The organism is Pseudomonas sp. CFBP 5748, from assembly GCF_053850495.1.
The window spans coordinates 109538-167208 of record NZ_JBSPTN010000001.1; the positions used below are offsets into that span (position 1 = coordinate 109538).

A 57671-nucleotide genomic window follows, 5' to 3' on the forward strand; every position below is an offset into this window, starting at 1 on the left:
GACGCTGGACATGAGCGCCGATGTGCACCGTTATCCGGGCTTGCAGCCTTTGCTTGAAGAGGGCGCGTTTGGAGGCGCGAGCCTGGGGGATGATGGATGGAGCGTGGAATGGCCCGAACTGGATATCCAGATCGGAGCCGATACCCTGTATCTGGATGCGTTGGCGCAAAACGCCGTGGATGAACATACCCGCATTTTCATCGACTGGCGCGCTCGCACCGGCTTGCCATTGAACAAGGCCGCCGAAGCGCTGGGGGTCAGCGCTCGCAGCATCACTCGCTACAGCAGTGGTCGCGAGGCGGTGCCGCGTTCGTTGGCCCTGGCGTGCCTGGGTTGGGACTCACTGCAGCGCGGAACGGCAGTAGCGGCGGCGGAAAAAACGGGTCGCTATACCGTTACGCGCAAATCTTAATCGTTTGAAGGTGGCGGCTGCTCATAGCGGGCGTTGAACGCCTGGACGAAACCGTTGCGCAGGATCTGCAGGAAGGCTTCGAAGGCACTGATGTCCTGCTGATGAACATTGCCGCTGAGTTCCACCCGGGTGGCGAACTGGTTCTTGCGCTGGTTTTTGAGGGCCGTTTCACCTGTGCCGACCAAGGCTTCCCAGATCGAGCGGAAGATGTTTTTGTTCTTGTTTTCCACGTCCTGCTGCCAGTCGAACACATCGACATCGCGCAGCAACGGTTTGATGTAGCCGCTGAGCTTGGCGTTGTCGGCTTCAGCCTCGATCACCAGGTCCCCGTGGCCGGCATTGAAATCGAATTTGCCATAGGCTGCGGCGAAGTCGTTCAGGCGCTTGAGTTCGATGTCCCTGGCCCGCAGGCGGAAATCGAAATCCTCGAAGTTGCTCAACGGGTCGAAGGTGGCCTGCATCTCCAGGGGCGCATGTTCGGCCACCAGGGCCTTGCCCTCGAAACGGGCGTCGCGCTTGCCTTTGGTGTCGACCACGTTGGTCAGGTTATAGAAGCTGGCGTTGACGTCGGTGGCCCGCAGGTTGACCGGCGGCTTGGAGCTGAAATTGCGAAAGGTGACTTTGCCGTCCCTGATCCGCACCTCGTTGAGGGTAATGGGCAGCAATTTGCTCAGTTGTTCGCGCCAGTTGGTGCCCTGGCCGGTCTGGGAGTTCTGCCGGTTGCCCCCGCCATCGACGAAGTTCACTTCGGGACGGGCAAACTCCGCCTCAGCCACCACCGCATGGTCGTACCACAGCGAATGCCAGCTCACGGACAAGTCGATCAATGGCGCGTCGACGAACGGCACGGGGATCTTGCCGTCGACCTTGACGATCTTCAGGCCGTTGATTTGGTAGGCCCCGCGCCAGAGTGCCAGGTCCACGTCGGTGACCTGGCCGTGGTAATCACCCATGTCGGCCAGTTTATCGTTCAGGTAGTCACGCACCAGGTAAGGCAAGGTGAAGTGCAGGACCACGAACACCGCAACAATGGCGGCGAGTACCCACAGTGGCCAGCTGTATCGACGCTTCATGTCAGTCAGTCTCCAGCGTTGTTAAATCCATTGACTGTTGTAACAACTGGAACGTTCGGTGCAACTGGACGACCTTGGGCAACAGGCATACCTTTAAGCGCTAAATTCCCGCTGCATTAAGGACCCAGCCATGAGCCGTATATTCGCTGACAACGCTCACTCCATCGGCAATACGCCACTGGTGCAGATCAACCGCATCGCCCCACGCGGCGTGACCATCCTGGCCAAGATCGAAGGGCGTAACCCAGGGTATTCGGTCAAGTGCCGGATCGGCGCGAACATGATCTGGGACGCTGAAAGCTCGGGCAAGCTCAAGCCCGGCATGACCATTGTCGAACCGACCTCGGGCAACACCGGTATCGGCCTGGCGTTTGTCGCCGCCGCCCGTGGCTACAAGCTGATGCTGACCATGCCTGCGTCCATGAGCATCGAGCGGCGCAAGGTGCTCAAGGCCCTGGGCGCGGAGCTGGTGCTCACTGAACCGGCCAAGGGGATGAAAGGGGCCATCGAGAAAGCCGCCGAGATCCTGGCCAGTGATCCTTCCAAATACTTCATGCCGCAGCAGTTCGACAATCCGGCGAACCCGGCGATTCACGAAAAAACCACCGGCCCGGAAATCTGGAACGATACCGATGGCGCGGTGGACGTGCTGGTGGCTGGGGTAGGCACCGGTGGCACCATCACCGGGGTGTCGCGGTATATCAAGAACACCTGCGGCAAACCGATCCTGTCGGTGGCGGTGGAGCCCGAGGTTTCACCCGTGATTACCCAGGCGATGGCCGGGCAGGAGATCAAACCCAGCCCCCACAAGATTCAGGGGATCGGTGCCGGGTTCGTGCCGAAAAACCTCGATCTGTCGATCGTCGATCAGGTTGAGCGGGTCACTGACGACGAGTCCAAGGCCATGGCCCTGCGCTTGATGCAGGAAGAGGGCATCCTCTGCGGAATCTCTTGTGGCGCGGCGATGGCCGTGGCTGTGCGCCTGGCGGAAAAACCGGAAATGCAGGGCAAGACCATCGTGGTGATCCTGCCTGATTCGGGCGAGCGCTACCTGTCGAGCATGCTGTTCAGTGATTTGTTCACCGAGCAGGAGACGCAACAGTAACCGCATGCGGGAGGTGGCGAGGGCGCTCGCCACAACAGCCCTTCGCCATTGAGGGAGGAATGGGCTGAAAGCAGGGTATTTGATTGGTGTCAGCCAAGGTTCAGGTCACGCATGTTATCAAGGACATTGTTGCGTGATCCTCAACAGTGAATATTGCGCCGGGCAGTTTCTTCGCCAGGCCTCGATCTATAACATGGCCGGCCGCTGCGCCGGGTTGATGACGTTGCGTAAGTTGTTTTCTGACAAGGAGTTGTAAATGACCGTTTCGTTTGTCGCCAAGGCCTCGGTGTTGCTGCTGTTCCTGGGCAGTACGCTTTACGTGCATTTGCGCGGCAAGGCGCGTTTGCCGGTATTGCGCCAGTTCGTTAACCACTCGGCTTTATTCGCCCCTTACAACGCCTTGATGTACCTGTTCTCCGGCGTGCCTTCCAAGCCTTATCTGGACCGCAGCAAGTTCCCGGAGCTGGATGTGCTCAAGGACAATTGGCAAGTCATCCGAGACGAGGCCATGCACCTGTTCGACGAGGGGTACATCCGGGCCGCGGAAAAGAACAACGACGCCGGTTTCGGTTCGTTCTTCAAGAAGGGCTGGAAGCGCTTTTACCTCAAGTGGTACGACAAAGCGCTGCCGTCGGCCGAACTGTTGTGTCCCCGTACCGTCGAGCTGGTCAACCAGATCCCCAACGTCCGGGGCGCGATGTTTGCCCTGCTGCCGGGCGGTAGCCATTTGAACCCCCATCGAGATCCGTTCGCCGGCTCCCTGCGCTATCACCTGGGGTTGTCCACGCCCAATTCCGACGATTGCCGGATCTTTGTCGACGGTCAGATCTACGCCTGGCACGACGGCGAAGACGTCATGTTCGATGAAACCTATGTGCACTGGGTCAAGAACGAAACCCCGCAGACTCGCGTGATCCTGTTCTGCGACGTTGAGCGGCCATTGAAGAGTCGCTTGATGACTCGCCTCAACCGTACGATCAGTGCCATCCTCGGCCGCGCCACCGCGCCGCAGAACCTCGACGACGAACGCGTCGGTGGTATCAACCGGGCCTATGCCTGGAGCAAGTCCTTCAGCGACGGCATCAGTGGCCGGGTCAAGCAATGGAAACGCAAGCATCCCAGGGCCTATCGGGTGATGCGGCCTGTGTTGGCGGTGGCGGTGCTGACGGCCCTTGGCTATTGGCTGTTCGTTTAGTCATTGCCTAACCCATCGAGCGCTGGTTATAGTCGGCGCTCGATGGGTTTTCCAACCCACCCTCCAAGAGATCGGCTCATGCCTGCATCCCCTGTCATCGCGGTTGTGGTTCCAGCGTTCAACGCTGGCGTCGTGCCGTGCGGGAATCAGCAGCCTGCGCAGATCGGTCAATACCCCCCACCTGTCAGTAGCCCACCGGTGTACGCCTTCGTATCACCACCGGGTGTTGGCGCTCAGGGCTGATCGGCAACGATTGCCATTCCCTGTGCCCGCCTGAAAAAACTACTGGATTTCAGCTTCGGCTGAGTTGGCTTTTTGCCTGACTACAGGTGGTATTCATGTTTTCCCTATCCAAAAACGCCTTATTGGCGGCGGCTTCCACGAGCCTGTTCGTTTTGCTGTGGAGCAGCGGGGCGATCTTTTCCAAACTGGGCCTGGCCCATGCTTCACCTTTTGCCTTCCTGCTGATCCGCTTTGCCATCGCGCTGTGCGCGCTGGTGTTGTTGATCCCGCTGTTCAAGTTCAAGTTGCCGAAGGCTGGCAAGCCGATGCTATACGCGGCGACCACCGGGTTGGTGTTGCTGGGGGCCTATCAGATTTTCTATCTGCTGGCTTTGCAAATGAACGTCACCCCTGGGGTGATGGCGACGCTGATGGGCGTGCAGCCGATCCTTACGGTGGTGCTCGTGGAGCGCCAGCGATCCTGGCAGCGCCTGTTCGGCCTGGTGTTGGGGTTGCTGGGTTTGATCATGGTGGTCTACCAGGGCATCGGCCTGGCCGGCATGTCCCTGGCTGGAATGCTCTGCGGGTTACTGGCGCTGGTGAGCATGACGGTCGGCTCCATCATGCAGAAGCGCATCACCGACAACCCCCTGGGCACATTGCCCGTGCAGTACCTGGCCGGGCTGCTACTGTGCGCGGTATTCGCGCCGTTCCAGCCGTTTCACTTCGAGCACAACGCGGGGTTCATCGTACCGGTGTTGTGGATGGGGCTGGTGGTGTCCGTGCTGGCAACGTTGCTGCTGTACCGGCTGATTGCACGGGGCAACCTGGTGAATGTCACCAGCCTGTTCTACCTGGTGCCGGCGGTGACGGCGATCATGGACTACCTGGTATTTGGCAACCGGTTGGCGTTGCTGAGTTTACTGGGGATGGGGCTGATCATCGTGGGGTTGGTGTTTGTGTTTCGTAAAAGCCGCTAGCCCTTAGATATTTAGTGACTGCACCATTGCTTTCGCGAGCAAGCCCGCTCCCACAGGTTATGTACAGGCCTTGTGGGAGCGGGCTTGCTCGCGAAGGCATTTTTGGCCGCACCGATGAACTACCGGGCAGACACTTCAGCCGGTTTCACAGCCGCAGGCTTGAGCACCAACCACAACGCCGCCGCAATCAACACCCCACCATACAAATGCGCCATTCCCAGCGGCTCATCCAGCAGCAACGCCCCCCACAGCACGCCGAACGGCGGGATCAGGAACGTCACGGTCATGGATTTGACCGGGCCGATGGAGGTGAGCAGCCGGAAATAAAGGATGTACGCCAGCGCGGTACACACCAGGCCCAGCCCCAACAGTGACAACCAGACGCTCCAGCCACCCCAACTGGCCGGCGGTTGGCTGATGACGCTGTAGCCAAACAGCGGCAGCAAAAATACCGTGGCGCCGAACATGCTGCCCAGGGTTGAAAGACGACTGTCCAACCCTCCTTGATGATCGAGCCAGCGGCGGGTGAGGAAACCGGCGAAGCCGTAGCATGTGGTGGCGAGCAGGCAGGCGAGGGCGCCCATCAGCAATTGCAGGTCGAAGGCCACTGGGCCGGCGCGGGTCAGGATGCCGACGCCGAACAGCCCCAGGAATACCCCGCTGACCTTGGCGGTGGTGAGTTTTTCGCTGAAGAACAACCCGCCGATCAACACGCCCATCAGGGGCGTGGTGGCGTTGAAGATCGCCGAGTAACCGGCCGGCAGAACCTGGGCGGCCAACGAATAGAAGGTTGCCGGAATGCCCGAGTTGATCAAGCCCAGCCCCATCACCACTTTCAGTTTGCCGCGAAAATTCCAGTCGATGCGCATCAGCGCCAGGATCACCACCAGCCCGACAAAGGCGATGGACACGCGAAAGAATGCGGTGGGGATTGTGCCAATGACGGGGGCAATAATGCGCATGAACAGAAAACTTGCACCCCAGATGGCGGCCAGTGACAGCAAACGCAGGGTATCGACGAGGCTCACGAGTCATTCCTTCCTTGGTTGGGCGGCAAGTGTCGCCGGCCTGAATACCGATGGCAATGGTTGCGTTGCCGCGCAATTGGCCTCTAAGCTCAGTCGCCCATAACAAGCATGACCCGCCGAGGTTTATCTATGCCGCAGCCATGGCCCGCCACCGATATCGCCCGTTCGATTCTCGAAGGTTTCGACGATTATCGTGAGCATTTCCGGCAGATCACCGATGGCGCCCGCGCCCGGTTCGAGCAGGCCCGGTGGTTGGAGGCGCAAGTGGCTTCGGCGGCGCGCATCAATTTGTATGAAGAGAAAGTCTTCGAAACCGTAGCCCGGCTGCGCGAGGCCTTCGACGCAGAGGTGTTGATGGACGTCAGTTGCTGGCCGCTGGTGAAAAGCGCCTACATCAGCCTGATCGACCTGCGTTTCGACGATGAGCTGTCAGAAACCTGGTACAACTCGATCTTCTGCGGGCTGTTCAGCCACGACCTGATCAGCGACGGCACGATGTTCATCCACACTACCCGCCCGAGCCTGCGCCGGGCCCGTGCGGCCCAGACCCGCACCTACAAACCCCAAGGGCAACTGGACCGGATGCTGGCGAGTGTATTCGCCGATTACCGCTTCAGCGAGGATTACGCCGACTTGTCAGGCGACCTGAAGCGCCTCGAAGCGCAACTGCGGGAAAACCTGCCGGACTGGGTCTGCAAGGACCCGGAACTGACGGTGGAATTGTTTTCTTCGGTGCTCTATCGCAACAAGGGCGCCTACCTGGTGGGCCGCATCTATACCCGCGACGAGCAATGGCCGCTGGTAATTCCGTTGTTGCACCGTGAAGGCCGGGGCATCCAGATCGATGCGCTGATCACCGACGAGGCGCAGGTGTCGATCATTTTTTCGTTCACCCGTTCGTACTTCATGGTGGACGTGCCGGTGCCGGCCGAATTCATCGGCTTTCTCAAGCGCATTTTGCCCGGCAAGCACATCGCTGAGCTGTACACCTCCATCGGTTTCTACAAGCACGGCAAGTCCGAGTTCTACCGGGCACTGATCAACCATCTGGCGAACACCGACGACCAGTTCATCATGGCTCCTGGTGTGCGTGGCATGGTCATGAGCGTATTCACCCTGCCGGGCTTCAACACCGTATTCAAGATCATCAAGGACCGTTTCTCGCCGTCGAAAAACGTCGACCGTGCCACGGTGATCGAAAAGTACCGCCTGGTGAAAAGCGTCGACCGGGTTGGGCGCATGGCCGATACCCAGGAGTTCGCCGATTTTCGCTTTCCCTTGAGCAAATTCGAACCGGCGTGCCTGGAGGAACTGCTGGAAGTGGCGCCGTCCACGGTGTCGGTGGAAGGCGATACGGTGTTGATCCGCCACTGCTGGACCGAACGGCGCATGACGCCACTGAACCTCTACCTGGAAAACGCCAACGACGCCCAGGTGCGCGAGGCGCTGGAGGACTATGGCCTGGCCATCAAGCAACTGGCGGCGGCCAATATCTTCCCCGGCGACATGTTGCTCAAGAACTTCGGCGTGACCCGCCACGGTCGCGTGGTGTTCTACGACTACGATGAAATCTGCTTCCTGACCGAAGCCAACTTCCGCCACATCCCCGAGCCCCGCACACCGGAAGACGAAATGGCCTCCGAACCCTGGTATTCCATCGGGCCGCTGGACGTGTTCCCTGAAGAATTCCCACCGTTCCTGTTCGCCGACGCCGGGCAGCGCAAGCTGTTCGACCAGTTGCATGGCGAGCTGTACAACGCCGATTACTGGAAGGGCCTGCAAGCGGCGATCCGGGCGGGGAAGGTGATCGATGTGTTTCCGTATCGGCGTAAAGACCTGGATAGCGAATAACCGGCGACCCTGAATCCCACAGGGTATGGCGGCAGGCAGGTTGCCGTGTTCGGCGCTGCGTGCGCAAATCTGCGACAATCGGCCCCCTGCACAAACCGACGACCCTTGCGTACCTGATGACTGACCAAGCCCCCGCTATCGACAAGCTGCTGAAAAACCTCGACCACGCCATGCTCGCCGACCGTCACCGGTTGCGGCGCCAGTTGCTCGAGCTGCGCAAGAAACCCGATGAGGCCAAGCTGGCCCAGTGGGTGACGCGCATGCAGGCGTCGTGCGATCAGGTGCTGGCGCGCAAGGCGAGCCTGCCGGTGATCCGCTACGACGACAATTTGCCGATCGCCGCCAAGCGCGACGAAATCAAGGACGCGTTGCTCAAGCATCAGGTGCTGATCATCGCCGGCGAAACCGGCTCGGGTAAAACCACGCAGTTGCCCAAGATCTGCCTGGAGATCGGTCGCGGCCAGCATGGCTTGATCGGCCACACCCAGCCACGCCGGATCGCCGCCCGCAGCGTCGCCAGTCGGGTGGCCGAGGAACTGGCCACGCCGTTGGGGGCGCTGGTGGGTTATCAGGTGCGGTTCGAGGACCAGAGCGACGCCAACACCCTGATCAAGCTGATGACCGACGGCATCCTGCTGGCCGAAACCCAGAACGACCGCTACCTGGAACGCTATGACACGATCATCGTCGACGAAGCCCACGAACGCAGCCTGAACATCGACTTCCTGCTCGGCTACCTCAAGACCTTGCTGCCGCGTCGTCCCGACCTGAAAGTCATCATCACCTCGGCAACCATCGACCTGGAGCGCTTCTCCAAGCATTTCGATGACGCGCCGATCGTGGAAGTCTCGGGGCGCACCTTCCCGGTGGAAACCTGGTATCGCCCGCTGACCCTGGAGCAGGACGAAGAGGGCAATCGCGTCGAGGACGACTTGACGGTCGATCAGGCAATCCTTGCCACCCTCGATGAAATCGCCGCCTATGAGCGCAGCGAGCGCCGCAGCCCTGGGGATGTGTTGGTGTTCCTGCCGGGTGAACGGGAGATTCGCGACGCGGCGGAGATGTTGCGCAAAGCCCAGCTCAAGCACACCGAGATTTTGCCGTTGTATGCGCGATTGTCGCCGGCCGAACAGCAGCGGATCTTCCAGTCCCACCCAGGCCGTCGCGTGGTGCTGGCGACCAACGTCGCTGAAACCTCGCTCACTGTGCCGGGCATCCGCTACGTGATCGACAGCGGCACCGCGCGCATCAGCCGCTACAGCTATCGCGCCAAGGTCCAGCGCCTGCCCATCGAAGCCATTTCCCAGGCCAGCGCCAACCAGCGCAAGGGCCGCTGCGGACGGGTCGAACCGGGAATCTGCGTGCGTTTGTACAGCGAGGAGGATTTCCTCGGTCGACCGGAGTTCACCGATCCAGAAATCCTGCGCACCAACCTGGCGGCGGTGATTTTGCAGATGCTGCACCTGCGCCTGGGTGAGATCACCGATTTCCCGTTCATCGAACCGCCAGATGGCAAGGCCATCAGCGACGGTTTCAACCTGCTGCAAGAATTGTCGGCGGTGGATCGCAACAGCCAACTGACTCCGCTCGGTCGCCAATTGGCGCGCCTGCCGGTGGACCCGCGCATGGGCCGCATGCTGTTGGAAGCGGCGAAACTGGGCAGCCTGCAGGAAGTGCTGATTGTCGCCAGCGCCATGTCGATCCAGGACCCCCGCGAGCGTCCGCCCGAACGCCAACAGGCGGCCGACCAGGCCCACGCCCAATGGAAGGACCCGGACTCGGACTTCGCCGGGCTGGTCAACCTGTGGCGCGGTTTCGAAGAGCAGCGCCAGGCCCTGACCGCCAGCCCGCTGCGCAATTGGTGCCGCAAGAATTTCCTCAACTACCTGCGCCTGCGCGAGTGGCGTGATTCCCATCGCCAGTTGAGCCTGATCTGTCGCGACATGCAGTTGAGCCTCAATAAAGAACCGGCCGATTTTCCTAAACTGCACAAAGCGGTGCTCTCGGGGCTGTTGAGCCAGATCGGCCAGAAAACCGAAGACGGCGATTACCTCGGTGCTCGTCAGCGACGGTTCTGGGTCCACCCGTCGTCGGGCCTGGGCAAGAAGCGCCCGCAGTGGCTGATGACCGCCGAGCTGGTGGAAACCACCAAGTTGTACGCGCGCATGGTCGCCAAGATCGAACCGGACTGGATCGAACCGCTGGCCGGGCACTTGATCAAGAAAAACCACTTCGAACCCCATTGGGAGAAGAAGCGCGGGCAAGTGGTGGCGTATGAGCAGATCACCCTGTTCGGGCTGATTGTCGTGGGTCGCCGGCCGGTGCATTACGGGCCGGTGGACCCGGTGGTGTCGCGGGAGCTGTTCATCCGTGAGGCGTTGGTGCGCGGTGAGATCCAGTCCAAGGCCAAGTGCCTGGACGCCAATACCAAGCTGCTGGAGCAGCTCGACGAACTGGAAGCCAAGGCCCGCCGCCGTGACATCCTGGCGGACGAGGAAACCCTGTTCGCTTTCTACGATGCGCGCTTGCCGGCCGAGATTCACCAGACCGCGACGTTCGATAGTTGGTACCGGATCAACAGCCAGAAAGACCCGCAGTTGCTGATCATGCGTGAAGAAGACGTGCTGGCGCGCGAGGCCAATGAAGTCACCGCCGCGTACTACCCGGACACCCTGCGCGTCGGCGACCTGACTTTGCCGCTGAGCTACCACTTCGAACCCAACCATCCCCGCGATGGCGTGACCCTGCGAGTGCCGGCGCCATTGCTGCCGATGATGCCGCCGGAGCGCCTGGAATGGCTGGTGCCGGGGATGATCGAGGCCAAGTGCATCGCCCTGGTGCGCAACTTGCCCAAGGCATTGCGCAAGAACTTCGTGCCGGTGCCGGACTTCGTCAAGGCCGCGCTGCAACGCATCACCTTCGCCGAGGGTTCATTGCCGCAATCCCTGGGCCGTGAACTGTTGCGCATGACCGGCGCGCGGGTCAGCGACGAAGCCTGGGCCGAAGCGGCGCAGCAGGTAGAAAGCCACCTGCGCATGAACCTGGAAATTGTCGATGGCCAGGGCAAATTCCTCGGCGAAGGCCGCGACCTGGCCGAGCTGACGGCGCGCTTTGCCGAAGCCAGCCAGGCGGCATTGGCCGTGCCGCAAACGGCAAAAAGCCAGGCGCCGGTGGAGGCGAAAATTTTCGCGCCGGTGGCAGAGAAAACCCAACAGAAGATCGCCGGGCTGTCGATGACGGTGTACCCGGCGCTGGTGGAAGAGGGGGGTGTGGTCAAGGAAGGGCGTTTCCCGACCCCGGCCGAAGCCGAGTTCCAACATCGCCGCGCCTTGCAGCGCTTGTTGATGCAGCAGTTGGCCGAGTCGGCGAAATTCCTGCGGGGCAAGCTGCCGGGGCTCACGGAGTTGGGCCTGTTGTACCGCGACTTGGGGCGCATCGACAGCCTGGTGGAAGACATCCTGCTGGCCAGCGTCGACAGTTGCGTGCTGGAGGGTGAAGCAAGCCTGCCCCGTGACGGCGCCGCGCTCGCTTCCCTGGCCGAGCGCAAGCGCGGTGGCTGGACCGAACACGCCGAACGCCTGGCGAAGCTGACCCTGGACATCCTCAAGCTCTGGCACGGTCTGCAAAAACGCTTCAAGGGCAAGATCGACCTGGCCCAGGCCGTGGCCCTGAATGACATCAAGCTACAGCTCAGCCATTTGGTGTATCCGGGCTTCGTGCGCGAAACCCCGCATCAATGGCTCAAGGAACTGCCACGCTACCTCAAGGCCATCGAGCAACGCTTCGAGAAGCTCGGCAGCCAGGTGCAGAAGGATCGGGTCTGGAGCGGCGAGTTGTCGAACCTCTGGGCCCAATACCAGGCCCGCGCCAGTAAACACGCCCAGGAAGGCAAGCGCGATCCGCAACTCGAGCTGTACCGCTGGTGGCTGGAGGAGTACCGGGTGTCGCTGTTCGCTCAGCAGTTGGGCACCAAGGTGCCGATTTCGGATAAGCGCTTGAGCAAGCAGTGGGGGCAGGTGGAGGGTTGATCACGGGAATAAGATCAGGCCCATAACCCTGTGGGAGCGTGGTAACTCACGGAGAATGGGCCAAACGCCAGCGTTTATGGCAAACTTCGCGCCTATAAATGCCGGTCCCATGGTTTTGAGCTTCAATGCTCTGGGCGGATCGGAATAAAGCGCTGCCAGGTCTGCTTCCCCTGGATGGGAAAAGACCCTTTGTGTATTGGTACGTCGGTGCCAATACTTTCTGCCTGAACAGATCAGAGACACGACCATGCATAACGTCGTCATCAGCGGCACCGGCCTGTACACCCCGGCCAACAGCATTTCCAACGAAGAGCTGGTGCAATCTTTCAATACCTATGTCACGCAGTTCAACGCCGACAACGCCGAGGCCATCGAGCGCGGTGAAGTCCAGGCGTTGACCGAATCCAACGCCGCGTTCATCGAAAAGGCCTCGGGCATCAAGAGCCGTTTTGTCATGGACAAGGACGGCATCCTCGACCCGCAACGCATGACGCCGCGCTTGCCCGAGCGCTCCAACGACGAATGGTCGGTTCTGTGCGAAATGGCCGTCGGTGCCGCCAAGCAGGCCCTGGAGCGCGCCGGCCGCACTGCCGCCGACATCGATGGCGTGATCGTCGCCTGTTCCAACCTGCAACGCGCGTATCCGGCCATTGCCATCGAAGTCCAGGAAGCCTTGGGGATCGACGGTTTTGGTTTCGACATGAACGTGGCCTGCTCCTCGGCGACGTTCGGTATCCAGGCTGCGGCCAACAGCGTGCAGTTGGGCCAGGCCCGGGCAATCCTGATGGTCAACCCGGAAGTGTGCACCGGCCACCTGAATTTCCGCGACCGCGACAGCCACTTCATCTTCGGCGACGCGGCCACCGCCGTGATCATCGAACGGGCGGACCTGGCGACTTCGGCGTATCAGTTTGACGTGGTCAGCACCAAGCTGCTCACCAAGTTCTCCAACAACATCCGCAACAACTTCGGCTTCCTCAACCGCGCCGCGGAAGAAGGCATTGGCAGCCACGACAAGCTGTTTGTCCAGGAAGGCCGCAAGGTGTTTCGCGACGTCTGCCCGATGGTGGCCGAGCTGATCGGTGCCCATTTGGAAGAGAACCAACTGAACGTCGGCGACGTGAAACGCTTCTGGCTGCACCAGGCCAACCTGAGCATGAACCACCTGATCGTGCGCAAATTGTTGGGACGCGAAGCCACCGAACAGGAAGCGCCCGTGATCCTCGACCGCTACGCCAACACCAGTTCGGCCGGATCGGTGATTGCCTTCCACACCTACCAGGATGATCTGCCCAGCGGCTCGGTTGCCGTACTCAGCTCGTTCGGCGCCGGCTATTCGATTGGTAGCGTGATTTTGCGCAAGCATTGATTGTTGGCAATGAGATTTATTGTGGCGAGGGAGCTTGCTCCCGCTGGGCTGCGAAACGGCCCCACGATTTTTCGGTTGCTGCGTAACCGAGCGGGAGCAAGCTCCCTCGCCACAAAGGCATCATCAAGTCTCCCTGGCATTTGGGGCGTTGAATGACGGTCACCGACGACACCCTCCTGCTCCAACGCCTCCTGGCCGGTGAGCAGCAGGCCTACAAGGAGCTGGTCAGCACCTACCAGGGCCCGATGCGCGCCGTGGCCTACGCCATCGTCGGCAGCCGCCATGCCGACGAAGTGGTGCAGGACGCGTGGCTGTCGGTGGTGCGCAATCTCAGTGGCTTCCAGGGGCGCTCCAGCCTCAAGACCTGGCTGCTGACCATCACTGCCAACGCCGCCAAGGGCCGCTACAAGCAGAACCGCCGGGAAGTGCTGCTCGATGATCTACCGGCGCCCCACGGCACCCTGGGTGATGATCGCTTCGCCGCCGATGGCCATTGGCTGCTGGCGCCGTTCGCCTGGCACCAGGACACCCCGGAAGCGCTGCTCACGATGAGCGAACTGCGTGATTGCCTCGAACACACCTTGCTCAGCCTGTCGCAATTGCAAGGCAGCGTGTTGAGCTTGCGTGAACGCCAAGGGCTGGAGCTGGAAGAAATCTGTAATCTTCTGGGTATTTCGCTCTCCAACGTACGCGTGCTGTTGCATCGTGCTCGGCTGAAGGTCTTTGCGACCGTTGAACATTTCGAGGAAACCGGAGAATGCTGACCTGCAAGGAACAAGTGGCGCGCTCAAGCGATTTTCTTGACGGACAGTTGAGTTGGCGTGAGCGCCTGATGATGCGTCATCACCTGATGTTCTGCCCCAACTGCCGGCGGTTTATCCGCCAGATGCGCCTGATGCAGGCGACCCTCAAAAAACTGCCTCAACCACCGATTCCCGACCTGGATCACCTCGCCGAAAAACTGGCCGCCGAACGCCGCAGAAACATCCGCTGAGATCTGTAGGCGCTGACGAGTGCAACGAGGCTGCGATCTTTCCCTGGCCAATTGAGTATCAAGCGAACGATCAAAAGATCGCAGGCTCTTCCTGCTCCTACAGTTATTCCCTTTCGAAGTAAAAAGTTCCGCTGTCATAAAATCTTTATCTGCCAGCAACTGCGCTGACACAACCCATCGCCAAGATCCCCTCCCAACACCAGCGGGCCCAGTTCCGCGTGTTTTCTAACGCATAGACTACCAACAGGGGAATTCTTCGATGATTCGTAAGCACTTCGCAGGTGTTGCCGCCAGCGCACTGGCCATGGCAGTAACCGCCCAGGCTTTCGCCGGCACCGTCACCACCGATGGCGCCGATATCGTGGTCAAAACCAAGGGCGGCCTTGAGGTCGCTACCACTGACAAAGAGTTCAGCTTCAAGCTCGGCGGTCGTTTGCAGGCTGACTACAGCCAGTTCGACGGTATCTACACCGACAATGGCGACAAGGCCGATGCCGCTTACATCCGCCGTGGCTTCCTGGAGCTGTCGGGTGTGCTGTACACGGATTGGGCCTACACCATCAACTACGATTTCTCCCACAACAGCGGCGACTCCGATAACGGCTACTTCGACGAAGCGTCCCTGGCCTACAACGGCTTCAAGCCGGTTTCGATCAAAGTCGGTCGTTTCGACCCCGACTTCGGTCTGGAAAAAGCCACCAGCTCCAAGTGGGTGACTGCTCCTGAGCGCAACGCCGCCTACGACCTGATCGACTGGGCCAACGGCCACCAGAACGGTCTGGGCATCCAGGCTTCCAGCACCTTCGCCGATTCGTTCTACGCCTCGGCCGGTGTGTTTAGCAAGGACACCGACGACACCGACGGCAACAGCATCAAGCAAGCCAACGGTCGTTTCGTATTCGCCCCGATGCACGAGGCCGGCAACGTGTTGCACTTCGGCTTGAACGTGGCCTCGCGCGATGTCTCCGACACCGCGTTCGACGCGCGTTATCGCTCTCGCCTGGGCATGCGTGGCGTCGAGACCCTGGGCGGCAACGATGCTGGTCCTAACGGTAACCGTCCGGTACTGGGCGGCGCCAACAACTCGCCGGCCGGCTCGTACGACACGGATACCGCCTACGGCCTGGAAGCCGCTTTCGCCATGGGGCCTGCGTCGATCCAGGGTGAATACATTTCCCGCAAGACCAAGGCTGACAGCGACGCCTTCGAAGACCTCAAGGGCCACGGCTTCTACGTTCAGGGTGCCTACACCATCACCGGTGAGTCCCGTGGTTATAAAGTCGGCAAGTTTGACGCGATCAAACCCCAGAACAAGTCCATCGGCGCGTGGGAAGTGTTCTATCGCTTCGACAGCATGACCGTCGAAGACGACAACATCACCACCGCCTCCGCGACCCGCGACGTGGGCGATGCCGAAGCCAAGGTGCACAACCTGGGCGTGAACTGGTACGCCAACGAAGCGGTAAAAATCACTGCCGCTTACGTCAAGGCCAAAACCGACAACGTCACCAACGTCAACGGTGATGACGACGGCAAAGGTGTAGTTGTCCGTGCCCAGTACGTGTTCTAAATCGTGCTGACTTGATACACCGCTCTGACTTCATCCGTTAAAGCGCTCCTTTGAACCCCGCCTCTGGCGGGGTTTTTTTTAGCCTGTTTGGGCTCGTTTACCTGGACCACTGGATGGGCGGCCACCTGTCAACCCTGACAGTTTCGCGGCATTTGGAAAACGTGCTTACTTCATCCAGTCGCAGAGCGATGGACGCGTCCGGCAAGTGCCCGGTGATACTCGCTCTGCTTTTCAAAATGAAGCGCCACGAGAACCTCATGGCAGCCAAATGATGCATACGGAGAGCAACAATGGCGGGTTCAGGTAAAACAGAGCCGTGTGCGTCAAATGAGTCCAGACTCAATGCCAAGGCTTCGTCCGACGAATTGGCTATCCGCTTTCACTATGACGCCCAGGACGCTTTGATCGGGTGCAGTACTTCTGCCGGCAAAGAACAACGCTTCTATCGAAACGATGAGTTGGCGAGCGAAATTCTGGGGGGCGCCAGTACTGCCTTCGTACGGGCGGAGGGCATGGTGCTTGCCGAACATCAGGCAGGAAGTGATCCCAAGTCCCTGTTATTGGTGGGTGATGACAAGAACAGCGTGCTCTGCGAGATCAATCAGGCCACCGTCAAGGGCGTTGCCTATTCACCGTACGGCCATCGTATAGATGACGCGTTGGTGAGTAGTCATTTGGGTTACAACGGCGAGCGGCGCGAAAGGCAGACCGGCTGGTATTTGCTGGGCAAGGGCTACCGTGTCTTCAATCCTCGGTTGATGAGGTTTCACAGCCCGGACAACTTGAGCCCGTTTGGGGAAAGGGGATTGAATGCGTATATGTATTGTGTGGGGGATCCAATTAATAATGTGGATCCGACGGGGCATATTCCTTCTGGGGGGGTAGTAAAGCTTTTTACTCATACCACTGAGTCCGCTAAATACCTCCCCGGCTTTGAAAAAATTCCTGATAGTTTTCTAAGAGCCAACCCAGATAAAGCTGTGCTAGGTATTGAGAGTCCGGCGTCTATGAATATTATTCGGCCTCAGGACGTAAAGGTTCTCAAGAAAAGGATGGGTTTTTATGGGGATGTTGTTGGCTTCCGGAAAGCGGATTATCTAACTTACGGGTTTCGTACTAATGATCCTGGGCTGCTTCTAGACCAGCTCGCGGCGAAAAGTGAGTATTTACGCAGCGTCAAGGTGTTTGAGGCAGCCCAGAGTGAGTATCAGTTTGCCAGAACGCATACATATAGATTTGGCATGACCAGGCATAGCCGGAGAGACTTTGAAATAATTGCGGGTGCTGACAAAAAAATGATTGCACTCGCAGATAGGGTGGAGCAGGAGAAGTACTTTAAAAAATTAAAACTCGGAGCGGCGGAAATGGAGAACATTCGCGAAGTAGCGGAGTGGCCCCCCAATGGCTAATTGGTTTTTCGAACTGAAAAGTGGCGAGCAGTACCGCGATATCCAGTTTCGGATCGCTCATCACTCAAGCCTGTAAAAAACTACCCAGCTTCTCGTCCCTCCCCTCCAGATCGGCGATACTCGCTCCATCCGCCGTCTGGATATCGAGGAACCGCATGCCGCTTCACGTCTTGGACAGTCTGTCCGCCATCGCCCCGCACGAGTGGGACGCGCTGGTGCCCGCCAATCAACCGTTCCTGCGCCACGCCTTCCTGAGCACCTTGGAGGACAGCGCCAGCCTGGGCGCGCATTCCGGTTGGCAGCCGGAGCATTTGCTGCACATGGAAGACGGTCGTCTGCTGGCGGCCTTGCCCAGTTATCGCAAGTGGCATTCCTACGGTGAATACGTGTTCGACCACGCCTGGGCTGACGCCTGCGCCCGGGCCGGGATCGAGTATTACCCCAAGTTGCTGACGGCGGTGCCTTTCAGTCCGGTCAGCGGTCCGCGATTGCTGGCGGCCTGTGTGGAGGACGGCCTGGAATTGTTGGGCAGCCTGCCGGGTTATCTGGAAATCGAAGGGCTTTCCAGCGCCCACATCAACTTCACCGATGCTTTCACCGACGCGGCGCTGGCCGGGCAGGAGGGCTGGTTGCAGCGGATTGGTTGCCAGTACCACTGGCGCAATCGCGGTTATCGAGACTTTCAGGATTTTCTCGACGGGCTCAGTTCCCGCAAGCGCAAGCAGATGCGCAAGGAGCGTGAGCAGGTGGCGGGGCAGGGCATCGAGTTTGAATGGCTCGAAGGTCAGCAACTGGACGAGGCCCAGTGGGATTTTGTCTACGCCTGTTACGCCAACACTTACGCTGTACGGCGGCAGGCGCCGTACCTGACCCGGGCGTTTTTCAGCCTGCTGGCCGAACGCATGCCCGAGGCCATTCGCGTGGTGCTGGCCAAGCAAGGTTCACGGCCAGTGGCGATGGCGTTCAGCCTGGTGGGTGGCGACAGTCTCTACGGGCGCTACTGGGGTTGCCTGGCGGAGTTCGACCGCTTGCACTTCGAGACCTGTTTCTACCAGGGCATGGACTACGCGATTGCCCATGGCTTGCAGCGTTTTGATGCCGGGGCCCAGGGTGAGCACAAATTGATTCGTGGTTTCGAGCCGGTGATTACCCGCTCGTGGCATTACTTGCGTCATCCCGGTTTGAAAACCGCGGTTGAAGATTTTCTCGCACGGGAACAGGAGGGGGTGCTGGCGTATGCCGAAGAGGCGAAAACAGCACTGCCTTATCGGCAGTGCTGATCTTCGCGGGTATGACTCAGCGGGTTTCCTGGCCCAGCCAGCGGTAAGAAACACCGCCGATGACCGCACCCAGCAGCGGTGCGACCCAGAACAGCCACAGTTGCTCGATGGCCCAGCCGCCGACGATCAGCGCCGGACCGGTACTGCGGGCCGGGTTGACCGAAGTGTTGGTGACCGGAATCGAGATCAGGTGAATCAGCGTCAGGCCCAGGCCGATGGCTATCGGTGCCAGCCCGGCCGGTGCACGTTTATCGGTGGCGCCGAGGATGATCAGGATGAACATCGCCGTCATGACCAGTTCGGTGACAAAACCTGCCGCCATCGAATAGCCACCGGGCGAATGCTCGCCGTAACCGTTCGAGGCCAGCCCGGACGCGGCCAGGTCAAAGCCTTCCTTGCCGCTGGCGATGAAGTAGATCAACGCGGCGGCCAGCACGCCACCGATGACCTGGGCGATGATGTAGGCAGGCAACTCCCTGGCCGGAAACCGCCCGCCCACGGACAAGCCTAGCGACACCGCTGGGTTGAGGTGGCAACCCGAGATATGGCCGATGGCAAATGCCATGGTCAACACCGTCAGGCCGAACGCCAGGGCAACCCCCAGCACGCCAATCCCGGAGGCAGCCAATACCGCGCTGCCGCAGCCGCCCAACACCAGCCAGAACGTACCTAGCAACTCAGTCACAGAGCGTTTGAATAAAGACATAAGCATCCTTGATAAAGCAGTCGTGATCGATCGGTTATGCATCCAGCAGAATTACGACAGGTTCATCTCCAGAACCTGAGCTGAGTACAGCAGGGTTTATCGACAAATCCAGCGGCACAAAAAAACCGCCAGAGTCATGGACTGTGGCGGTTTCGGCCGTGGTCGGCGGGGAGTATGTCGTTGCTGTATGGGCTAAATGGATTCTGGACAGATTTTTTCAGAAAGGCCTTGGGGTTGGTTCAAACCCGGACCCCTGTGGCGGGTAGGGATCAGTCAATCCCCACAAATCCACCCGTCTGATGTTGCCACAGTCGCGCATACAACCCGCCATGGGCCAGCAGTTCGGCGTGGCTGCCGGTTTCGGCGATGCGGCCGTTTTCCAGTACCACCAACCGGTCCATCCGGGCGATGGTGGAGAGGCGGTGGGCGATGGCGATCACGGTCTTGCCTTGCATCAAGGTCTCGAGGCTTTCCTGGATCGCCGCCTCGACTTCCGAGTCCAGCGCTGAGGTTGCTTCGTCCATGATCAGGATCGGCGCGTCCTTGAGCAGTACCCGCGCGATAGCGATGCGTTGGCGCTGGCCGCCGGACAGTTTCACGCCGCGCTCACCCACGTGGGCATCGAAGCCGGTGCGGCCTTCGGCGTCCGACAGCAGTGGGATGAACTCATCGGCGCGGGCCTTGCGCACGGCCTCCCAGAGTTGCGCATCGGTAGCGTCGGGCTTGCCGTACAGCAGGTTGTCGCGAATCGAGCGGTGCAGCAGCGAGGTGTCCTGGGTGATCATGCCGATGCGTTCGCGCAGGCTTTCCTGGCCGACTTCGGCAATGTCCTGGCCGTCGATGAGGATGCGCCCGGCTTGCACGTCATAGAGGCGCAACAGCAGGTTGACCAAGGTGGATTTACCCGCGCCGGACGGGCCGATCAGGCCGATTTTCTCGCCGGGCCTGATGGTCAGGTTGAGGTCGCCGATCACTCCGCTTTTCTTGCCATAGTGGAAGTCCACATGCTCGAAACGCACTTCGCCCCGGGCCACCGCCAAGGGCTTGGCCTGGTCGCGGTCGGTGACGCTGACCGGTTGGGCGATGGTCTGCAAACCGTCCTGGACCATGCCGATATTTTCGAAGATGCCGTTGACCACCCACATGATCCAGCCGGACATGTTGACGATGCGGATCACCAGCCCGGTCGCCAGGGCAATGGCGCCGACGCTGATCAGCGATTGAGTCCACAGCCACAGTGCCAGCGCCGTGGTGCCGACGATCAGCAGGCCGTTCATGGTGGTGATGACCACGTCCATGCTGGTCACCACGCGGCCGGCCAACTGGGCTTTTTCGGTCTGTTCCTGGATGGCTTCGCGGGCGTATTGCTGTTCGAAGTTGGTATGGGCGAACAGCTTCAGGGTGGTGATGTTGGTGTAGCCATCGACGATCCGGCCCATGAGTTTGGAGCGGGCATCGGACGACACCACCGAGCGCTCCTTGACCCTCGGCACGAAATAACAGAGTGCGCCGATGTAGGCAGCGATCCAGATCAGCAGCGGGATCATCAGGCGCCAGTCGGCCTCGGCGAACAGCACCAGGGAACTGACGGCGTAGATCAGCACGTGCCACAACGCATCCACGGCTTGCACCGCCGAGTCACGCAGGGAGTTGCCGGTCTGCATGATGCGCTGGGCGATGCGTCCGGCGAAATCGTTCTGGAAGAAATTCAGGCTTTGCTTGAGCACGTAGCTATGATTTTGCCAGCGGATCAGGCTGGTCATGCCGGGGCTCAGGGTCTGGTGCACCAGCAGGTCATGCAGGGCCACGAAGATCGGCCGAAAGACCAGTGCCACCACGGCCATCCAGGCCAGTTCGAGGCCGTGGAGCTTGAAGAAGTCGACGTTGGGCGTGCCTTGGGTCAGGTCGATGATGCGGCTCAGGTAGCTGAACAGCGCCACCTCGATCAGCGCGCCGATCAGGCCCACCACCAGCAGCACGGCGAAGCTGGGCCAGACTTGTTTCAGGTAGTACGTGTAGAAGGGCAGGACGCGGTTCGGCGGGGCCGAGGTCGGGGCGTCGCGGAAGATGTCGATCAGTTTTTCGAAGCGGCGATAAACCATTTGTAAATGCCCTGGCAGGGGCTCTCCTTTTTGCTATGAGCGGCGCGGGATCACCGCCGCCGCTCAGGCTTGCCGTGCGCCTCTTCAGTCGATGCGCTTGGCCGACTTGATGAGCACAGGGTCGATCGGCACGTTTTGCATGCCTTGTTTGGTGGTGGTCTGGGAGTTGACGATGATGTCCACGACGTCCATGCCCTTGACCACTTTGGCGAACACCGCGTAACCGGCGTCACGGCCCGGGTCGAGGAATGCGTTGTCAGCCACGTTGATGAAGAACTGGCTGGTGGCCGAGTCCGGGTTGGACGTGCGCGCCATCGACAAGGTACCGCGAACGTTGTGCAGGCCATTGCTGGCTTCGTTCTTGATCGGGGCCTTGGTGTCTTTTTGCTGCATGCTCGTAGTGAAGCCGCCGCCCTGGGCCATGAAGCCCGGGATCACACGGTGGAAAATCGTGTTGTTGTAAAAGCCGCTGTCCACGTACTCCAGAAAGTTCTTGGTACTGATGGGGGCCTTGACCGGGTCCAGTTCGATTTCGATCTGGCCGTTGGTGGTTTCAAGCAGTACGTGTGGTGCCTTGGTCGGCTGAGCAGCCATCAGGTTGGCGGCAAACAGTACGGTGCCAGCGGCGAGGGCGATTTTTTTCAGCATGGGTTCAATGATCCTGAGTGGTGGAATCGGTTGCGGTGAAAAATTCGAGCAGGGTTTGGTTGAAGCGTTCGGGTTGATCCAGCGGGGTAGCGTGCCGTGAATCGGCGATGACCACCAGCCGTGCATCGGGCAGCAGTTTTACATAGGCTTCTTTCAGCGCCACCGGGGTGTAGTCGTGGTCGGCGCAAATGACCAGGGTTGGACAGGCGACCTGTGAAAGTCGTTCCTGGACGCCCCAGCCGACGATGGCATCGAAGCTGGCGAGATAAGCACGTTTGTCGTTTTTTGCCCAGCGCCGGGCCATTTCCAGGCGTAACTCGGTTTGCTCAGGCTTGGGAAACAACTTGGCGCCCAGGGCCTTGCCGATGGTTTCCAGGCTGAGGATACGCATCAGGCTCCAACGCTTGAACCATTGCCAGCAATCGTCGGGCGTGCGCACTTTGACTTCCGGCGCGCTGTTGACGATGCACAGGCTCTTGACCAGATGAGGTTCATCCACCGACAACTGAAAAGCGATCATGCCGCCCATGGACCAACCCACCAGATGCACCGGGCCTAGCGCCAGGTGTTCGATCAGGGCGATCAGGTCGGCGCTGAAACCTTCGATGCTGTAGCGCTCCCGCGGCTTGTCGGAGCGGCCGTGGCCGCGTACATCCACCACGATCAGGTGGTAACGGGCGGACAGCACCGGGATCTGCTTTTCCCAATCCCGGGTGCTGGAGCCCAACCCGTGGACCAGCAGCAAGGGCGCTCCGTGACCGTATTCCTCGTAGTGCAGGTTGCAACCTTCGTGTTCGAAATAGGCCATCGGCGAAGTCCTCGTCACGCTTGTTCAGGGGCGGCGAACGGCGCATCCAGCGGCGCAGTGTCGAAGGTGCGCAGCAATTCGATAAGGATTTGCGTGGCCGGGCCCAGGGGTTTTTCCTTGTTCGAATACAAATAGAAGCTCGGGTTGCGGCTGCCGCCCTGATCCAAGGGTAGCCGCTTAAGCGTGCCTTCCTTGAGTTCCCGTTCGATCATGTGCCGGGGCAGCCAGGCGAAGCCCAGGCCGCTGCCAACGAACGTCGCGGCGGTGGCCAGGCTGCCGACGGTCCAGCGTTGTTCGGCACCGAGCCAACCAACGTCGCGCGGTTGCTGGCGTCCGGAGTCGCGGATGACCACTTGCAACTGGCTCTCCAGGTCCTGGAACGTCAGTTCGCGGTTGAGGCGATGCAGGGCGTGTTCGGGATGGGCCACCGCGACGAACTCCACGTCGCTCAATTCAGCGCCCAGGTAACCAGGAATGCTGAAGCCGCTGATAGCCAGGTCGGCCACGCCTTCGAGCAGCACTTCTTCCACCCCCGACAGCACTTCTTCGCGCAACCGCACGCGGCAGCCGCGGCTCTGCGGCATGAACGCCGTCAGGGCCCGAACGAGGCGGGCGGTGGGGTAGGCGGCGTCGACCACCAGGCGCACTTCCGCTTCCCAGCCTTGCTCCATGTGGTGGGCCAGGTCTTCCAACTGGCTGGCCTGTTTCACCAGTTGCCGGGAGCGGCGCAGCAGCACGCCGCCGGCTTCGGTCAACACGGCTTTGCGCCCATCGATGCGCAGCAACGGTACGCCGAGCTGATCCTGCATACGGGCCACGGTGTAACTCACCGACGACTGGGAACGATGCAGCACTTCGGCGGCCTGGGCGAAGCCGCCATGATCCACCACGGCCTGTAATGTTCGCCATTGATCAAGGGTCACGCGGGGCGCTTTCAAATTGAGCTCCTCTTGTCCTAAGCTGGCGGTCCCTTGGTGGAGACTGCCGAATGAAGAAAATCTGTTGTGCGGTGCTGGCCCTGTTGCCGCTGACTGCGTTTGCCTATCCGATCGATGTGGAAAAACACCTCAACGGCCTGAGCATCGACTACAACGCCTATGACACCGATGCCGACATCGGTTCCATCCAGGTCAACAACTACGGCAGCACTGACGCGGCCTGCACCGTGGTGTTCAGCAATGGCCCCGAAGCACCGCGCACCCGCAAGATCGAAGTCGCCGCCGGCAAGTTCAAGAACGCCACGGCCAAGTTCAACCGCAACATCATCAAGCTGCGCATCAAGCTGACCTGCCAGCCGAAATAGCCCGGCAGCGGGGCAGGCACGCGTTGCTTGCTCCGCTTATAAACGAAATTATCGATGCTTTACAGCAATTATTTGCGCTTTTTCATCGATACGGCTGCGCTTAACCTTCACTCCATCGACTGACAACAATTTCCGATGGAGGCTACATCCCATGTCCCGCGTTCTGATCATCGAAAGCAGTGCCCGCCAGCAAGATTCGGTTTCCCGTCAACTGACCCAGACCTTCATCAGCCAATGGAAAACCGCACACCCAGCCGATGAAATCACTGTTCGTGACCTGGCCATCAACCCGGTGCCGCACCTGGACGCCAGCCTGCTGGGTGGCTGGATGAAACCTGTCGAGCAGCGCAATGACATCGAGAACGCTTCGCTGGAGCGCTCCAACCAGTTGACTGATGAATTGCTGGCCGCCGACGTTCTGGTGATGGCTGCGCCGATGTACAACTTCGCCATCCCCAGCACCTTGAAAGCCTGGCTCGACCACGTGCTGCGTGCCGGCGTGACCTTCAAGTACACCCCCACCGGCCCTCAAGGCCTGCTGGCTGGCAAACGCGCCTTTGTGCTGACCGCTCGCGGCGGTATCCATGCCGGTGGCAGCACCGACCATCAGGAACCCTACCTGCGTCAGGTCATGGGCTTCATCGGCATCCACGACGTGACCTTCATCCATGCCGAAGGCATGAACCTGGGAGGGGATTTCCAGGAGAAGGGTTTGAATCAGGCCAACGCCAAACTGTCCCAGGTCGCCTGATCCGTTAATCCTCGGATAATCGCCAGGTGGTCTAGTGACCTGGCGCTTCCCTTCAAACCGTTTTGCGCATCGAACCTCCCTTTGCACTTGTTGCTCCTGAGTGCAGTAGCCCGATTGAACGCTTTAGCGAGATCGGGCTTTTTTTTGGGAAATAGAATAACGCTGCCTTAGACTGAGCGGCCTCCCAAGTCCAGAGGGCAGGAAAGATGTGCAGGTCGCAGACTCACTTGGATTTGCCCAAGTCTCTCGACGCCTGCTGTGGTAATTTATGCGCGCAATTGCAGTAGGGAGGCTGTGATATGTTCAAAGTCAAACGCAAGACCTGGGCTTTATTCCTGGTCTACCTCATAGGGGCCGGTGGCTACATCTACTACCTCTATGTCGAGACGCAAAGCGTCCTTACTGAAAATATTAATAACAAGTTGCTGCATGCCGCGCTGGGCGCTTCGGCCATCCTTGGCGACCGTTACCATGACAACCTGGTCGATAAACAATCCAAATCACCGGCGCAAGACTGGGATACCATTCAGCGACTCTCCGGCTTTAACGAGTCCATGGGTACCGCGTTTGTCTATAGCGTGATCAAGCGGGGTGGAGACGCTTATCTGGTCAGTTCCAGCGCATCGCAGAAAGAAATTCAAGAGAAGAATTTCGTGCGTTTTTTCGACCCTTATCCCGATGCCAGCCAGGCGTTACTCGACAGTTTTGAGCGCACCAAGCCAACCTGGATCGACTACTCGGATCATTGGGGTGATTTTCGCGCGGTCTTTGTCCCATTAAAATCGCAAGACGGTACGGTGTATGTTGTCGGCGCGGAAATTACCCTGGCGGACTACTACCAGCAACTTAATCACGACTCCCTGTACCATATCGTCCTTGCCGTTCTGGTCTTTCTCGCGTTCATCCTCTTACGCATGCGTGCCCATCTCCAGCAACTGCGAGTCAACGAACACGTATTGAACCAGGCAAAAAATGCCGCCGAAGACGCTGATCGTTCAAAAACCAGATTTCTGGCCACGATGAGTCATGAAATCCGCACCCCGATGTACGGTGTCATTGGCGCCACGGAGTTGCTGGCCCGGTCCGCCCTGGATCCCGAGCAACGCCGTCTTCTCACAACGATTCATTCCAGTGGACGGACCCTGCTTTCTCTTATCGATAACATTCTCGATCTGGCGAAAATCGAAGCGGGCAAACTTGAATTGAAACCTCGTGTTTTTGAAGTGAGAACCCTGGTTTCATCGAGCATTGAAATGATCCGGCAAAATATCCAGGACAAACCAATCGTCCTTGAGGCGCAGTTCTCGCCGGACGTACCGCCCTTGGTCAAAACCGATATCGATTGTCTTCGCCAGATATTGATCAATTTGTTGGGCAATGCGGTCAAGTTCACCGAAGCCGGAAAAGTATCACTTTTGGTCACGACCAGCGGTTATGGTCCTCAAGCACGGCTCGACTTCGCCATACGCGATACTGGCATCGGTATCCCGATGGAACGGCAAGGCAGCCTGTTCAAGCCCTTTGCTCAGTTTAAAGAGTCGGACAACCAGCGCTTTACCGGGAGTGGGCTGGGGCTTTCGATCTGTAAAAATCTGCTCGAGGCGCAACAGGGGACTTTATCCTTCACCAGTCAGCCTGGTGTCGGCTCGACCTTCTCTTTCTCACTCCCCATGGAGCTTTTTTCAGTCTCGGAAATACCCATCAGGGATGATCATGCCGCGCCTGGCTTCGACTCATCTTTTGCCGGGGATTATCCCCTCGATATCCTGCTGGTGGAGAACCATCCGGTAAGCCAGAAAGTTGCCATGGCGATGCTGCAGGAGTTGGGCTATGCCCCCGCCCTTGCATCAGATGGCCTGGAAGCGGTCAATCGTTGTATGACGTCGACTCCAGAGATCATTTTTATGGATATCAACATGCCTGTTATGGATGGACTGGAGGCCGTTCGTAGAATCCGTGAACTGCCACGGGGCGATACTTGCTACATCGTCGCTTTCACCGCGAGCGCGTTTTCGAGCGAGATAGAACGTTTCAGGGCCGCCGGTGCCGATGACATTTTAACCAAGCCGGCGAACTTCCAGGCGTTGACCCGAGTGCTTCAGCGCGCCGCCAACTACCGACAGCAACGCCAGGGCCGCATGCCGGTCGTGGATACCATTTAAAGCCAGTGGGCTCAGGGGCGCACGAGCCTGTTGTCAGCGGCCCGCTGTATCGACTGTCACACCGCCATCTCGAGCAAGCTCGCTCCCACCGTTCAAAACCGCTATCTTCGCCGCCATTCGAGACGAGGGGCGTATGGGCTATCTACTTTTTGTGACGCTGATCCAGGCGTTTTCCTTCAGCCTGATTGGCGAATACCTGGCCGGGCATGTGGACAGTTATTTTGCGGTGCTGGTACGGGTCCTGCTGGCGGGGCTGGTGTTCATTCCGTTGACGCGCTGGCGCCAGGTGGAACCGTCGTTCATGCGTGGCATGCTGTTGATCGGCGCCTTGCAGTTTGGCGTGACCTACGTATGCCTGTACCTGAGCTTTCGAGTGTTGACGGTGCCCGAGGTGTTGCTCTTCACCATTCTCACGCCTTTGCACGTGACATTGATTGAAGACGCGCTGAACCGCCGCTTCAACCCTTGGGCGCTGATCGCGGCACTGGTGGCCGTGGCCGGCGCCGCAGTGATTCGCTACGACCGGATCAACCCGGACTTCTTCATGGGCTTTTTGCTGCTGCAACTGGCCAACTTCACCTACGCGGCCGGGCAGGTGCTCTACAAACACTTGGTGGCTCGTCATCCTAGCGACTTGCCGCACTATCGGCGTTTCGGCTACTTCTACCTCGGCGCGCTGGCGGTGGCCTTGCCGGCCTTCCTGCTGTTCGGCAAGGCGGACTTCTGGCCCGAAGCCCCGCTGCAATGGGGCGTGCTGGTGTTCCTCGGCCTGGTCTCTACCGCATTGGGTCTGTATTGGTGGAACAAGGGCGCGTGCCTGGTCAACGGTGGGACGCTGGCGGTGATGAACAACCTGCACGTGCCGGTGGGGCTGCTGGTGAATCTGCTGATCTGGAACCAGCACGAGGAGTTGGGGCGGTTGCTGCTGGGCGGGTCGGTGATATTGGCGGCGGTGTGGATCAGCCGGTTGGGGATACGCCAACCGCTGCCTGCACACTGAACCCCCTTGTGGTGAGGGTCAAACCACCTGCTTCTGCGGCTCCGGCAGGTGGCTCGCCCCCAGCACCGCCGGCAGCAACCCCGAACGCAGATCCGTGCCGCTGGGCTGTTGATACAGGTTCAAGCCGAACTCCGGCATCACGGCCAGCAGGTAATCGAAAATATCCCCCTGGATGCGCTCGTAGTCGGTCCATGCGGTGGTGCGGGTGAAGCAGTAGATTTCCAGCGGGATGCCTTGGGCCGTGGTCTGCAGCTGACGGACCATGCACGTCATGTTCGGCTGGATCTCCGGGTGGCTTTTCAAATAGGCGAGGGCGTAGGCGCGGAAGGTGCCGAGGTTGGTCATGCGCCGACGGTTGGCCGACATCGCCGCGACGTTGCCCTGGGCTTCGTTCCAGGCCTTGAGCTCGGCCTGTTTACGGCCGATGTAGTCGGTCAGCAGGCGCACCTGGGTCAGGCGCTGCTCTTCCTCGTCATGCAGAAAGCGCACGCCGCTGGCGTCGATGAACAGGCTGCGCTTGATCCGCCGTCCGCCGGACTGCTGCATGCCTCGCCAGTTCTTGAACGACTCGGACATCAGGCGCCAGGTAGGGATCGAGACAATGGTCTTGTCGAAGTTCTGCACCTTCACCGTGTGCAGCGTAATGTCTACCACATCGCCGTCGGCGCCGACCTGTGGCATCTCGATCCAGTCGCCGACCCGCAGCATGTCGTTGCTGGTCAATTGCACGCTGGCGACGAACGACAGCAGCGTGTCCTTGTACACCAACAGGATCACTGCCGACATCGCACCCAGGCCCGACAGCAGCAACAGTGGCGAGCGGTCGATCAGGGTGGCAACGATGATGATCGCGCCAAAGACATACAGCACCATCTTCGTCAGTTGCACGTAGCCTTTGATCGAGCGGGTTCGCGCATGTTCGGTGCGTGCGTACACGTCCAGCATGGCGCTGAGCAGGGCACTGAGGCTCAGCACCATGAACAGAATGGTGAAGGCCAGGGCGACATTGCCGAGGAAAATCATGCTGGTCTTGCTCAGTTCCGGCACCAGGTGCAGGCCGAACTGGATGATCAGTGACGGCGTCATCTGGGCCAGGCGATGGAAGACTTTGTTCTGGCGCAGGTCGTTGACCCAGTTCAAGGCAGGTTGGCGTCCAAGCAATTTGGCGGCGTGCAAAATCAGGTAGCGCGCCACGCGTCCGAGCACCAGGGCAATGAGCAGCAGCATCATCAGGGCGAGGCTGGAATGCAGGAGTGGGTGCTGGTCAAGGGCACCCCAGAGGTCTTGAATGTTGACCCAGAGTTGTTTGATGTCCATGGACGAAACGGTTCTTCTATAGAGACGCGACGGGGCGATTAGAGCATTTAAGCCTGTCCAAGTGACCGTTGAAGGGGGATTGGCGGCAAAAAAAGCCACTGATTGTCGGCGTTTGCATAAAGAAACTCGGCCTTCGCGCTCGAAACCGTTACCCTATGCAGCTGTTTTTTTGTATTTTTTCGAGGTAGCACCCGTGTTTTCCGAATTCGCCCTGCACGAACGCCTGCTCAAAGCCGTGGCCGAGCTTAAATTTGTCGAGCCTACGCCGGTGCAGGCAGCGGCTATTCCGCTCGCGCTCCAGGGGCGTGACCTGCGGGTGACGGCGCAAACCGGCAGTGGCAAGACCGCCGCGTTCGTGCTGCCGATCCTCAACCGCCTGATCGGCCCGGCCAAGGTCCGCGTCAGCATCAAGACCCTGATCCTGCTGCCGACCCGTGAGCTGGCCCAGCAGACCTTGAAGGAAGTGGAGCGCTTCTCGCAGTTCACCTTCATCAAGTCCGGCCTGATCACCGGCGGCGAAGACTTCAAGGTCCAGGCCGCCATGCTGCGCAAAGTGCCGGACATCCTGATCGGTACGCCGGGACGGATGATCGAGCAACTGAACGCCGGCAACCTCGACTTGAAAGAAGTCGAAGTGCTGGTGCTCGACGAAGCCGACCGCATGCTGGACATGGGCTTTGCCGAAGACGTGCAGCGCCTGGTGGACGAATGCGTCAACCGCCAGCAGACCATGCTGTTCTCCGCCACCACCGGCGGTTCGGGCCTGCGGGAGATGATCGCCAAGGTGCTGAACAACCCTGAGCATTTGCAGCTCAACGCGGTCAGCCAGCTGAACGCCACCACCCGCCAGCAGATCATCACCGCCGACCACAACCAGCACAAAGAACAGATCGTGAACTGGTTGCTGGCCAACGAGACCTACCAGAAAGCCATCGTCTTCACCAACACCCGGGCCATGGCCGACCGCATCTACGGCCGGCTGGTGGCTCAGGAATACAAGGCATTCGTGCTGCATGGCGATAAAGACCAGAAAGACCGCAAGCTGGCCATCGACCGCCTCAAGCAAGGCGGCGTGAAAATCCTCGTGGCCACCGACGTTGCCGCCCGCGGCCTGGACGTGGACGGCCTGGACCTGGTCATCAACTTTGACATGCCCCGTAGCGGCGACGAGTACGTGCACCGCATCGGTCGTACCGGTCGTGCCGGTAACGACGGCTTGGCGATCTCGCTGATCTGCCACGGCGACTGGAACCTGATGTCGAGCATCGAGCGCTACCTCAAGCAGAGCTTCGAGCGCCGCACCATCAAGGAAGTCAAAGGCACCTACGGCGGACCGAAAAAGGTCAAGGCCTCGGGCAAAGCGGTTGGCGTGAAGAAGAAAAAGGTCGACGCCAAGGGCGACAAAAAGAAAACCGGCGCCAAGGCTCCAACCAAACGCAAAATCGCCAACCGCCCGAAGACCGACGCCCTGTCGCTGGTCAGCAAGGACGGCATGGCCCCGCTCAAGCGCCGCAAGCCAGAGGCGCCTGCGGCTGACTGAAGCCGCGTTAGCGCTTGATAAAAAGAACCGGACCTTGGGTCCGGTTTTTTTATGGGTGAATACACAAATCCCCTCGCCACAAAAGCGGGTTGGGCTCGGCTGTGGCGAATCACCCAGCTTTCTTTTCCGCGCTCTTCAGTTCTTCCAAGCGCTTATCAATCAACTGGCACTTGTCCGGCAAATCCTTGCTGGCGGTTTTCAGGTCCATGTCCTGCAACTCGTCGTTGATTTCCTTGGCCTTGGCCGGGTTCTGTTCGGTGAGCTTGGTCACTTCCTTGGCCAATTGTTCGCGCTTGGCGGTCGCTTCCTCTGGCGTGCAAGTGGCCCAGGCGGGCAGGGCGCAGGTGAGGGTGGCGGCGAGGGTGAGTTTGATGAGGGGGTTCATGGCTGGGGCCTCGTATTCCTTGTTGGGCAGGTAATGGGTTGAGGCCAGTGCAGGGTGGAAAGTTCATTAGCCAGCCGTTTGGCCGGCGTTGCGTCGCTGGGCAGGCCCAGATACGGATTGAAGTCTTTTTCAGGATTTCCCTAGCCGATATGAAACCCTCGTCTACCATGGAGAAAGCGACTGGTAGCCCTATGCCTGCAACGCCGGGTCGCTGTTTCATACAGGATGTAAGTGCTTCATTAGCTAGGAGGCTAGCAATATGTCTGTCGCAATGCAGTCAATGACTTCCAGATCATCCAGCGCAGCTCACATCGAGCAATGGAACAACTACGCCTGCCAGGACGTATCCACGACCTGTGGTAGCCGTTAATTCAAAGGAATGAAACCTATGAGTCTTAGAGCGATATTCAGTCGGCTGATGTTGTGTCTGTGTGGTTTATTTGCGCTCTCATCGGCCTATGCGGAGAGTCTGATCATCGCCACACCGCAACAAGGTGTGGGCATAAAAGTCGATGTCTTTGACAAGCCCGACGCCTCAGACGGTATTCCTTCCTCGACGAGCTTGGTGAAGTTCGGCCTCCCAGCGGGGTTTATACCCGCGGTGCAGTCGTTCAAGGGAAAAATTTATATGTTCTGGTCCAATAATTATGATTCAGAGCATATCTATTCTTCCCATTCGACAGATGGGAAAAACTGGTCCCTTGCTAAAACTATCCCCGTGAATGGCTACCGATGGGGGGGTGATATTTCGGTGACTGTATTTAAGCAGAAGCTAGTGCTGACCTTTGCCGATCCTCAGCATCGCTTGAGGACCACCAGCTCTGCAGACGGTGTCAACTGGACCGATATTCAAACGGTCAATACCAGTCCTGTGGTCGGCGTTAACAGCCCTGTTGTGTATAACGGTCAATTATTTGTTTTTTATCACAAGGACGACGGCAAGGCTAAAACTGTTTATTACGTTAATTCGAATGATGGCCTTCTGTGGGGGCGGGAAACTCCAGCGTTCGAGGAAAGCACTGCCACGCCTCTGATCAAAGTGGTGCCGGTCGTCTATAACGGTACATTATGGGTCTATTACACCGTGGAAAATCGCCTCATGTACGCACGCACCTACGACCGTGGCGGCCACTGGGGAGATAGGCAAGAACTGAAAGGTATAAACAGTAAACTTTTCCTGAACAGTGCAACGATGATCAACGGTCGTGTGTTTGTCAGCAATAATACAAAAACTTTTTACTCAAGCGATGGGCTTAACTGGAATCCGTATTTCGCCGCGAGTGGACTTAATAACTTTTCCTCGGTATTGGGCGTTTCCTATGCCATTACCGCAAGCGATCTAACCGCACGCAACCCGCAACTGCCGTCGGACCTGGCCACAGGCCTCAGCCACACCGACTATGCAACCTTCGCCTGGCGCAGCTTTTTCGCACTAAACAATACAGCTGCGGCACCATTGCCCGCTAACCGCGGCGTCGGCAACCCCGCCAGCAGTTTTGCCGACTCGGGCAAGGTGCCAAAGTCTCCCAGCCCCTTGTTATGGCAAACCTTCGCGCACCGTACCGAGTTGTTTCCGGGTATGAACAGAAACGGCGCAGGCGGCCCTACGCGTCCGTTTGGTTCTGACCCGCAATACAGTTATATCGAGTTTCCCAACGGGGCGCCTTTGGCACCAGGCGCCAGTTATGCTCATTACAACAATCTGGATGAGGCAACCCAAATCGGTCAGAACGCCATATTTTTCCCGGTGAATCCTCCAAATGTGGCGAAGACAACAGATGCAAGGGGGGACTACGCGCCCTCAAAGGACAGCCAAATCCTGTTTGAGGCCAAGGCGAATCCGGTCATCTATGAGTATGCTCGGAAGCTGACGAGCTACCCCAATACAAATATCGTCCTGCCTGACGGCGCTGTGGAGGTCAAGGCGGCATGGCGCAAGCTGGCAGACATTCCGGTACAGAATCAATCGCGCTACCACACGGCAACTGTGGTGACGTATCAAGGCACCGACGCTAAGCCGGTGGCGCACAATGAAGACTACGCTTTGGTCGCCTTGCATATCATTCATAAGACGCCCAACTACCCGACCTTTATCTTCGCCACGTTCGAGCACGAAGATGCCCTGACATTGCCTGACGGCAAGTCGCCGACCGGTCTCTACTACATCGCCAACTACAACAGGATTGCCTACCCCAGCGCCACACCACTAGCGACTAATCCACCGGTCGCGACCTTCTCCGATGGCAACACAAACCATACGGTTACCCTGCCCAGGGAGGACTTCGTAGAGTCGAGCGTTAATCCGCGAATCTACTCCGGCACCAAGGGGATACCTAAGGGGCAGGCCGGCCCGATCACTGTAGTGCAACCGCCGACCGTCTTTAACGAAGTCGTTGCGGTCAACAATCAAGTCCAGGCGCTGATGGAGGGGAGCGGCGAATTCACCCATTCAGTCTGGAAGCACTACCGGCTTAAAGGGGTGCAAGCCATCCCTTCGAGCGAACAAACAGACCCGGATTACTACCTGGCTAATATCATGGTCGAAAGCAGTCAACCGGGGATCCAGCTGTTTCGCGGAAGCAACTCATTCCCCATTCCAGAGGACAGCGTGCTGACCAATACCCGTGACTTTAAGAACATCAGGGTGCCGGACTATGACCACAGCACGAAAAGCACCCTGACCATGGGCGGTTGCATGGGGTGTCACGGCATCGCCCAGAGCCAATTGCAACAAGGCTTCAGTTTCCTGTTTGATGCGATCAAACCACCCAAGGTCAAACCTCGTACGCCCAACTTCGTTGAGCCTACCGGCTTCAAGAACCCAGAAACTGTAGGCTTGCCGGATCCTCACACCATGAGTGAGCGGGCCCGGAAGTACGCTTTGGGCTTTCAGAGTCAGGACGTGGTTGAGGGTACGGGCAAGTAGCAGCCAAACACCTCGAGCAGGAGGGTCGCAACGCGGACCGTCCTGCTGTCTGAAACAGGAAAAAACCGGACCTTGAGTCCGGTTTTTTTATGGGTGAAAAACCAGGCTGGTTGGAGCGTGAGCCTGTGACGAGACCACGCTGTCATCCCCTCTATCCATTTGTAGGAGATTTCTAGCTATGCACAGGACCTTTCGTACCTACGTACGGGAGGCGTCTGATTCAGATGAACGGTCCCGAGAATAACCGCAAAGCTTAAGCGATTAAGTTGACGTCAAAATGATGGCTAACTAATATCGCGCCACTATTTTGATGTCACTTTTCTCGAGGGATCGAACATGTCCTCACCCGCCTTTTGGGCGAGGTTGTGCGTGGCTTTGCTGTGCCTTTCTCCACTGACCCTGGCTCACGCCGCCCCCACGCCTGGCGACACGGACCTGATCCGCGAGCGCCAGAACCGTTTGCTCGAAGAGCAGCGTCGGCGTCTGGAAGAGCTCAAGGACCTGCCTGGCAAGGAGGCGAAGCCGAGCCTGCCGACAGCACCTGTCGATACCCGTTGCTTTCCCATCAAGACCATCGAACTCAAAGGCGCCGACAGTCTTTCCGCCAGCGAGCGCGAGCACCTGCTCAAGCCTTACATCGGCCAATGCCTGGGCGTGCCGCAGCTCAACGAGTTGCTCAAAGTCATTACCGACCACTACATCGAAAAGGGGCTGGTCACCAGTCGTGCTTATTTACCGCAGCAGGATTTGTCCGGCGGGCATCTGAGCGTGTTGGTGGTGGAAGGGCGTCTTGAAGGCCTGAAGGGCGCCGAGAACAGCCAGCTGTCGGACCGCGAGTTGGCGATGGCATTTCCCGGGGCGACCGGTGAGTTGGTCAACCTGCGGGAGATCGAGCAGATGGTCGATCAGCTCAATCGCTTGCCATCGAATCAGGCAAAGATGGAGCTGACCCCCGGCCAGAACGTCGGCGGCAGTGAAGTGCGCGTGACTAACGATCCACAAAAGCCCTGGCGTGCCGGACTGTCGCGCAGCAACGACGGCCAGCGCAGCACGGGCGAGCAACAGTGGGGTACCAGTTTTGAATGGGACAGCCCGCTGGGCCTGGCCGACCAGTTGATGCTGCGCGGCGGTCACGACGCGATGACCGACCACCAGCACACCTCGCGCAACGCCATGCTCTATTACAACCTGCCGTTTGGCTGGTGGAACGTCAGTTACACCTACAGCCAGAGCGAGTACCGCTCGCAGATCCCGGCCAACGGTTTCAACTTCAAGCAGACCGGCGACAGCCAGAACCATCAGTTGCGGGTCGAGCGGGTGATCCATCGCGACGCCCTGAGCAAGACCTCGCTCAACACCGGCCTGGCGTACCTGCGCACCAACAACTTTATCGAAGACAGCAAGTTGGCGGTGAGCAGCAATCGCCTCAGCGAAGGGCAGTTCGGCATCAACCATGGCCGGCGGGTCGGCAGTGCCTTCGTCAACCTGGACCTGGGCGTGCAGCAAGGCATCGGCGCCTTCGATGCCCAGGGCGACGACAATCCGGGCCCTGGCCAGGCCGACGCCCGTTATCGCAAATACACCGCCACCGCCAGCTACCTGCAACCGTTCCAGGTGTGGGGTGAATCCTTCAGTTTCAGCAGCCTGATGACCGGCCAACGCAGCGAGGACGTGTTGTTCAGTCCGCAGCGCATGAGCCTGGGTGGTCAGTCGTCGATTCGCGGCTACAAGGACCAATCGCTGTCCGGCGACAGCGGCGGCTATTGGCGCAACGACCTGCGCTGGAGCCGCCCGGTGACGCTGGAATGGCTACGCCCGGTGTTCGCCGAATACGGCAGCAGCCTTGGTTATGACCAGGGCGTGATTCGTGGTGATCGCTACAACGGCGATGAGCACGGGCGCATGTCGAGTAACTCGGTGGAGTTGTTCGCCCGCGGCCAACACCTGACCGCCAGCGTCACCTTCGCCCACTCCCTGGAACGTCCGGATGCCCTGACCGAGCGCGAAGCGCCGATCTACTTCCGCGTCGATGTACTCCTTTAAATCCTGCTGCAACGAGACTTGATCATGGACGACCGCCAACACGCCCGCCTGCATTCTGCTGTCCTGCAACCTCGCGAGCAATTCTGGGGCATGCCCAAGCGTGGCCTGGCGTTCCTGTTGGCCAACGTCATGTTCTGGCAACCACTGTGGGCCCAGGCTGAAGGCATTGTGGTCAGCGCACCCGGCACCGGTCTGGACCGGGCGGGCAACGGCGTGCCCATCGTCAACATCGCCCGGCCCAACGGCAGCGGTCTGTCCCACAACCAGTTCAAGGACTACAACGTCGGCAGCAACGGCGTGATCCTCAACAACGCCACGTCCCGCACCCAGTCCACGCAATTGGGTGGGATCATCCTTGGCAACCCGAACCTCAACGGCGCGGCCGCGACCACCATCCTCAACGAAGTCAACGGTGGCAACCCCAGCCAGCTGCGCGGCTACACCGAAGTGGCGGGGCAATCGGCCCACGTCATCGTCGCCAACCCCTACGGCATCACCTGCAATGGCTGCGGTTTTATCAACAGCCCGAAGGTGACCTTGAGCACCGGCAAACCGGTGGTGGAAAACGGCCAGTTGAACCGCTACCAAGTGGACCAGGGCAGCGTCGCCATCGAAGGCGCGGGCCTCAACGCCAACAACGTCGACCACTTCGAAATCATCACCCGCAGCGCCAAGATCAACGCCGAGATCCAGGCCAAGAACCTGACCATCGTCGCCGGGCGCAACGACGTCAATGCCGACACTTTGAACGCCACCGCCCGCGCCGACGACGGCAGTGCGAAACCGGAACTGGCCATCGACTCCTCGGCCTTGGGGGGGATGTACGCAGGCGCCATCAAACTGGTGGGCACCGAGGCCGGCGTCGGGGTGAAGCTGGACGGCAAGTTGATTGCCAGCGGCGGTGATATCCAGCTCGATGCCAATGGTCACTTGAGCCTGGCCGAAACTTCGGCCAGCGGCGCGGTCAACGTCAAGGCCGTCAGTCTCGATGCTCAGGGAGCGGTCTACGCAGGTACCACGCTGAACGCCCAGACACAGCTCGGATCTTATCGCCAAGGGCTTTAGCGTACTCAAGGATGAACGGATCTCAGAGGATGGTGATTTTACGCGTGCTTTTGTGTTCACTACCAATCCTGGAGATGTGGTCTCCTGCGCTACGTCACCAAACGGATATTGTGTTGCCACCGACAAGTCGATCACAACGGATCAAGGTGAGGAGTGGATTCTGCAACCTGCTTCGTTTGAACAGGCGACAGGAGGAAAGGCAAGGAATGAGTTAAATGAGGCGGCTGTAAAGGCTCAGCTTCAGGGGCTTTCCAATGAGCTGTTCACGGCTGGTTGTGGTGGGGCTGGCCCGGCCGGTGCAGGGTGCTCATTTTATATGTTCGCAGGAGGCTCGAATCCTGTTACGGGGGAGGCGGCCACAGGTAGCGAGCGGGTGGTATGGGGTATACAGAGCTTATTGAGTGCGTGGGGGGTGTTCGGTTCTGTTTACACTGGTGGAATAAAGGCGACAGCAGATATTCCGTTAAAACTTGGCGAAACAAAAGTTATTGATGGAGTCAGTGAAGTTCGTGTGGGGAGGTGGATGTCTCCTACCGAGTTGGCACAAATGAAAGATACGGGTAGAGTAGTGCAAGGTGGTGGAGGGCAAACCTTTATTTCTATTAATGGTGCTCTGGATTTTAAAGGTGCTGCGTCGAAGGGAGCGGTATATGTTGAATTTGATGTGCCAAGTAATTCTTTGTTGCAAGGTGGGAAAGAGGGTTGGCTTAAAATGATTGGTCCGGATGCAAGCAAGTCTCAACAGTTTCTGCTTAATAAACAAGGGGGGCAGCACCTTCCCGAAGTAAAAAATATTCTAATCATAGACAGGAAGTAAGGTGTTTATGGACGGTTCTTGGTTTGATGAGTTTATAAAGCCTAGGCTGGGTGGGTATTCATTTGAGTACTCAATATTTGTTAATGGTGACTTTGGTGATCTTGAGAGGATAGAGCTGGAAGGTTTAGATAAATTAGGAACGGTAGAGTTTTGGTCCAAAGGTTGGGTGGGGTTAGATGTGTATGACTGTGCTTGTGACGGGCAGATTATGAATGTATTGCTTTCGCCTGAGGAGAAGGACTCCGTTTTGCAAGAGTTTGAAAGATTTATTGGGGTGTTAATGCAGAGTGGTTAGGGAGTAAGGCAATCGCCACATTGACTCTGATGGTGATTAATGATGTTGAGCTTTGCATAGCAGTGGGGGAAAAGGAAAAAACGGGGACAGACCCTGAGGAATCCCCGAATTTTCTTACACAAAATCAAGAACCCTGTCCGGGCAAATATGGTAACGCATTCGGCGGAATATCGTTGGTGAGTTATCGTGCTAATGCACAATCAGAATCCTCGTGTTTTACTACCCCGCATGCTCAGTACCTGTCGCTTGGAGGGCCAAATATATCGACTGCAGAAGCTTACAGAGAGCTTTTTAGAAACGATTTGGGAGTAGGGGGGGGACCAAATTCGGGCCGCGACCAATGGTAACTATGTGCTTGGTGGCTCGCGATTTGCTATTGAAATTGAAGCGATGATTGGACGACGAGCTCAGCGAGGCCGCCCGGGGCGTCCGCGAAAGCGATCATTGCACGTTCTCTGTTCCCGTTTCCCCGGCTTCCCCTCACTGATGGAAGGATTTATGGCTAAAAATAATCTGTCGAACAGTTTGTTGCGCAAGAACTGACCCTTATATTCGTGATATCTTAAGAGAGGCTCTTCAGCAAAGAGCGAATTCTGAAGAAGTTTTGATTCGGTAATTTGAGTTTAATTGTTTTGATGTTGTGTTTGATTTTTCTAAGGGGGCAGTAACTGTTCAGGATATCCTCCGTTCAGGGGTGGAAAGTAGTGTGGAGATGTCCACTTCAGATTTTGTTTGTCTTTGCGGGTTGAGTGAGCTTTGAATGATTCATCTAAATGCTCGTCCGTATTAGCGCTTTGATGTGTGGTATGAATAAAATTGATTCCTGAACGTGAAATGGGAGCGGGAAATGTTTTATTTTTAATTGATTGTTGTTGATGTTCTTTGGGGTTTTTCAGGGGGGCGGGAACAGACTATGATGAGGGGAGTTGACTGGTAGCGGGCTAGTCATTTGACAGTGTTCTCTCCTCCGAATTTTCAGGCTGGTGATTGATATGGCTGTATATGATTTGTACGGTATCAAAGGGATAACTATTATTGAGGCGAAATTATGCATAGAAAGAAGTTTGATGTTTTCCTTTGAGGAGAGAGATAGTACGTATCAGGGGGGGTATTATCGTTTTGGTAGTATTGGAGTCGAGGAGTTTGTTCTGAAACTTAATGTTGATCCTTTTGATGGGGAGGCGGTTGAACAGAAATTTCCTGAATATCCAGTTTTGCTGTATGTAAATATGACCAATCGCTCCGAGGAAATTGGTGGTCTCTTAAGTGAAGAGTTCTGTTTGCTTAGGCATGAGGTCTACGATTAGTTTAAGAGGTTAGGTGGTGGGTTTTCCTCGTTGGTGGAGGGGAGGACGGCTAACATGTGGGAAAAATCATAATGGAAGGGGATATTTTTCTATGTCAAGATCCTTGGTCTTTAAGTGTGAAGTATAAATTATTAATGCCGGTTAATTAGGATGAGGAATTCAGGTTTTATTGTTTGCGATCGGTGCGGAGCGGAGTTAAAAACTCTCGAAGACGCTAGCGCGCAAGGGTTGATGTGTGCTAGGTGCGGCTGGTCGGTAGTGACGACACATATTCCTGATATTAAGTTTGATGAAACTAGGTATGAGGTTAGCTGTAGCGGTGACTATAAAAATGAGGTCCATATTAGAGCTGTGTCTAAGGTGGTGGGTTGTAATTTTTTAATGGCTAGGAAGGCGCTAAAACATGGCCGTTCTCTCGTGTTTGTCGGACAGGCAGAGGAGGTTTTGCGAGTTCGAAATAAGCTTGTTTCGGCTGGACTTGTCTGCACCATTTCACCTGATTTTAATTGGGGATAGATGGGGGTCTTGGGGGTATATGTTTTGGTCTGAAATAACGTGACTTAGATAAGGTAATTGTTTTTAGAGAGTAGGAGATATGTCTCCGTTCTCCTAGGTTGGCTCGTCGAACAGCTATGAAATCATCTGATCATGCGAATGGAGTGGTTATGAGTAAACTTTCACTGATGGTGTTGACCCTGATCCTGACGTTGCCAGGTTGTAAGTCCAACGTCAGAGACTCTTCCCCCACCGTGCTCAACGACGGCATCCAACTGCACCAAAACAAAGTGACCGTTGATACTCATCACGCCAAGATCATCATGAAAGCGTCGGGTGCCACCTATCCGGTGGAGTTCTCGATCAGACGCGCAACCGATCCTGACCAACGCATGGATGTACAGGGAACCGTAGTGGATACCGGTCGGGGTAAGGTGTTTGGCTGGATTGCCAAGGTCAACGAAACGGTCCACAGCGCTACCTTGAAACACTTCCCGCAATTGGAAGTACAAGCTGACCCTGATCAGCCGTTTGAGGTGTCGGGTTACGCCAGCGGCGAGAGCATCGGGACTGGGTACCGCTGTGGTCCGATCAGAAGCACTTTTACACCGGAGCGAAGCAAGGTTTATCTGGTGGAGTTTCAGTTTGTGGGGGATCGTTGTGAACAGCATGTCTACGATGTCACCCAGCCACAGGAACGTATTCCTGTCGCAAGTTTGCCTTAGCACCTGAATCGAATGGAGAGGGCGATCCAAGATCGTTCATTTCCATTTGTTCCGCAGCTTGTGCCCGCAACTGTCTCCCGATCACATCGCACCCGTCGCGCAGCGTTTTGGTGGTGGAATGGTTAACGAGCTCTCGTAGGAATCGACGGAGCGAAATTTCCCCATTGACTTGCAGGACATTTCCTAGAAAATTCCAGTCCCTTGCGCCTGCTGATTCTGGTGCCTAGTCTTTGTCCACCGCTGCCAATTCAGCGGTCGGGTTTAGTCGCTCGGTATCTCGTTAGGCGCAAGGTCTCCTTGAAGTCAGGCTACGATTTTCTCGCTGATTTTATGGTGGCTGTGCGCAGGGCACTTTCGGGTGCGCCGGTTTCCTAACGTCCCGGTCGACTAACCTGCGCACAGCCGCCACCCCACTTCGTTTAGTCGCGAACAGTGGCGGATCCGACTGACGTTAGGAGGTCCATATGGACAAACTCATCCCAGACCCACCCGTTCCACCGCTGCACCTGGACATCGCAGCCGACGCCAATGCCGAACGTGTCATCGATTCCTATCTGAACCCCAAACCCGCCCAGCCTGACAAGAAGCCACCTCCGGACCAGTTGTTCACCGTCGTGGAGGGCGTCGATGCTGAAAGCCTGTTGGCCAACCTCAGCGAAACTTTGGCCTCCGCCAATGCCATGGCCAGTGATTTGGCGTTCGATCTGGAGGATTCTCGACGGCATGTTGCACTAGGGCTGCAACAACTGATTGAACTAGGTCTGCTGTTGGCAAATCGGGCGTTGGATGTAATCGACCCTAGATAGGCATTCGTGACTGATGTGGGATAGACCACAATTTCTCCAAGATAAAGTGGCAATGCTACTTCGATAAATCGTGGTCTGTTCCCGCCTGAGAGCGCTGCCAGCGCCCCAGTGGTCTCAGCAATGTCAGCGCGAGTGGCCTCAATGTCAGTGCGCCCGTCGAAAGCGGCGGCCACTCCACGCCAATGCCGGCCCACAACAGCGGTCCTGTCACCGTCACCCAAGTGGGCGCTGTCAATGTTGATGGCGCCAGCCCGACCCCAGCCACCAACCTCGTCCCGTTGGCCGGCAATGTGGTCACCACGCCAGTCGCCAGCCAGACCGTCACGCGGGTCCAGGGCCTGCCGGACACCTCGTTCAAAACCAACCCACAGAAATACCTCATCGAAACCAACCCGGTGCTCACGGACCTCAAGCCGTTCATGAGCTCGGACTACCTGCTGGAAAAGCTCGGCTACGACCCCGACCAAAGCGCCAAGCGCCTGGGCGATGGTTTTTACGAGCAAACCCTGATCCAGCAAGCCGTGGTCGCCCGCACCGGCCAGGCATTCATCAGTGGACTGACCTCCAACGAGGATCAGTTCCGGTACCTGATGAACAACGCCATCGCCAGCAAGAACGCCCTTGACCTGACTGTCGGGGTCTCGCTCTCCTCCGAACAAGTCGCGGCGCTGACCCACGATATCGTCTGGATGGAAAGCGCCGAGGTGAATGGCGAACAAGTCTTGGTGCCCGTGCTGTACCTGGCCAACGCCAACAACCGCCTCGCGCCAAATGGGGCGCTGATTCAAGGCAACAACCTCAGCCTCATCGCCGGTAAAAACCTGGACAACGTCGGTACGCTGAAGGCGACCAGCAATTTGTCGGCTTCAGCGGGCGAGAACCTGGTCAACAGCGGCCTGATGCAAGCCGGTGAGCGTCTTGACCTGCTGGCCGGAAACAATGTCATCAACAAGGCGGGTGGCATCATCACCGGTCGGGATGTCTCGGTCACCGCGCTGATGGGGGATGTGGTCAACGAGCGCACGGTGACCTCGTCGCAAGTTGCCTACGGCCAGGTTCAGGATCGCAAGGATTTTGCCGACAGTGCCGCGCGCATCGAATCCGCCAACGACCTGAGCATGTCGGCGGGAGGAAACATCAACAACGTCGGCGGCGCCCTGCAGAGCGGGCGTGACCTGCTCTTGAATGCCGGAAACGACATCAACATCGTCGCTGCGCAAACCGTCGACAACCTGATACGCGACGTCAACCGCAACAGCAGCACCATCACTCAGTACGGCGCCAGCGTCAGCGCCGGGCGGGATGTATCGGCGGTGGCCGGCCGTGACCTCAATGTCGTTGCCAGCCAGATCGATGCCAAGCGCGACATCGACATGACCGCGACCGAGAACGTCACCATCAGCTCGGCAGCGGATGAAGAGCACTTCTTGTACAAGAGCAAGAAGCTCACCGTTCAGGAGGACCATGTCCGTCAAGTCAAGGCCAGCATTACCGCAGGCGGCGATGTTGCCTTGGAGGCGGGCAAGAACCTGATGATGGTCTCCAGCCGGATTACGGCGGGTGATGAAGCCTATCTGGTGGCGGGTGAAAACCTGGGATTGCTGGCGGCACAAGACAGCGATTATTCGCTGTATGACGAGAAGAAGAAGGGGGGTTGGGGGAGTAAGAAGACTCAGCGTGATGAAGTGACCGATGTGAAGAACATTGGGAGTGAGATCACCACTGGGGGCGACTTGGTCATCAAGAGTGGCGACGATCAGCGCTACCAGGTTGCGAAGCTCGACAGCGGCAAGGGCATCACGCTGGACAGTGGCGGCTCGATTACCTTCGAAGCCGTGAAGGATATGCATAAAGAGGATCATGCAAAAAGCAAAAGCAGCATGGCCTGGAGTTCAATGTCGGGCAAGGGCAGTACCGACGAAACCTTGCGCCAAACGCAGATGGTTGCTGCGGGTGCCATTACGATCAAAGCCGTCGATGGGCTGAACATCGACATCAAGCAAGTCAACCAGGAGACCGTCCACCAATCGATCAAAGCCATGGTCGATGCGGACCCGCAACTGGCTTGGTTGGCCGAAGCCGAGAAACGCGGTGATGTGGATTGGCGCAAGGTCAAGGAAGTCCACGACTCTTATAAGTACAGCCACTCCGGCATGGGACCGGCTGTGCAGATGATCATTGCGATCCTCGTGGTGTACTTCACCGCAGGTGCCGCCAGCGGTCTGATCGGCACTATGGCTGGGAGCACCGCAGCTGCTGGTTCAGGTACCGCCTTTGCAGCAGCCGGAACAGCCACCGCATCGGCAGTAGCCGGCGGCGCTGCAGCCGGGTCAACAGTGGCTGCCGGTTGGGCGAACGTGGCGCTCACGGCTATCGCAACGGGCGCTGCGAGCAACGCCACCATCAGCTTTATCAATAACGGCGGAAACCTGGGCGCCGTATTTAAGGATGTAACTTCTTCGGATGCCTTGCGCGGTTATGTGGTGTCGGGGGTTACGGCGGGATTGACGGCCAGCATCTTCGACAAGATGACCAGTACCACCACCACTGTGGAGGGCGCCTTGCCTAACGCAGGCAAGGTAATTGCCGAAGGCGGCTTAGGGAGTCTGGAAGGAATCGGTCGGTTCGGCGCTAACCAACTGCTGCAGAACGGTACGTCAACCTTATTGGACCGAGCGCTTGGTGGTGACAGCCAGTTCGATAACGCCCTGCGTAGCAGTTTGGCGAATACCTTTGCTGCGGCGGGATTCAATCTCGTTGGGGATCTTGGCAAGAAATTCGATTTGAAAGAAGGGGGGCTGGCCAAGGTTGGCTTGCACGCGGTCATGGGCGGACTGGCCGCTGAGGCGGCTGGCGGTGATTTCAAAACCGGCGCGCTGGCTGCGGGTGCCAACGAGTTGTTGATTGATAGCTTGGCCGAGCAGTACACCAAGATGACCTTGGAGCAGAAGAACAGACTTCTGGTGATGAACTCCCAAATAGTAGGCGTACTTGCAGCCGCTGCGCAGGGAGGGGATGCAAAGAGCCTTCAGACCGGGTCATGGGTGGCGGGCAGTGCGACTTCCTATAATCGGCTGTTGCATTCGTCGGAGAAGAAAGCGCTTGCTGATGAGGCCAAGGCTCTTGAAAAGAAGGGCAAGCCTCAGTCGGATATGTCTTGGGAAGAAGTACTGCTTCTTGCTGCCAATGCTCAAGTTGACGCTACCGAAAACGCGCGGTTGCAGGCACTTGTGAAGAGCTTCCCCCCGGGCAACCCTGAAGGTCAGCACCTTGCGCAAGACTTGTTAACGGCGACCAAAAGCATCCAAGGTTTGGCATCTCAGAACACTGTGCTTACCTGGAGCAACGGGCGTACCATCGTTGCCAATGGGGCTGAAGTGCATGCGTTTCAGGCGACGACGACTCAGTTCGTTGACCCCACCTTGTTCAATACCGCTTCCCAATGGTCCAGCAACAGCAACTGGGCCAATGACCCTGAGATCGTTCCCACGGCTTGGAGGGAGCAATTCGGTGGAGACGCCGTCACTTACCTGAGGGAAATCGCTGGAGTTTCCAGCAGCAGGGACGAGTTCAACGACTTGGTGCAAAGGGTTTCAACCATCGTTGGCGGTGGGATCGAAAGCGTCACCTGGGATTTGGATGCTGCGCTTGCGGCTACGGGCGCGCCTGCGGTATTAAGGGCGTTGCTGGCTAGGCGGCTTGCTGCGGCAGGTGTAGTTGATGCTGGTGTAATTGGTACTACGCCACGGTTACCACTGTCTGGGCCTACTGAGAATTGGAAAACCTTCGTTAACGCAGAAAAGCAGATCCAACTGGACGCAGCTGCTAGCCAGCGCGTAGATCAAGTTATCAATGAAACGTTATCGGGTAAGAAAAATTTCACGAGCTCTATGACGCTAACAACCGATGAGGCACTATCAGCAGGACAGCAATATCTGGGTTCTGGGTATAGGGAAATCGGTAAGCCTGGTTCTGGTGTGTTCCATAGCGCGGATGGTACAAGAGAATTCCGTATCGATTCAGGATCTATATCAGGAGCACACGCTCCAGGAGTTCCGCACGTGCATTTTGGAGTTAAAAATCCTGTGACTGGAAGTTATATATCTAATAATCATGTTCCCTACGTGGATTAGGATGTAATTATGCCTATAATTCGAAAGGGTGTAGTTGTTAGTGGTGAGTATCTAGGTTGGAAAATATTTGTTGATGATGATCGCGATGGAGGCACCGGTGGGTATTATTTATTCTTGGAAAAAAATGAAGGTGAAGGATTCGACTATTGGTTTGAGCATGAAACGGGACTTCAAGCCCAATTAGTCGATTTTGATGTTGAGTGGATGGCCTCATCCTCCTGAAAAGTGGATTGGAAGGTGTAAACCTTATTCAGTACGGGTTAAAAAGGGGACGAATTTTGGGTAATGGGGACAGCCCACGTTATCTGTGCAGTATCTTAGATAGAAATGTGGTCTGTCCCTGTGTGCCCAACTAGAAATGGAATCTCCGTTGTGGCTATTCGCGATCCGCATGGGTCACAATATTTTAAAAGAAAAAGGGGACAGATTTATTTTTTGATTCTTTGCTACGCTGAAAGCTTCCACGGAGGAGGAATCAAATATGCCCAGGATGGGACGTATTGTTTTACCGAATTACCCACACCATATCGTACAACGCGGTCATAACCGTCAGGTGGTGTTTGCCGTCGCCGAGGATTATCAACGCTACCTCACGGACCTGCGTGAACTTAAGGATGCATTTGGCGTAAAGGTCTACGCCTATTGCCTGATGACCAATCATGTTCATTTGTTGCTGGCTCCGGGGGAGTCGGTCGCTGGGTTGGGGCAGTTGATGAAGGCTCTGGCGGCACGTGCGACGCGCTACCGCAATCGGTTGGAGGGGCGTTCAGGCACTTTATGGGAAAGCCGTTACAAATCCAGTGTGGTGCAGTCGGATTCTTACTTGCTTGCCTGTTGCCGTTACATCGAGCTGAATCCTGTACGGGCTCGTATGGTGGCTGATGCTGCGGATTACCCATGGTCGAGCTATCGAGCCCGGGTAGGTAATGTGCCAGACGGCCATTGGCTGGATGCTGATCCATGCTTTGTTGCTCTGGGTAATACAACTGCGGAGCGTTGTCGTCGGTATGAGACGTTCGTACGCCAAGCCGTTCCAACGGATGAGATCAGATTGATTCGCGATGCTTTGCAACGAGGTCAGTTAACGGGGACGAGCCATTTTATGGACAAGGTGGAGCGGATTGTTGGTGTACGAATAGAGCAACGAGGGCAGGGTAGGCCAAGGATTGATTTGGAAAAATAAATCTGTCCCCTTTTTACTTTAAACATTTAATAAAGTAGGTGGTTTATGTTTGATAAGCAGGTGTACGATTTGACTGCGCGAGATATCGAAGAGCATGGTGTTTGGTATTTCCCTATGGATGAGACCGTCCAGAACGAGCTAACTGTACGTCCTGTATTTTCTAGGGAACTGATTGATATAGGATTTCAAATTCTTGTCAGGGCTTGGTTTCAAACCTGTTGCGGTGTCAGATATATAGGGTATATTTATTGGGGTAATAGTTCGGCCATTGGTCATCTGCAACCTGTCATGTTTGTCAGTGTGGATCAGTGCATTAATTTTTGGAATGGGATGAGTGAGCCGATATGGGAAAACTATTCTCCAGAGCTGCAAGTGATTCGTTCGGATTTTCCCATTTCATTTTCTTCGGAGAGTGTCTTTGATTTACCTGTTGTTACAGGAATTTTGCAAGGGTTGTACAGCCTGAAGGATGGTCAGGTGACAGTATCTACATAAGTAACTAGGGGGGCAGATTTGAATGGCACTTACTTAACGGCTAACTAGCTGATATGTCTGAAAAAAAGGCTGACCTTGGTCTACGGTTCTTCAGGGGTAGACCACATATCTGTGTAGATTGTTTGTACCCAAGAGATCCCGATCTGCGAAAGAAAAAGGGGACAGATTTATTTTTTGATTCTTTGCTACGCTGAAAGCTTCCACGGAGGAGGAATCAAATATGCCCAGGATGGGACGTATTGTTATAGCGAATTACCCACACCATATTCGTACAACGCGGTCATAACCGTCAGGTGGTGTTTGCTGTCGCTGAGGATTATCAACGCTACCTCACGGATCTGCGTGAGCTTAAGGATGCATTTGGCGTAAAGGTCTACGCCTATTGCCTGATGACCAATCATGTTCATCTGTTGCTGGCTCCGGGGGAGTCGGTCGCTGGGTTGGGGCAGTTGATGAAGGCTCTGGCGGCACGTGCGACGCGCTACCGCAATCGGTTGGAGGGGCGTTCAGGCACTTTATGGGAAAGCCGTTACAAATCCAGTGTGGTGCAGTCGGATTCTTATTTGCTTGCCTGTTGCCGTTACATCGAACTGAATCCTGTACGGGCTCGTATGGTGGCTGATGCTGCGGATTACCCATGGTCGAGCTATCGAGCCCGGGTAGGTAATGTGCCAGACGGCCATTGGCTGGATGCTGATCCATGCTTTGTTGCTCTGGGTAATACAACTGCGGAGCGTTGTCGTCGGTATGAGACGTTCGTACGCCAAGCCGTTCCAACGGATGAGATCAGATTGATTCGCGATGCTTTGCAACGAGGTCAGTTAACGGGGACGAGCCGTTTTGTGGACAAGGTGGAGCGGATTGTTGGTGTACGAATAGAGCAACGAGGGCAGGGTAGGCCAAGGATTGATTTGGAAAAATAAATCTGTCCCCTTTTTCTATGTCCCCTTTTTCTAGCGGGAAAGTTGTATTTCTAGAGACTGGAAACTCAAAAGCTGGGTTGCAACATATTATTGAGGAGCATGGAAGTCAGCTCGCTCAGATGGGGGGGGCGGAGGCTCAGATCCCGGGAGTCGTAATGAGAGCAGTTTCTGAGGGTAAACTCGTTGGTTATCAAGGCAATGGAGCTGGACGTCCGATTTATGAGTTAAATATTGATGGGCAAACGCAACGAATAGCTGTAACTGTTAGTGATAATGGCTTCGTGGTCGGTGCAAATCCAAGGGGGAGTGTTAAGTGAAATATATAAAACTGATGGCGGATTATCAGTGCTTTCCTGTTTGGAATATGTTGCCTGGTGATTATCGGGATATGGATCCTTGTGAACTCCCTATCTCTAAAGAGCTTCAGGTGAGAATATTAAAATGGGCCGCCATTTATGATGAGACGTTGGATGCTGATTATCCACCAAGCTCCGGGTTTAAGAGTGAGGAGTTGGAGCGTGAGTTTAGGCGAGAGGGGGAGCGGTTAGTCATGATGTTGAGAGAAGAACTGGGGGCGGATTTCTCTGTTGTGCTTAAAGTTTAAAGTTTAAAGTGGGGTGGGGATAGACCATGTTATCAAATAAAAAAAGAAAATGGGAAAAGGGGACAGATTTGAATGGCACTTACTTAACATGTTTGGCGTGCCCATTTTAGCAGTCCCCTTTTAGCACCTTTTCGGTTCCAAAGTGATGGAGGGGCTATGGTCAACAACGATTTGGTTGAGCGGTTTATCGTTCAAGAATTAGGTCCTCATGTTCGTAAGATTTTAAGGGAGGCTCTTCAGCAAAGAGCTGACTCCGATAAGGTTCTAGCTAGGCAGTGTGAATTTAATTGCTTTGATATTGAATTTGATTTTTTAAAAGGTGTGGTTGTCGTTCAAGAAGTTCTTGGCTCAGGGGACGAGAGTAGTGTGGAAATTCCGATTTCAGATTTTGTTATTCTCTGTGGTCTGAATGAGCGTTAAGGGGCTGTGCGCTATTAATAATGTGCCTCTTGGCGCGTGCGACCACTTCCATTGCTTTGGCGATATAGTTTGCATCACCGGTTTCCAGGGCATCTCTCATAGGTTCCTCAATGGCCTCTGGAGTGCTGAGGTATTCCGCGGGGTCAAACTCTGTAAAAGTCTCAATCATTTTGTACTTTCCACGTTTGTGAAAACGGGCGACCGAGAGGTCGCCGTTTTCATTATTCTGCAGCCTGTGCCCGCAACCGCCTTCCAATCACGTCCATCACATCACACCCATCGCGCAACGCTATCGTCAGCATCTTGCAAAAGTCTGAAAGCACCACCGTATCGGAGCTGATATCCGAACGGAACGCGATATTTTCCAGTAACTGGGTCACCGTGCGGATGCGGTAGTCGGCGGTTTCGAAGAGGACGTCCAGCGGAGCTTCGGTATCGATGAGCAACGTTGCGGGGACGCAGTCGATGCCAGTGATGGGCATGTAACGATTCATTTTGAAGATCTCTGTTTGATGGGCTGAAAGCCATCACTCAGTCGTCGCCAAACGATTGGGTGGTAGCTGTGCGCAGGTTGGCGAACCGGTTACAGAGAAAACCGGCAGATCCGAAGATCTCCCGCGCACAGCCGCCGTGGAATATAGCGGCTTTGCGGGTGCGTCGGTACCTGCAATCAGCCGGTAGCTTTCGCATTCTCTGTAATCGAGTCGCCAAACCCGAATCGCCTTTTTGGGCGACGAGGGACTATAGGCTGGCCCCCTCCAGTGCCACAAGACTCCGCTTTCCGAGCTTCATGTAGGACGTTTGGCCTGGGATTTGTCGGCTTAAAGCAGGCGCCTGCTGCGCAGTCGAGCGGGAGCAAGCTCCCTCGCCACGGGGACCGCGCTTGACTGGGCCTGTGGGTGTATCAGCCATGGCAGCAGCCGTGGGGCTTGGCCTCTTCGTATTTATCGTGGTGCCGCACCCAGTCCATGATTTCGTCTTCGTTGCGGCCCTTGGGCGTCAGGTCGAGGTAGTTGTAGGTGCCGACCAGGATGTCGAGGCCTCGGGCGTAGCTGGAGTAGGTGTGGAAGATGTCGCCGGCTTCGTTGCGATAGAAGACGCTCAGGCCGGGGAGTTCGCCTTCGGTGGTGTCGGTTGTTTCGTAGTTGTAGGTGGCTTTTCCGGTGGCGGTGTCTTCGGCTTTGAAGCTGACGCCGAAGTCGTAGTTGAAGTCGCAGCCTTCGGATGAGACCCAATCGAAGGCCCAGCCCATGCGGCGTTTGAAGGGTTGGAATTCGGCGAAGGGCGCGTGGGAGACAGCCACGATGGCGACGTCGTGGTGGGCCAGGTGTTGGTTGGCGCCGTCGATGTGGTCGGACAGGAATGAGCACCCTGGGCAGCCTTCTTTCCAGCCTTCGGCGAACATGAAGTGGTAGATGATCAGTTGGCTGCGGCCGCCGAACAAGTCGGCCAGGCTCAGTTCGCCGTGGGGGCCTTGGAAGCGGTAGGGTTTTTCGATTTTTACCCAGGGCAGCGCGCGACGTTCGGCGCTGAGTTTGTCTCGTTCGCGGGTGAAGGCTTTTTCGTGGGCCAGGTGTTGGCGGCGGGCGGCGAGCCATTCTTCCCGCGAGACGACTGGATGATTCTCTACGTTCATGGTGATTTCTCCTGTGGTCAGAGCCGCGAAATCGGCCTTCAACAGTTGGTCGTTTGGCCTCGGAGCATTTCGACAGGCCGTTGGTCGGCTCAAGGTTGAGACCGCCCGGAAACCCGGCTGAACGGCGGCGCGGCGCCTCGGTCACAACCTAAGTAGGCATCTCACTCTTTGGAGGATGGACCAGGATGACGACTTATAACTGGGACTTGATCGAACGGTTGTTGCACGAAGTGCAGAACGGCGCCGGCCACAGCTTTACCCCTCGGCCTTATGCGGAGCAGTATGCGGCGGCGAAGGCGGCTGAAGGCGAGGCGATCGAGAACCTCGATCATCTGAAAACGGTTGCCGGGGAGTACGAGAAGTTGCTGCTCATGCGCGGCTATATTGAGCCGCGGCCGGAGGAAGAGGGCGGCAACGGTGAGAATTTTGTGCTGACGCCGCGGGGCTCGCGGTTGTTGAGCCTGATTGATAGCAGCATTCCGGGTAACGATCATCCGCGCCAGGTGCTGGATGAGCAGGACGATGCGCTGGATGAGTTTACGTTTGATGAGTTGGCTTCTAAGGCGCAGATTGCCTGACAGGCCTGCACTGAATCCCGTGGGAGCTGGGCTTGTGTGGGAGCAAGGCTTGCCCGCGATGCAGGCAACACGGTCTATCAGAGGGACCGAGGTGAGGCTATCGCGGGCAAGCCTTGCTCCCACACAAGCTCGCTCCCACAGGGGATGTCTGCTGGTTTTATGAGCGTGCTGCTTTCAGGCACTTCAAATCAGTGAAATCCTTCTTCACCCCGTCGATTTTCTTCAGCAGCCGTTCGCGCTGGGGCGGGGTGCTTTCGGCCATGAGGTCCACCAGCAGGCTGCGGGCCTGGGCTTCGGTTTTGCTGAAGGCTTCGCGGTAGGCGGGGGTCCAGAGGCTTTCGCGGTTGACCAGCAATTGTTCGATGCGTTTGGGGAAGTCGGGGCTGTGGCGTTGGGCTACCGCTTCGCTGAACTGGTTTTGCCAGTGGGCGCGGTTGGCGATCCATTGCTGGTTCTGGTCACCCAGGGCGGTGGACCAGGCCATCACCCGTTGGCGCTGGGCGTCGTTGAGCGGGCCGAGCCAGTCGTTCAGGCGTTTGACCATGCGTTCGCTGCGTTGCTGGATCTGCTCCTGCAACGTCGGCTTGAGGTATTGCTGCTGGCGTTTGCGCTGGTCCTTGACGAAGGCGGCGTCCATGTCATCGACCTGGTCGTCGTTCAGGCCTTGCAGCAGTTCGATGGCCGAAGGGGTGATTGCCCGGGCGGTTTCGGCGATGGCGGCCTTGGCTTCCCGGGTACGCTGCTGCAGGGCTTCGTCGGTTACCTGCTCGGTTTGCACCATGGTCTTGAGGCGATCCAGCCAGTCGAGGTAGCCGGGCAACTGGGTGGTGCAATGCCAGCTCAGGTGCTCCTCGAGGCGTTCGTTGAACCAGTCCTTTTTCTCGCCGTTGATCTCCAGGTAATCGTTGAGGGTCCAGGGGATGATCAGGTCAAGGTTGCGGTAGGCCAGGCCTATACGGCTGCAGGCGGTGAGCGTCAGCAGCAGGGCGATGAACATGGCGGTGCGGGTCAACCAGCGCGGCATGAGCGAGTCCTTGCAAAGGCGTAGGTGCTTTGTTTGAGCATGGCAGGCGCGCGGCAGTTCAGCCGATCGAATAAGTAACGCTTAGTAAAAAGGATGGGCCATCTTGAGGGTCAGCAGGCTGTCGCATTCGCTGTTGTGGCCGGAGTAGGCCGAGCAACTGCTGCCGCTGAGGCTTGAGTCGCTGTAGATCAGGTCCAGGTCGATGCCCATCCAGGGGCGGGAAATTTTCAATGACCAGTCGCTGAAACTGCCGACATAACCGTTCTCGACCGAGACCGGTGTGTTGAGCTGGTGGGTGGTGTATTTGGCGCTGATGCCAATGCCGAACGGCACATTGCCACCCAGGTCGGCAAACAGCGTGCTGTTCTGTTTGTCCGGATCGTTGCTCAGGGCGGCGCCAAAACGGCTGCCGAGTACGGTCAGGCCGCCGTAGAACGCCTGGCTGTCGAGGGTATCTACGGTGGGGTAGCTGTAGTGGATCAGGCCGACTTCGTAGCCCAGGGTCTGGTCGAAGGGTTGTTTAAAGCCTATGTAGGAATCGATTTCCAGCTCGGCGGACGAGGTCAGGCCGGCGCTGGGTGACCACTGGCCGACGTACCAGCCGCTGTCGTGACTCAGGTCCAGGCCGCCATGAAACGAACCGGTGCTCGAGGGCGTGACCAGGCCCTGGGCCATGCTGCGGCTGGGGGTGGTACCCAGTTTGAGATCGAAAGCGCCGAGTTCGCGCTGGAACACCTGCCCCTGGGCGAGGGAGCACGTCAGTAGGCTGATCGGCAGCAGAACAACAGGAATGCGCATGCTTCACTCCAGAATTAGCGAGGAGCAGGGACGGTAACTAAGCTGAAACGCTTGAGCTAGACAGGTGCAAGGATACCGGCGAATACTCGGCAGCGAAGGCCGTTCGTCGATTGATACGAAATGGGTAGAGCGGGGAAGGGTTCCAGTCCAAGCGCTTCGAAGCTCAAAGCGCTTTGGGACCAGGTGAGGCGCGGGTTACTTCTTGCCCAGGCTGATTTGCTTGGACGGGCCGAAAGTCTGGCCGCTGACGCCTTTGGCAATTTGCTGGATCTCACCGCCGGACTTGAGGAACGCAGCGATCTGGTCGTTGATCGACTCGCTGGTTTCAACGGCTGGAGCTGGCTTTGATTTGCTGTTGGATGCTTTTACGCGCATGACGGCCATTAACCTAAAGATAATTAATTGGGCCAGGTATCGTACAGGAAATACTTGACAATAGCTTGGCAAATATCCTTCTGATTTATCCGTGGCGAGTCTGGAAGAAAGGCTGGTTTATCCTGCAATTATTGCCCTAAGCCACTGTTTTAACTAACAACCGTGGGTGGGATATACCGCCGATGGCGGGCATTTCCAGCCGGTCCCTGCCTGACGAATGGCCGCACCTTGGGCGAAAACCCAGGAAAATCAACGGTTGCACCGGGCCTTTTGCCTGCGCCCACGAATCGCGCGGCAAAACCGGGTAGAATGCCGCCCACGCAATGAGGGTATTGGAAATGGCTTTAGTCGGGCGCTACAACAGTTTGCAAGTGGTTAAACACACTAACTTCGGTTTATATCTGGACGGCGGCGCGGACGGCGAAATTCTGCTGCCCAACCGTTATATCCCCAAGGATATTCCCAGCGAAGATGAAGACTGGCTCAATGTTTTTATTTATCTGGACAGCGACGACAAACTGATCGCCACCACCGAAAAACCAAAAGTGCAGGTCGGTGAGTTCGCCAGCCTGAAAGTGGTTGAGGTCAACAGCATCGGCGTGTTCCTGGACTGGGGCCTGCCCAAGGATCTGCTGCTGCCGTATTCCGAAGAAAAGCGCCAGATGAGCGCCGGCGAGTACTGCGTGGTGCACGTCTACCTCGACAAGCACACCCGGCGCATCACCGCCACGGCGCGCCTGGATCGTTATCTGGACAAGACACCGGCCACCTACACGCCGGGGCAGGAAGTTGATTTGCTGGTTGCCGAAGCCACCGACATGGGTTTCAAGGCGATTATCAACAACAAGCACTGGGGCCTGATTCACAAGAACGAAATCTTCAAGTTCATGCGCGCCGGTAAACAGGAAAAAGGTTTCATCAAGGAAATCCGTCCGGACGGCAAGATCAGCCTGAGCCTGCAGCCAGTGGGCCAGGAAGCCGCCACCAGCCTGAACGCCAAGATCCTCGCCAAGTTGCGTGAGAACAACGGCACCCTGCCGGTCAGCGACAAGAGCGACCCGGTGTTGATCAGCAGCCTGTTTGGCGTGAGCAAGGGCAACTTCAAAAAAGCCATTGGTGCGCTGTACAAGAATGGGCAGATTGTCATTCATGCTGATCGCATTGAATTGAGCTAACTGCACGCAACCCCCGTGGCGAGGGAGCTTGCTCCCGCTTGAGTTCACCGGGTTTGGGGCTGCTTCGCAGCCCAGCGGGAGCAAGCTCCCTCGCCACAGATTAACCCTCTCTGTATACAAAATCCTGCACCTTTAGCATGCACCCGCGCCCTGTTCGTGGGCGCATGCCTGCTCTTGCTCGGCTTTAACCCCCGCTGCACACCACGGGTTGTCTCAACTTTCTCGCATATGGCACGCATTCTGCGTAGCAACGCGTATACAAACCATGCCGGCTCCCGTGCGCAGTATGGTGAGCAGGTTGACTCGGGGGCACGGCGGTACTCAAAAGGAGCCCCGCAATGTCCGAGCAATTGCCCAACGGCTACAGCCCCCGCCTCTATAACGAGGACCTGGGCCCGCTGCCGCAGAAATGGAATTGGTACAACATCTTCGCGTTCTGGATGAGTGATGTGCACAGCGTGGGCGGCTATGTGTTTGCCGCCAGTCTGTTCGCGTTGGGGTTGGCGAGTTGGCAGGTGTTGATCGCGTTGTTAGGCGGGATCTGCATCGTGCAGTTGATTGCCAACCTGGTTGCCAGGCCGAGCCAGCAAGCAGCGGTGCCGTATCCGGTGATCTGTCGGCTGGCGTTCGGGGTGTTTGGAGCGAATATTCCTGCGGTGATCCGCGGTTTGATCGCTGTGGCCTGGTACGGCATTCAGACGTACCTGGCTTCCAGCGCGCTGATCATTGTGGTGCTGCGGTTTTTTCCTGCAATGGAAGTCTATGCCACGCCGCAGTTTGCCGGTTTGTCCTACCTGGGCTGGTTCGGTTTCCTCAGCCTGTGGTTCGTCCAGGCGCTGGTGTTCTGGACCGGGATGGAGTCGATCCGGCGTTTCATCGACTGGGCCGGGCCGGTGGTGTACGCGGTGATGTTTCTGTTGGCCGGCTGGATCGTCTGGAAGGCCGGTTGGAGCAACATCAGCTTCACCCTGGCGGAAAAGTCCTTGTCCGGCTGGCAGGCTTTCGGCCAGGTGATTGTGGCGACGGCGCTGGTGGTGTCGTACTTTTCCGGCCCGACCCTGAATTTCGGCGATTTCAGCCGTTACTGCCGGAGCATGTCTGACGTGCGTCGGGGCAATTTCTGGGGCCTGCCGGTGAATTTCCTGGCGTTCTCCCTGGTGACGGTGGTGATTGTTTCCGGGACCTTGCCGGTATTCGGTGAAATGCTCCACGACCCGATCGCCACCGTGGCACGCATCGACAATGACGTGGCCGTGTTGTTGGGCGCCTTTGCTTTCGTGACCGCCACCGTCGGTATCAATATTGTCGCCAACTTTGTCTCCCCCGCGTTCGACTTCGCCAACGTCGCGCCCAGCAAAATCAGCTGGCGGGCCGGTGGCATGATCGCGGCGCTGGCCTCGATTTTCATCACCCCGTGGAACCTGTTCAACAACCCCGAAGTGATCCACTACACCCTGGACGTGCTGGCGGCGTTCATCGGCCCGTTGTTCGGGATCCTGTTGGTGGATTACTACCTGATCAAGAAGCAGCAGATTGACGTCGATGCGCTGTTCAATGACGGCCCGAGCGGGCGTTATTACTACAGTGGCGGCATCAACTGGACGGCGGTCAAGGCGTTGGTTCCGGCGACGCTGATGGGTGTGGCGATCACCTTCACACCACTGCTGCAACCGATGGCCAACTTCGCCTGGTTCACCGGTTGCTTCCTCGGCGGGGTGTTGTATTTCGCCTTGGCGCGACGCGAGCCGGTCGCGCACTTGAGTTCATCGCTCAGCCAAGCCTGATCAACGCAGGGCGGTCTGGGCGCAAGGGTTCTCCGCCCCCCGGCTGGCGGGCCGCAGCAACAGCCCGCCGGCCAACACCAGGCCGCTGCCGGCAATGATCAGCGCCGGTTGCAGGCCGCCGCTGAAGTGACTGCTCAGCGCCGCCAACAACGGTCCGCTGAGCTGGCCCACGGCAAAGCAGGCGGTCAGCAGCCCGGCGTTGCGCTGGGTGGCGTGGGGCGCCAGTTCCCGGGAGCGCAGCATCACCAGTTGCATGCAGGCCAGGAAAGGCCCGCCACACAGAATGACCCCCAACGCCAGTCCCGGCCCGCTGCCCAGCAGGCAGGCGAACACCCCGGCGGCCTGCAGCCAGAGCGTACCGATCAGCCAGCGGCCGGTGGTGTTTGGGTCTGGTCGACGCAAACTCACCAGCAACACGCCAGTGGCCGCGGCCAGGCCGAAGCAGGGCCAGAACAGGTCGGCCTGCCATTGTCCTTGGAACTGCGCCGAGGCCATCTGCGACAGGAAGGTGGCCGGGATGATGTAGCCCACGCCGTACAGGGCGTACACCACGCCGAGGCGAGCGATGCCACGGTTCGGCGATGGGGTAGTCGGCGCGGCAACGGTGGCGGCTGCGGCGGGTTGCGGCAGGATCGGCAGAATCACCAGCAACGTCGCCAGTGCCACGCCGGCATACACCAGCCAGAGGGTCGCGGAGGTCTGGCCCAGCAGGTTCGAGCCCAAGGCGAGCAAACCGGTCAGGAAAATCCCCAGCCCCGGGCCGGCAAACACCAGGGCACCGAGGCGTGGGCGTCCCGCCGCCGCAGCCAAGGGTTGGCTCAGGGCG

The 57671-nt window shown here is 57.6% G+C and carries 49 protein-coding genes and 3 pseudogenes (2 of these 52 running past the window's edge); 36 read left to right on the forward strand and 16 right to left on the reverse strand.

The annotated features are described in order from the left end of the window. On the forward strand, positions 1-412 hold the 3' portion of the coding sequence (locus tag ACWNZ1_RS00585) for a DUF2442 domain-containing protein (RefSeq protein ID WP_135844212.1). It extends 89 nt beyond the left edge of the window; the window shows 412 of its 501 coding nt (coding positions 90-501); its start codon lies off the left edge, out of view; the stop codon is at positions 410-412. On the opposite strand, the gene ACWNZ1_RS00590 is transcribed toward ACWNZ1_RS00585, so the two are convergent. After that, positions 409-1485: a DUF748 domain-containing protein gene (locus tag ACWNZ1_RS00590; protein WP_135844213.1), complete on the reverse strand. Its 1077-nt coding sequence runs from the start codon at positions 1483-1485 to the stop codon at positions 409-411. The genes ACWNZ1_RS00585 and ACWNZ1_RS00590 overlap by 4 nt on opposite strands. 130 nt (positions 1486-1615) lie before the next feature. On the opposite strand from ACWNZ1_RS00590, the gene cysK reads away from it, so the two are divergent. From cysK to ACWNZ1_RS00610, 4 genes are all read left to right on the forward strand, one after another. Continuing rightward, positions 1616-2590, forward strand: coding sequence for a cysteine synthase A (cysK, locus tag ACWNZ1_RS00595; RefSeq protein WP_025212408.1), 975 nt, complete (start codon positions 1616-1618; stop codon positions 2588-2590). 133 nt (positions 2591-2723) lie between these two features. Further along, positions 2724-2846, forward strand: coding sequence for a hypothetical protein (locus tag ACWNZ1_RS00600; RefSeq protein WP_265072805.1), 123 nt, complete (start codon positions 2724-2726; stop codon positions 2844-2846). Continuing rightward, positions 2847-3785 (forward strand): aspartyl/asparaginyl beta-hydroxylase domain-containing protein, encoded by a 939-nt coding sequence (locus tag ACWNZ1_RS00605; protein ID WP_135844214.1) that lies wholly within the window; start codon positions 2847-2849, stop codon positions 3783-3785. It begins immediately after the preceding gene. Positions 3786-4123: 338 nt separating this feature from the next. Then, the gene (locus tag ACWNZ1_RS00610; protein WP_135844215.1) at positions 4124-4987 is read left to right on the forward strand and encodes a DMT family transporter; all 864 of its coding nucleotides are present in this window, start codon (positions 4124-4126) and stop codon (positions 4985-4987) included. 119 nt (positions 4988-5106) lie between these two features. On the opposite strand, the gene ACWNZ1_RS00615 is transcribed toward ACWNZ1_RS00610, so the two are convergent. Beyond that, complete coding sequence (locus ACWNZ1_RS00615; RefSeq protein WP_135844216.1) at positions 5107-6015, reverse strand: DMT family transporter; 909 nt, start codon at positions 6013-6015, stop codon at positions 5107-5109. A 129-nt stretch (positions 6016-6144) separates the two neighbouring features. Here ACWNZ1_RS00615 and aceK point away from each other — a divergent pair, with 129 nt between their 5' ends. The 8 genes from aceK (at position 6145) to ACWNZ1_RS00655 (ending at position 18516) form a co-directional block, all read left to right on the forward strand. Continuing rightward, positions 6145-7866 (forward strand): bifunctional isocitrate dehydrogenase kinase/phosphatase, encoded by a 1722-nt coding sequence (gene aceK / locus ACWNZ1_RS00620; protein WP_135844217.1) that lies wholly within the window; start codon positions 6145-6147, stop codon positions 7864-7866. 116 nt (positions 7867-7982) lie between these two features. Further along, a complete protein-coding gene (hrpA, locus tag ACWNZ1_RS00625; RefSeq protein ID WP_135844218.1) occupies positions 7983-11894 on the forward strand; it encodes an ATP-dependent RNA helicase HrpA in 3912 nt (1303 codons plus the stop codon). A 247-nt stretch (positions 11895-12141) separates the two neighbouring features. Then, positions 12142-13263 (forward strand): beta-ketoacyl-ACP synthase III, encoded by a 1122-nt coding sequence (locus ACWNZ1_RS00630; RefSeq protein ID WP_135844219.1) that lies wholly within the window; start codon positions 12142-12144, stop codon positions 13261-13263. A 152-nt stretch (positions 13264-13415) separates the two neighbouring features. Beyond that, the gene (locus tag ACWNZ1_RS00635; protein ID WP_135844220.1) at positions 13416-14027 is read left to right on the forward strand and encodes an RNA polymerase sigma factor; all 612 of its coding nucleotides are present in this window, start codon (positions 13416-13418) and stop codon (positions 14025-14027) included. Beyond that, positions 14021-14257: an anti-sigma factor family protein gene (locus ACWNZ1_RS00640; RefSeq protein ID WP_256452341.1), complete on the forward strand. Its 237-nt coding sequence runs from the start codon at positions 14021-14023 to the stop codon at positions 14255-14257. Before ACWNZ1_RS00635 ends, ACWNZ1_RS00640 begins: the two co-directional genes overlap by 7 nt. 259 nt (positions 14258-14516) lie before the next feature. Continuing rightward, positions 14517-15827 carry an OprO/OprP family phosphate-selective porin gene (locus tag ACWNZ1_RS00645; protein ID WP_135844222.1) on the forward strand — a complete coding sequence of 437 codons (1311 nt, stop codon included), beginning with the start codon at positions 14517-14519 and terminating at the stop codon, positions 15825-15827. A 290-nt stretch (positions 15828-16117) separates the two neighbouring features. Beyond that, a complete protein-coding gene (locus tag ACWNZ1_RS00650; protein ID WP_456027285.1) occupies positions 16118-17236 on the forward strand; it encodes an RHS repeat-associated core domain-containing protein in 1119 nt (372 codons plus the stop codon). A 155-nt stretch (positions 17237-17391) separates the two neighbouring features. Continuing rightward, a complete protein-coding gene (locus ACWNZ1_RS00655) occupies positions 17392-18516 on the forward strand; it encodes a GNAT family N-acetyltransferase (RefSeq protein ID WP_135844225.1) in 1125 nt (374 codons plus the stop codon). Positions 18517-18532: 16 nt separating this feature from the next. Here ACWNZ1_RS00655 and aqpZ read toward each other — a convergent pair whose 3' ends face one another. From aqpZ to ACWNZ1_RS00680, 5 genes are all read right to left on the reverse strand, one after another. Then, positions 18533-19222: an aquaporin Z gene (aqpZ, locus tag ACWNZ1_RS00660; protein WP_135844226.1), complete on the reverse strand. Its 690-nt coding sequence runs from the start codon at positions 19220-19222 to the stop codon at positions 18533-18535. Between the two features lie 269 nt (positions 19223-19491). Next, the gene (locus tag ACWNZ1_RS00665) at positions 19492-21324 is read right to left on the reverse strand and encodes an ABC transporter ATP-binding protein (RefSeq protein WP_135844227.1); all 1833 of its coding nucleotides are present in this window, start codon (positions 21322-21324) and stop codon (positions 19492-19494) included. 84 nt (positions 21325-21408) lie between these two features. After that, positions 21409-21972 (reverse strand): peptidylprolyl isomerase, encoded by a 564-nt coding sequence (locus tag ACWNZ1_RS00670; RefSeq protein ID WP_135844228.1) that lies wholly within the window; start codon positions 21970-21972, stop codon positions 21409-21411. Positions 21973-21976: 4 nt separating this feature from the next. Beyond that, complete coding sequence (locus ACWNZ1_RS00675) at positions 21977-22780, reverse strand: alpha/beta fold hydrolase (RefSeq protein ID WP_256452343.1); 804 nt, start codon at positions 22778-22780, stop codon at positions 21977-21979. A 14-nt stretch (positions 22781-22794) separates the two neighbouring features. Beyond that, on the reverse strand, positions 22795-23718 hold the full coding sequence (locus tag ACWNZ1_RS00680; RefSeq protein WP_135844230.1) for a LysR family transcriptional regulator: 924 nt from the start codon (positions 23716-23718) through the stop codon (positions 22795-22797). Positions 23719-23768: 50 nt separating this feature from the next. On the opposite strand from ACWNZ1_RS00680, the gene ACWNZ1_RS00685 reads away from it, so the two are divergent. From ACWNZ1_RS00685 to ACWNZ1_RS00700, 4 genes are all read left to right on the forward strand, one after another. Beyond that, entirely contained in the window at positions 23769-24083 is a 315-nt protein-coding gene (locus ACWNZ1_RS00685) for a 3-phosphoglycerate kinase (protein ID WP_135844231.1), read from the forward strand. 151 nt (positions 24084-24234) lie between these two features. Further along, positions 24235-24834: an FMN-dependent NADH-azoreductase gene (locus tag ACWNZ1_RS00690; protein WP_456027286.1), complete on the forward strand. Its 600-nt coding sequence runs from the start codon at positions 24235-24237 to the stop codon at positions 24832-24834. Between the two features lie 299 nt (positions 24835-25133). Continuing rightward, entirely contained in the window at positions 25134-26996 is a 1863-nt protein-coding gene (locus tag ACWNZ1_RS00695) for an ATP-binding protein (protein WP_135844233.1), read from the forward strand. A gap of 133 nt (positions 26997-27129) precedes the next feature. Further along, on the forward strand, positions 27130-27996 hold the full coding sequence (locus ACWNZ1_RS00700) for a carboxylate/amino acid/amine transporter (protein ID WP_256452347.1): 867 nt from the start codon (positions 27130-27132) through the stop codon (positions 27994-27996). Between the two features lie 18 nt (positions 27997-28014). On the opposite strand, the gene ACWNZ1_RS00705 is transcribed toward ACWNZ1_RS00700, so the two are convergent. Next, entirely contained in the window at positions 28015-29313 is a 1299-nt protein-coding gene (locus ACWNZ1_RS00705; RefSeq protein WP_135844235.1) for a mechanosensitive ion channel family protein, read from the reverse strand. 193 nt (positions 29314-29506) lie between these two features. On the opposite strand from ACWNZ1_RS00705, the gene ACWNZ1_RS00710 reads away from it, so the two are divergent. After that, positions 29507-30853 carry a DEAD/DEAH box helicase gene (locus ACWNZ1_RS00710; protein WP_135844236.1) on the forward strand — a complete coding sequence of 449 codons (1347 nt, stop codon included), beginning with the start codon at positions 29507-29509 and terminating at the stop codon, positions 30851-30853. Between the two features lie 109 nt (positions 30854-30962). Here ACWNZ1_RS00710 and ACWNZ1_RS00715 read toward each other — a convergent pair whose 3' ends face one another. After that, on the reverse strand, positions 30963-31238 hold the full coding sequence (locus ACWNZ1_RS00715; RefSeq protein WP_456027287.1) for a hypothetical protein: 276 nt from the start codon (positions 31236-31238) through the stop codon (positions 30963-30965). Positions 31239-31626: 388 nt separating this feature from the next. Here ACWNZ1_RS00715 and ACWNZ1_RS00720 point away from each other — a divergent pair, with 388 nt between their 5' ends. The 15 genes and pseudogenes from ACWNZ1_RS00720 (at position 31627) to ACWNZ1_RS00790 (ending at position 49475) form a co-directional block, all read left to right on the forward strand. Further along, complete coding sequence (locus ACWNZ1_RS00720) at positions 31627-34164, forward strand: glycoside hydrolase (protein ID WP_256452349.1); 2538 nt, start codon at positions 31627-31629, stop codon at positions 34162-34164. A gap of 336 nt (positions 34165-34500) precedes the next feature. Beyond that, complete coding sequence (locus ACWNZ1_RS00725; protein ID WP_456027288.1) at positions 34501-36207, forward strand: ShlB/FhaC/HecB family hemolysin secretion/activation protein; 1707 nt, start codon at positions 34501-34503, stop codon at positions 36205-36207. A 24-nt stretch (positions 36208-36231) separates the two neighbouring features. Further along, positions 36232-37245 (forward strand): annotated as a pseudogene (locus tag ACWNZ1_RS00730) (filamentous hemagglutinin N-terminal domain-containing protein); the annotation flags it as partial. Between the two features lie 79 nt (positions 37246-37324). After that, entirely contained in the window at positions 37325-38089 is a 765-nt protein-coding gene (locus tag ACWNZ1_RS00735) for a TreTu family toxin (RefSeq protein ID WP_456027289.1), read from the forward strand. A 7-nt stretch (positions 38090-38096) separates the two neighbouring features. Next, a complete protein-coding gene (locus tag ACWNZ1_RS00740; protein ID WP_456027290.1) occupies positions 38097-38384 on the forward strand; it encodes a hypothetical protein in 288 nt (95 codons plus the stop codon). 992 nt (positions 38385-39376) lie between these two features. After that, the gene (locus tag ACWNZ1_RS00745) at positions 39377-39691 is read left to right on the forward strand and encodes a hypothetical protein (protein ID WP_456027291.1); all 315 of its coding nucleotides are present in this window, start codon (positions 39377-39379) and stop codon (positions 39689-39691) included. A gap of 665 nt (positions 39692-40356) precedes the next feature. Further along, complete coding sequence (locus ACWNZ1_RS00750) at positions 40357-40911, forward strand: hypothetical protein (RefSeq protein WP_456027292.1); 555 nt, start codon at positions 40357-40359, stop codon at positions 40909-40911. Positions 40912-41375: 464 nt separating this feature from the next. Continuing rightward, complete coding sequence (locus ACWNZ1_RS00755; RefSeq protein ID WP_456027293.1) at positions 41376-41717, forward strand: DUF6124 family protein; 342 nt, start codon at positions 41376-41378, stop codon at positions 41715-41717. Positions 41718-42307: 590 nt separating this feature from the next. Next, positions 42308-45850, forward strand: a complete 3543-nt coding sequence (locus ACWNZ1_RS00760) for a DUF637 domain-containing protein (protein WP_456027443.1) — start codon at positions 42308-42310, stop codon at positions 45848-45850. 9 nt (positions 45851-45859) lie between these two features. Then, on the forward strand, positions 45860-46072 hold the full coding sequence (locus ACWNZ1_RS00765) for a hypothetical protein (protein WP_175361040.1): 213 nt from the start codon (positions 45860-45862) through the stop codon (positions 46070-46072). Positions 46073-46331: 259 nt separating this feature from the next. Then, positions 46332-47033: a transposase gene (locus tag ACWNZ1_RS00770; RefSeq protein WP_456027294.1), complete on the forward strand. Its 702-nt coding sequence runs from the start codon at positions 46332-46334 to the stop codon at positions 47031-47033. 45 nt (positions 47034-47078) lie between these two features. Then, positions 47079-47528, forward strand: a complete 450-nt coding sequence (locus tag ACWNZ1_RS00775; RefSeq protein ID WP_256452352.1) for a hypothetical protein — start codon at positions 47079-47081, stop codon at positions 47526-47528. Positions 47529-47748: 220 nt separating this feature from the next. Further along, a pseudogene (locus tag ACWNZ1_RS00780) lies at positions 47749-48451 on the forward strand (transposase). Positions 48452-48764: 313 nt separating this feature from the next. Next, the gene (locus ACWNZ1_RS00785; protein WP_265072812.1) at positions 48765-49055 is read left to right on the forward strand and encodes a hypothetical protein; all 291 of its coding nucleotides are present in this window, start codon (positions 48765-48767) and stop codon (positions 49053-49055) included. A gap of 156 nt (positions 49056-49211) precedes the next feature. Next, entirely contained in the window at positions 49212-49475 is a 264-nt protein-coding gene (locus ACWNZ1_RS00790) for a hypothetical protein (protein WP_265072813.1), read from the forward strand. Positions 49476-49503: 28 nt separating this feature from the next. Here ACWNZ1_RS00790 and ACWNZ1_RS00795 read toward each other — a convergent pair. From ACWNZ1_RS00795 to ACWNZ1_RS00805, 3 genes and pseudogenes are all read right to left on the reverse strand, one after another. Further along, positions 49504-49644: pseudogene (locus tag ACWNZ1_RS00795) on the reverse strand (addiction module antidote protein); the annotation flags it as partial. Between the two features lie 52 nt (positions 49645-49696). Then, a complete protein-coding gene (locus ACWNZ1_RS00800; protein WP_265072814.1) occupies positions 49697-49969 on the reverse strand; it encodes a hypothetical protein in 273 nt (90 codons plus the stop codon). A gap of 410 nt (positions 49970-50379) precedes the next feature. After that, positions 50380-51111: a DUF899 domain-containing protein gene (locus tag ACWNZ1_RS00805; protein WP_456027295.1), complete on the reverse strand. Its 732-nt coding sequence runs from the start codon at positions 51109-51111 to the stop codon at positions 50380-50382. 185 nt (positions 51112-51296) lie between these two features. On the opposite strand from ACWNZ1_RS00805, the gene ACWNZ1_RS00810 reads away from it, so the two are divergent. Further along, on the forward strand, positions 51297-51689 hold the full coding sequence (locus tag ACWNZ1_RS00810) for a hypothetical protein (RefSeq protein ID WP_046062951.1): 393 nt from the start codon (positions 51297-51299) through the stop codon (positions 51687-51689). A gap of 157 nt (positions 51690-51846) precedes the next feature. Here ACWNZ1_RS00810 and ACWNZ1_RS00815 read toward each other — a convergent pair whose 3' ends face one another. From ACWNZ1_RS00815 to ACWNZ1_RS00825, 3 genes are all read right to left on the reverse strand, one after another. Next, positions 51847-52713 (reverse strand): DUF6279 family lipoprotein, encoded by an 867-nt coding sequence (locus ACWNZ1_RS00815; protein ID WP_456027296.1) that lies wholly within the window; start codon positions 52711-52713, stop codon positions 51847-51849. Positions 52714-52794: 81 nt separating this feature from the next. Then, positions 52795-53511 carry a TorF family putative porin gene (locus ACWNZ1_RS00820; RefSeq protein ID WP_456027297.1) on the reverse strand — a complete coding sequence of 239 codons (717 nt, stop codon included), beginning with the start codon at positions 53509-53511 and terminating at the stop codon, positions 52795-52797. Between the two features lie 195 nt (positions 53512-53706). Beyond that, a complete protein-coding gene (locus ACWNZ1_RS00825) occupies positions 53707-53895 on the reverse strand; it encodes a hypothetical protein (protein ID WP_025212437.1) in 189 nt (62 codons plus the stop codon). A 329-nt stretch (positions 53896-54224) separates the two neighbouring features. On the opposite strand from ACWNZ1_RS00825, the gene ACWNZ1_RS00830 reads away from it, so the two are divergent. Then, entirely contained in the window at positions 54225-55061 is an 837-nt protein-coding gene (locus tag ACWNZ1_RS00830) for a CvfB family protein (RefSeq protein WP_135844247.1), read from the forward strand. 338 nt (positions 55062-55399) lie between these two features. Beyond that, positions 55400-56845, forward strand: a complete 1446-nt coding sequence (locus ACWNZ1_RS00835; protein ID WP_135844248.1) for an NCS1 family nucleobase:cation symporter-1 — start codon at positions 55400-55402, stop codon at positions 56843-56845. On the opposite strand, the gene ACWNZ1_RS00840 is transcribed toward ACWNZ1_RS00835, so the two are convergent. Next, positions 56846-57671: the 3' portion of an MFS transporter gene (locus ACWNZ1_RS00840; RefSeq protein WP_135844249.1), read on the reverse strand. It continues 347 nt past the right edge of the window; 826 of the gene's 1173 nt are visible here — the last part of the coding sequence; its start codon lies beyond the right edge, outside the window; the stop codon is at positions 56846-56848.

Bases quoted from the DNA above. Each gene is read 5' to 3' on its own strand.
- ACWNZ1_RS00740 (WP_456027290.1), top strand. From the start codon at position 38,097: ATGGACGGTTCTTGGTTTGATGAGTTTATAAAGCCTAGGCTGGGTGGG.
- ACWNZ1_RS00760 (WP_456027443.1), top strand. From the start codon at position 42,308: ATGAACAACGCCATCGCCAGCAAGAACGCCCTTGACCTGACTGTCGGG.
- ACWNZ1_RS00720 (WP_256452349.1), top strand. From the start codon at position 31,627: ATGAGTCTTAGAGCGATATTCAGTCGGCTGATGTTGTGTCTGTGTGGT.
- ACWNZ1_RS00685 (WP_135844231.1), top strand. From the start codon at position 23,769: ATGAAGAAAATCTGTTGTGCGGTGCTGGCCCTGTTGCCGCTGACTGCG.
- ACWNZ1_RS00755 (WP_456027293.1), top strand. From the start codon at position 41,376: ATGGACAAACTCATCCCAGACCCACCCGTTCCACCGCTGCACCTGGAC.
- ACWNZ1_RS00775 (WP_256452352.1), top strand. From the start codon at position 47,079: ATGTTTGATAAGCAGGTGTACGATTTGACTGCGCGAGATATCGAAGAG.
- ACWNZ1_RS00650 (WP_456027285.1), top strand. From the start codon at position 16,118: ATGGCGGGTTCAGGTAAAACAGAGCCGTGTGCGTCAAATGAGTCCAGA.
- ACWNZ1_RS00800 (WP_265072814.1), bottom strand. From the start codon at position 49,969: ATGAATCGTTACATGCCCATCACTGGCATCGACTGCGTCCCCGCAACG.
- ACWNZ1_RS00675 (WP_256452343.1), bottom strand. From the start codon at position 22,780: ATGGCCTATTTCGAACACGAAGGTTGCAACCTGCACTACGAGGAATAC.
- ACWNZ1_RS00770 (WP_456027294.1), top strand. From the start codon at position 46,332: ATGCCCAGGATGGGACGTATTGTTTTACCGAATTACCCACACCATATC.
- ACWNZ1_RS00630 (WP_135844219.1), top strand. From the start codon at position 12,142: ATGCATAACGTCGTCATCAGCGGCACCGGCCTGTACACCCCGGCCAAC.
- ACWNZ1_RS00805 (WP_456027295.1), bottom strand. From the start codon at position 51,111: ATGAACGTAGAGAATCATCCAGTCGTCTCGCGGGAAGAATGGCTCGCC.
- ACWNZ1_RS00640 (WP_256452341.1), top strand. From the start codon at position 14,021: ATGCTGACCTGCAAGGAACAAGTGGCGCGCTCAAGCGATTTTCTTGAC.
- ACWNZ1_RS00655 (WP_135844225.1), top strand. From the start codon at position 17,392: ATGCCGCTTCACGTCTTGGACAGTCTGTCCGCCATCGCCCCGCACGAG.
- ACWNZ1_RS00820 (WP_456027297.1), bottom strand. From the start codon at position 53,511: ATGCGCATTCCTGTTGTTCTGCTGCCGATCAGCCTACTGACGTGCTCC.
- ACWNZ1_RS00635 (WP_135844220.1), top strand. From the start codon at position 13,416: ATGACGGTCACCGACGACACCCTCCTGCTCCAACGCCTCCTGGCCGGT.
- ACWNZ1_RS00700 (WP_256452347.1), top strand. From the start codon at position 27,130: ATGGGCTATCTACTTTTTGTGACGCTGATCCAGGCGTTTTCCTTCAGC.
- ACWNZ1_RS00790 (WP_265072813.1), top strand. From the start codon at position 49,212: ATGGTCAACAACGATTTGGTTGAGCGGTTTATCGTTCAAGAATTAGGT.
- cysK (WP_025212408.1), top strand. From the start codon at position 1,616: ATGAGCCGTATATTCGCTGACAACGCTCACTCCATCGGCAATACGCCA.
- ACWNZ1_RS00835 (WP_135844248.1), top strand. From the start codon at position 55,400: ATGTCCGAGCAATTGCCCAACGGCTACAGCCCCCGCCTCTATAACGAG.
- ACWNZ1_RS00590 (WP_135844213.1), bottom strand. From the start codon at position 1,485: ATGAAGCGTCGATACAGCTGGCCACTGTGGGTACTCGCCGCCATTGTT.
- ACWNZ1_RS00830 (WP_135844247.1), top strand. From the start codon at position 54,225: ATGGCTTTAGTCGGGCGCTACAACAGTTTGCAAGTGGTTAAACACACT.
- ACWNZ1_RS00705 (WP_135844235.1), bottom strand. From the start codon at position 29,313: ATGGACATCAAACAACTCTGGGTCAACATTCAAGACCTCTGGGGTGCC.
- ACWNZ1_RS00810 (WP_046062951.1), top strand. From the start codon at position 51,297: ATGACGACTTATAACTGGGACTTGATCGAACGGTTGTTGCACGAAGTG.
- ACWNZ1_RS00765 (WP_175361040.1), top strand. From the start codon at position 45,860: ATGCCTATAATTCGAAAGGGTGTAGTTGTTAGTGGTGAGTATCTAGGT.
- ACWNZ1_RS00605 (WP_135844214.1), top strand. From the start codon at position 2,847: ATGACCGTTTCGTTTGTCGCCAAGGCCTCGGTGTTGCTGCTGTTCCTG.
- ACWNZ1_RS00725 (WP_456027288.1), top strand. From the start codon at position 34,501: ATGTCCTCACCCGCCTTTTGGGCGAGGTTGTGCGTGGCTTTGCTGTGC.
- ACWNZ1_RS00610 (WP_135844215.1), top strand. From the start codon at position 4,124: ATGTTTTCCCTATCCAAAAACGCCTTATTGGCGGCGGCTTCCACGAGC.
- ACWNZ1_RS00670 (WP_135844228.1), bottom strand. From the start codon at position 21,972: ATGCTGAAAAAAATCGCCCTCGCCGCTGGCACCGTACTGTTTGCCGCC.
- ACWNZ1_RS00695 (WP_135844233.1), top strand. From the start codon at position 25,134: ATGTTCAAAGTCAAACGCAAGACCTGGGCTTTATTCCTGGTCTACCTC.
- ACWNZ1_RS00690 (WP_456027286.1), top strand. From the start codon at position 24,235: ATGTCCCGCGTTCTGATCATCGAAAGCAGTGCCCGCCAGCAAGATTCG.
- ACWNZ1_RS00665 (WP_135844227.1), bottom strand. From the start codon at position 21,324: ATGGTTTATCGCCGCTTCGAAAAACTGATCGACATCTTCCGCGACGCC.
- ACWNZ1_RS00645 (WP_135844222.1), top strand. From the start codon at position 14,517: ATGATTCGTAAGCACTTCGCAGGTGTTGCCGCCAGCGCACTGGCCATG.
- ACWNZ1_RS00715 (WP_456027287.1), bottom strand. From the start codon at position 31,238: ATGAACCCCCTCATCAAACTCACCCTCGCCGCCACCCTCACCTGCGCC.
- ACWNZ1_RS00750 (WP_456027292.1), top strand. From the start codon at position 40,357: ATGAGTAAACTTTCACTGATGGTGTTGACCCTGATCCTGACGTTGCCA.
- hrpA (WP_135844218.1), top strand. From the start codon at position 7,983: ATGACTGACCAAGCCCCCGCTATCGACAAGCTGCTGAAAAACCTCGAC.
- aceK (WP_135844217.1), top strand. From the start codon at position 6,145: ATGCCGCAGCCATGGCCCGCCACCGATATCGCCCGTTCGATTCTCGAA.
- ACWNZ1_RS00825 (WP_025212437.1), bottom strand. From the start codon at position 53,895: ATGGCCGTCATGCGCGTAAAAGCATCCAACAGCAAATCAAAGCCAGCT.
- aqpZ (WP_135844226.1), bottom strand. From the start codon at position 19,222: ATGTCTTTATTCAAACGCTCTGTGACTGAGTTGCTAGGTACGTTCTGG.
- ACWNZ1_RS00815 (WP_456027296.1), bottom strand. From the start codon at position 52,713: ATGCCGCGCTGGTTGACCCGCACCGCCATGTTCATCGCCCTGCTGCTG.
- ACWNZ1_RS00745 (WP_456027291.1), top strand. From the start codon at position 39,377: ATGGCTGTATATGATTTGTACGGTATCAAAGGGATAACTATTATTGAG.